The following is a 50414-nucleotide window of genomic DNA, read 5'->3' as shown; positions in this document are numbered from 1 at the left end:
GACTCTGCTGGCGAATTGGTGTTAGGCGGCGAGGTCGTATTGGAGTTGGGCGAAGCGGCTGTGGCGGGTTGGGTGGAGTGGGTGGCCGGTGATCCAGGCGTCGGCGCGGGCGATGTTGATGGCGGTGGCGGTGAGGAGGCTGTTTAGGTGGGTTTTGGGTTGTCCGGTGTAGCGGGTTCGGCGTAGTCGGTAGGCGCGGACGGCTTGGGAGATGGTGCCTTCGACGCCGGCGCGGGTGGCGTAGCGGCGCTGCCAGGTGGTGGTTTGTTGGTCGGTGCGGGCTTGGGTGAGGGCTTGTTGTTGTTCGCGGGGGGCGAGGCTGATGCTGCGCGCCCCTGAGGTGTTGCGGGTGCATTTGGGCCGGTCGGGGCAGGGCATGCAGTCGGTGCGGGAGAACAGCACGGTGGTCTTGCCGGGTTGGCTGGGGTGTTGTTTCCAGCTGATGCTGGTGGCGCCGGCTGGGCAGGTGGCCTGCTGCTGGTCCCAGTCGATGGTGAAGGTGGGCAGGGTGTGGCCGCCGTCGGTGTGGGCTTGCCAGGAGGCGTCGGGCAGGACCGGGCCGGTCAGGGTGATGCCGTGGTTACGGCGGGCGGTGATGAGTAGTTCGGCGTCGATGTAGCCGGCGTCGACCAGATGTTCGTCCGGGGTCAGGTCCCGGGCCGCCTGGGCTTGGTGGATCTGGTCGGTGACCTGCACGTCGCAGACGGTGGCGGCGGTGGTCAGCACGGCGGTGATCAGGTGCGGGTGGTCGTCGGTGCAGGTCTCGCAGAGGTGGACCTTGTAACCCTCCCAACCGTGCCCGCGTTTCATCCCGTACCGGGCGTCGGTGTCATACGCAGAGACGATCCTGTCGGCGGCGGGGGCTAACCCGTCCTCCTTCGGCTCACGCAGCCGCGCCCCGCGCTCGTCGCGGTAGAACTGCTGGATCCACACGGTCCGTAGGGTCTGCACGGCCGACAGTTCCGCCGCCCAGGCAGGCGCGTCCGGCCGGGACAACGCTCCGGCCAGCGTGTATCCATCCTCGGCGATGGTTTGTGTGAGGGTGACACGTTCGGTCTCGCTCTTGGGTAGCCGCCACTGGTCGATCCGGGGCCCGTACCGCTCATACCAATCGGTCGGCACCCAGCCCGCCAACCACGGCCCGGCCACCCCCGCGAGGGCCTCCAACGCCGCCCGCAGCGTCTCACCAACCAGTTCCAGGCGGTTCAACGACCGGACCGCGGCCAGCACATGCGTCGAGTCGCTGCGCTGACGACGGGCCCCGCCCAACATGCCCGCCTCGCGCAGGATGCCCAACACCCGATCGAAGATCAACCGTTCGGCGGCGTCCGCATCGACCAGCCGGGACCGGAACTCACTCAACACCGAGGCGTCGAACCCGGCATCGTCCAACTCCAGACCGAGCAGGTACTTCCAGTCGATCCGGCCCCGGACCATGTCAGCAGCCTGCCGATCGGTCAGGTTCTCCATGAACTGCAACACCGACACCAACGCCAGCCGCGCCGGCGACAGCCCGGGCCGACCCCGCACCGCGAACAACTCCCCAAACTCGCGATCATCAAAACGAACCCGCAGCTCATCACGCATCCGCAGGTACACATTCCCCCGCCGGAACGCAGCCCGAGCCAGCCGCGCGGTCTGCTCCGGAACCCCACGATCCTCACCAGGCCGCAGCGACACCACGCCACCATCCACAATCGACACCAGACCAGACCCGCAATCCTGGACCAGCACCAAGACCAGCACCCGCAGACACGCCACAAATTCGCCAGCAGAGTCCTATCGGGGCAGCCAGGTACCACGATCTGATTCGAAGACCCGATCGGCGGCGGCAAGGCAGGTTCGCGGTCGACCGGGGTCCGAGCGAACCGTGACCAGCGGTCGTGTCAGCGCGCTTACCCCGACCACGACGGCAGGACCGGGATTCGGAGCCACCCGGAGCCGCCGGTCGGCCCCGGATGGATCGTCTAGGGCAGGAGGTCGCTGTCGTGGGCGGCGTAGACGGCGGCGACCACGGCCGGGTCGGGTGCGCCGCCGGGCGGGATGGCAGCGCCGACGTCGGCCATGAACGCGAGGCCGGCCGGCCCGGGTGACCACACGCCGAGCACCTGGGCCGGCTCGTCGCTCGGGTTGGCGAACGTGTGACGCACGCCACGCGGCGCCAGGCAGAACGAGCCGGCCGGCGCCTCGATCGGGTCGTCGGTGCCGTAGGTCACCAGGAGGGTGCCGCTGAGCACGTGGATGCCCTCGTCGAAGCCGTGGTGCCGGTGCGGCACCGGCCCGGCGAAGCGCGGCGGCACGGTCATCTCCACGACCGCGAAGCCCTGCGCCTCGGCGAGCACCCGCATCGGCTGTCCCGCGTACGCGAGGGTGCGCCCTTCGCCGGGCCGCACCACCACGCCGTGCACGCTCATGAACCCACCGCCCCGTGCCGCGGCCGGTGCGTGCTCACGAAGGCCCAGACCCGTGTCGCTGCCGGCCCGCACATGCCCATGCGGTCCTGGTCTCGCGCCGGCGCCGGCTCGCTGGTCGGCCGGTGCGTGCTCATGAAAGGTCCGGTCCCGTGTCGACGCCGGCTTGCCTACTGGGCGAGCAGCGTGCCCAGGTGGCGCTCGACCACGGGGAGCACGTCGGCGACGGTGATCTGGCGGCCGAGCTCCGCGCTCAATGAACTCACGCCCGCGTCGCTGATGCCACACGGGACGATGCGGTCGAAGACGGACAGGTCGCAGTCGCAGTTGAGCGCGAAGCCGTGCTGGGTGACGCCCTGCGAGACGCGGATGCCGATCGCGCCGACCTTGCGGTCGGGGCCGCGGTCGTCGGCCGGCACCCAGGCTCCGCTGCGGCCCTCGATCCGCGTCGTGGCCAGGCCGAACTCGGCGCACACGTCGATGAGCAGCTGCTCGGTGCGGCGCACGTACGCCACGACGTCGATCGGGTCTGGCAGCCGGAGGATCGGGTAGCCGACCACCTGCCCCGGACCGTGCCAGGTGATCTTGCCGCCCCGGTCGACGTCGATGACCGGTGTGCCGTCCATCGGGCGGTCGAAGGGCTCGGTGCGCTTGCCGGCCGTGTAGACGCTGGGGTGCTCGAGCAGGAGCACGGTGTCGGGCTCCGTGCCGGCCACGACGGCCTCGTGCAGCCGCCGCTGCTCGTCCCACGCCGCCAGGTAGTCGATGCGGCCGAGAGTCCGGTGCCGCAGCCCGGTGAGTGCGCTAGTCACGCCACCAGCCTAAACCCGGGTAGGGGCCCGATCACCGCGTGTCGCTGCTCACGTCGCCGCTCAGGCGGCCTCCTGATCCAACTCCCAGTGGAAGCGGTATGCCTTGAGCTCGTCCGCCCGCCGCCGCAGGAGCGGTCGGGCCTCCCGTGGAGGTGTTTCGCACAGGAGTTCGGATCCGTGGGGGCGGTCAGACGCGCCAGAGCCACACGTCGTCGACCCGTTGCGGCGGGCCGAGCAGCTCGGTCGTCGCGCGCAGCAGGGCTTCCGGGTGCGCCGGAAACTTCGCTCCGTGCACCCGGTCGGCCAGCACCACGGCCTCCGCGCCCCAGTAGCGCAGGTCTTCGCGCGCGGCCGCCCGGTCCGCCTCGGTGATCGGCGGTACGACGCCGGTGCGGGCCACCTCGAAGAGCAGGTCGGCCGAGGGGCGGGGGACCGGTCCGATCCGGCCCTTGCCGTCCGGGCCGCCGGGGCCGAGGAAGAAGCCGGCCGGGATGCGAAACTCGCCCTGCCCGTGCGCCAGCGCGTACGTCTGCCAGCGTTGCCCGTCCGGCAGCACGTCGGAGGTGGGCGGGACCGGGGCCAGGACACCGCCGTCGTGGACGTACTCGCGCCAGGTGCCGGCGGTGATGAAGCGCGGGATCGGCTCGTACTCGGAGGTGTGCAGCGGCACCGGCACGAGCGGCAACAGCGCGACGGCGAACGCGCCCCACCAGGCCGGCGCCGGGCGCCGGCCCAAGGCGGCCAGGGCGTACGCGAGCAGCACGCCGAGCAGCGGGGTCAGCACGAGCGCGAGCCGGGCCGGCAGCGCGGCGTTGAAGATCGGCAGGCCGCCGAGCATGCCGTACGGCAGGGGGATGCCGGTCAGCCGCTCGTCGACCTTGAGCTCCGGCCCCAGCGACAGCACGAAGAACACGCCGGCCGTGACCGCGAGCGCCCGCAGCACCGCCCGGCGGCCGGCGTCCGCGCGGCGCCACAGCAGCACGAAGCAGGCGACCGTGAGCGCGAGCAGCGGGAGGCCGAAGAACGAGTTCTCCTCGGTGGGGTTGGGCGCGAGACCCGTCTCCAGCCCGGCCGCCCCGGCCAGCGAGCGCTCCGGAAACGCGGCGAACGCGGCCAGGTCCTCGTTGTGCACGTTCGGGTCGAAGCCGGTGCCGTGGAAGCGCTGCGGGCCGAGGAAGTGCAGCCACAACGGGTACGAGAGCAGCACGAGCGCCACGCCGCCGGTGAGCGCCAGCCCGCGCACGAACGACGGCAGCGCGGCGCGGGCCTCGGCACGCTGGGCGAACGCCCACACGCCGAGGAACACCGCGCACGCCAGCGCGGTGAAGAAGAGCCCCTCGGCCGCGATGGAGAACGCGACCGCCACGAGTACGCCGAGGATCAGCCCGTTGCGCCGCCAGCGGCCCGGCTCGCGCAGCGCGAACACCCGCCACACCAGCAGCGGTACCAGCCAGCCGGCGGTCCAGTTGAGGTGGGCGTTGGCGTGCGAGACCATGCCGGGCGCGAAGCCGCAGAAGAGGCCGCCGACCGCCGAGGCGAGCACCGGCAGGCGGAAGACGCGGGAGAGCAGCAGGTACCAGGCGAACGCCGTCGCGGCCAGGTTGAGCGTGAGGATCACCACGAACGACCACTGCGGCCCGGCCAGCAGCGTGAGCGGGGCGAAGACGATCGCGTACACCGTGATCGAGGTGTTGACCGCGAGGTTCACCCCGTCGGGGACGTTCATCAGGTGGGTGAAGAGCGGGTTTTCGGCGTGGGTGAGCGCGTGCGCGCCGTACGCCAGGAGCCACTCGAAGAGCGCCTGGTCACTGGAGTTGACCTTGATGGTGCGGTGGTCGGGGTCGGCCCAGAGGCCGGCGGTGACCAGCACGGCGAGCCCCAGCGCGAGCGCGGCGACGACGAGGTCTGGCCGGCGGCGCGAGGGGGCCGGCGGGTCGGCGGGCGCGGCCACGGGCTCGGTCAGGGTCACGGCCCGCCACCTTATCAATCCGGGACGACACGCCCGAAAGTGCTTGCGCTGCTATTGGAAATGACATCCAATACGACCAACAGAAAGAGAGCCCAAGGAGCCCCGTACCGTGAAAATCGCCCTTGTCGGAAAGGGCGGCAGTGGCAAGACCACGCTGGCCGCCCTCTTCGCCCGCCATCTGGCCGGCGGCGGCGCGCCGCTGCTCGCCATCGACGCGGATATCAACCAACACCTCGCCGCCGCGCTCGGTGCCGCCGAGGACGAGGCGGTGCTGCTGCCCGCGCTCGGCGACCACCTGACCGAGATCAAGGAGTACCTGCGCGGGAGCAACCCCCGGATCTCGTCGGCCGCGGCCATGGTCAAGACCACGCCGCCCGGGCCCGGCTCGCGGTTGCTGTCGATCACCGGGGCCAACCCGATCTACGACGCGCTGGTCCGCGAGGTGGGTGGCATCCGGCTCGCGGTGACCGGGCCGTTCGCGACGGAGGACCTGGGCGTCGCCTGCTACCACTCCAAGGTCGGCGCGGTCGAGCTGCTGCTCAACCACCTGGTCGACGGCCCGGGGGAGTACGTCGTGGTGGACATGACGGCCGGCGCCGACTCGTTCGCCTCCGGGCTCTTCACCCGCTTCGACGCCACGTTCCTGGTGTGCGAGCCGACGCTGCGCAGCGTGGGCGTCTACCGGCAGTACGTGGGCTACGCGCGGGACTTCGGCGTTCGGGTCCACGTGGTGGGCAACAAGGTCGACGACGAGTCCGATGTGGACTTCCTGCGCGAGCACGTCGGCGGCGACCTGCTGACCTGGGTGGGGCGCTCGGCGTACATGAAGGCGGCGGAGCGGGGCCGGCCGCGACCGCTCTCCGCCCTGGAGAGCGCTAACCGTGACGCTCTGGACACGATGCGTAAAGCCGTCGATGCTTGTCGGAAGGAGTGGGCCACCTACACCCGGCAGGCGGTGGAGTTTCACCTGCGCAACGCGACCGCCTGGGCCAACGACAAGGTGGGCGAGGACCTCGCCGACCAGGTCGATCCGGACTTCGTGCTCGGGCCAGAAACGCTGGTCCACTGAGCTCCGGCGGCGCCGCCCACCCATGTGGGCGACACCGCCAAGGACAGTCGCGGCGTCCGCCCGTGAAAAGGACGCGACGCCGCCCGCAAAGCGGGCGTCCCCCGCTCAGGACAGTTGCGGCGGTGCCGCCCGCGAAGCGGGCGTCCCGCCCAGGACAGTAAGGAGAAAGAATGTCCCTCGACGTACCCGCCGCCCTGCTGGAGCGCGCCGAGAGCGGCCAGGTCGACGACGCCGAGTTCGTCGCGTGCGTGCGCGAGTCGCTGCCGTACGCGTGGGCGGTCGTCTCCGACGTCGCCGCCCGCTCGGCCGAGACGACCGCCGAGTTTGCCGACCACGCCGTCCCGCCGCCGAGCGAAAAGGAGCGTGGCCAGCTGCTGCGGGCGCTCGCCAGCGACGCGATCCGGGGCGGTCTGGAGCGGCACTTCGGCGTGAAGCTGGCGTTCCAGAACTGCCACCGGGTGGCCGCGTTCAAGCTGTCCGCGGTCGGCGGCGAGACGTACCAGGACTTCATCTCGCCGGTGGCCCAGATCCGCAACCAGTCGCCTGAACTCCGCGACTGCTAGCGCACCTACAGTGTGATCGCCGATTTATTTTTGCTCAGCGCGCATGGCACCGCGGCGACCGTGGAGTACGCGGTCGCCGCGGAGGCCGCCGGGTTCGCCGGGGTCTGGCTCGCCGAGCACCACTTCATCGAGTACGGGCGCTGCCCCTCCGCCACCGCGCTGGCCGGCGTGATCCTGGGCCGCACCGGCCGGCTCACCGTGGGCACCGCCGCGTGCGTGCTCTCCAACCGGCACCCGGTCGCGCTCGGCGAGGAGGCGGTGCTGCTGGACGAGGCGTCCGGCGGGCGCTTCAAGCTCGGCGTGGGGCGCGGCGGCCCCTGGGTCGACCTGGAGGTCTTCGGCACCGGGCTGGACCGCTACGAGCGGGGCTTCGCCGAGTCGCTCGACCTGCTGCTCGACTGGGTCTCCGGCCGCCCGACCGTGGGCGCCGCCGGGCGGCACTTCGGGTTTCGCGAGGTGGCCGTGGTGCCCCGGCCGCCCCGGCCGCTGCCGGTGTGGGTCGCCGCCACCTCACCGTCCACCGTAGACCTCGCGGCCGCGCGCGGGCTGCCGCTGCTGCTCGGCGTGCACGACGACCCGGTCCCGCTGCTCGACCGGTACGGGCCGTCCGATGTGGAGCACGCGGTCGCGCGGCTGGTGGCGCTGGGGGAGAGCCGGCCCGCCGCGGAGGTCCGGCTCCGCCGCACGTTGCGGCCGTGGCTGGCCACCACCCGCGGGTACGTGCGGCTCGACGGCGGGCCACCCCGCGACACCGACGGGTACGCCGAGCACCTGATCCGGACCAGCCCGATCGGCCCGCCGGCGGAGGTCGCCGAAGGGCTGCTGGCCACCGGCGCGTCCCGGGTGCTGCTGATGGTGGAGGCGGCCGGCGACCGCACGGCCACGCTGGAGCTGATCGCGGCACTGGGCGTGGAGGTGCTGCCCCTGCTGGCCGCTGGCCCACCAGGCGGCGCGGGGGTCAGCGGTCGTGCAACGCCGCCTCGAGCGCCTCTCGTACGCCCGGCTGCCGGAACGTGAAGCCGGCCTCCAGCAGTACGCCCGGCCGGGCCCGGACGCTCGCCAGCGCCTCGGTGCTCAGACCGCCGAGCGCCACCCGCAGCGCGAACGCCGGGATCGGCATCACCACCGGCCGGTGCAGCGCCGCCCCGAACTCCTTGGTGAACTCGGCGTTGCGCACGGACCGCGGGGAGACCAGGTTGACCGGGCCGGCGATGTCGGCGTGCTCCAGCAGGAACGTCACGCCCCGCAGCCAGTCGACCATCGAGACCCACGGCATCCACTGCCGGCCGTTGCCCAGCTTGCCGCCGACCCCCAGTCGAAACGGGAGCATCTGCGGCTTGAGGTAGCCGCCGTCGCGGTGCAGGGGAGTGCCGCTGCGCAGCCGCACGACCCGCACCCCCGCCTCCTCGGCCGGGGCGGTGGCCGCCTCCCAGACCTTGCAGAGGTCGGCGAGGAAGCCGGTGCCGGGCGGGGACTGCTCGTCGACGGTGTGCTCGCCGGTGTCGCCGTACCAGTTGATGCCACCGACGTTGACCAGCGTGCCGGGACGTTCACCGGCGGGGAGCGCGGCCAGCGCGCGGGCGAGCGTGCCGGTGGTGTCGACCCGGCTGGAGGTCAGCACCTGCTTGTAGTGCTCGGTCCAGCGACGGTCGCCGATGTTGGCGCCGGAGAGGTTGACCACGGCGTCGTGCGGCGCGAGCGCGGCCGGGTCGAGCGTGCCGGCCGCCGGATCCCAGGGGATCTCGCCGGAGCCGGCGCCCGGCCGCCGCACGAGCCGCGTGACCTGGTGGCCGTTTTCGGTGAGCCACCGGGTCAGGCGTCCCCCGAGGAAGCCGGACGCCCCCGAGATCACGACCCGCATGGGCGGATCAGGCGAGACCCAGGTCGGGCTCGAAGTGGCCGGCCTCCAGGCGCTCCTTCACCGCGCTCAGGAAGCGGGCGGCGTCGGCGCCGTCGATGATCCGGTGGTCGTACGACAGCGCGAGGTAGCACATCGAGCGGGGCGTGATGACCTCGCCGAGGTCGGGGTCGTCGACCACGACCGCCCGTTTGACCACCGCGCCGGTGCCGAGGATCGCGGACTGCGGCTTCGGCACGATCGGGGTGTCGAAGAGCGCGCCACGGCTGCCGGTGTTGGTGATCGTGAAGGTGGCGCCGGAGATCTCGTCCGGGCTGATCTTGTTGGTGCGGGTGCGCTCGGCCAGGTCGGCGATGCGCCGGGCCAGGCCGGCGAGGTTGAGGTCGCCGGCGTCCCGGATCACCGGCACGAGCAGGCCACGCTCGGTGTCGACCGCGATGCCCAGGTGCTCGCCCTCCGGGTAGGTGACCGTGCCGCCGTCGAGGTCGATCGAGGCGTTGACGATCGGGTACCGCCGGAGCGCCTCGACCGCCGCCACCGCGAAGAACGGCAGGAACGAGAGCTTGACGCCGTGCTGCTGCTGGAACGTCCCCTTGGCCTGCTGCCGCAGCCGGGCGATCCTGGTGACGTCGACCTCGACCACGGTGGTGAGCTGCGCCGAGGACTGGAGCGACTCGTACATCCGCTTGGCGATGGAGATGCGGGTGCGGGTCAGCTTTTCGGTGCGGCCACGCAGCGGGCTCGGCTCGGCCTTGGCCGGCGCGGGAGCGGGCGCGGCCTGCGCCGCCGGCTGGGCCGGAGCGGGTGCCGGTGCCGCGGCGGCCGCCTTCGCCTTCTCCGCCGCCTCCAGTACGTCCTGCTTGCGGATGCGGCCGCCGACGCCGGTGCCGTTGAGCGTGGCGAGGTCGACCTTGTGCTCGCTGGCGAGCTTGCGGACCAGCGGCGTCACGTACGCGGTGTCGCCACCGTTGGCCTGCGCGGTGCGGGCGCCCACGCCGCTCGGCTGCGGCTGGGCCTGCGGAGCCGGAGCGGGCGTCGGGGCCGGCGGGGCGGGCTGCGCCTGCGGCTGCGGGGCGGGCTTGGGCTGGGGGGTGGGCGTGGCTTCCGCCTTGACCGCCTCGACGGCGGGCGGCGGGGCGGACTCGGTCGCGTGGCCCTCGGCCGGGACCCCAGCCGAGCCGATCACGGCCAGGTCGGCGCCGACGTCGGCGGTCTCGTCCTGCTGGACCTTGATCTCCAGGAGCGTGCCGCCGGCGGGCGACGGGATCTCGGTGTCGACCTTGTCGGTGGAGACCTCCAGCAGCGGCTCGTCGAGGTCGACGTTTTCGCCGACCTGCTTGAGCCAGCGGGTCACCGTGCCCTCGGTGACGCTCTCGCCGAGCGCCGGCATCTTCACGACCGTGGTGCCGCCGCTCGCGCCGGGCTCGCCACCACCCTGCTGCTGGGCGGGCGTCTCGTCCTGGCCGGTGGGCTGCTGCGCCGGCGGGGCGGCCACGGCCTGCACGGGAGCCGGCTCCTGCCGGGAAGGCTGGGCGGGGGCCTCCTGCGGAGCGGGCGCGGCGGCCTCCGGCTGCTGCGTCTCCTGCGGGGTCTCGGTCGGCGCGGCACCCGAGCCCTCGTCGTCGCCGGAGATGACGGCAAGCTCGGCGCCGACCTCGGCGGTCTCGTCCTCGTGCACGACGATCCGGGTCAGCACGCCGGCGGCGGGCGACGGGATCTCGGTGTCGACCTTGTCGGTGGAGACCTCGAGCAACGGCTCGTCGACCTCGACGCGGTCGCCCTCCTGCTTCAGCCAGCGAGTGATGGTGCCCTCGGTGACGCTCTCGCCCAGGCGGGGCATGGGGACGGATACCGGCATCTTTCCAGACTCCTTCAAAGGCTCCGCGGGAAAACTCTAATCAGGCGTGTGCGTGCAGCGGCTTGCCCGCGAGCGCGAGGTGGGCCTCGCCGAGCGCCTCGTTTTGCGTCGGGTGTGCGTGCACGAGCTGGGCGACCTCGGCCGGGTAGGCCTCCCAGTTGTAGATGAGCTGCGCCTCGCCGATCAGCTCGCCGACCCGGGCGCCGACCATGTGCACCCCGACCACCGGGCCGTCCGCCACCCGGACCAGCTTGACGAAGCCCTGGGTGCGCAGGATCTGGCTCTTGCCGTTGCCGCCGAGGTTGTAGTTGTACGCCTGCACCTTGTCGGCGCCGTACTTCTCCTTGGCCTTCGCCTCGGTCAGGCCCATCGAGGCGACCTCGGGGTCCGAGTACGTGACCCGCGGGATGCCCGCCTCGTCGATGGGCGCCGGGTTTTTGCCCGCGATCTCCTCGGCCACGAAGATGCCCTGCTGGAAGCCGCGGTGCGCGAGCTGGAGGCCGGGCACGATGTCGCCGACCGCGAAGACGTTGGGAACGCTGGTGCGCAGCCGCTCGTCGGTCAGGACGAAGCCGCGCTCCATCGTGACGCCCTGCTCCTCGTAGCCGAGGCCGGCCGTCGTCGGGCCGCGGCCGACCGCGACCAGCAGGAGCTCGGCCTCGAGCGTCTCACCGCCGGCGATCGTCACCCGGACACCTCCCTCGGTCGACTCGACCTTTTCGAAGGGCTTGCCAGTCTTGAAGCCGATACCACGCTTGCGGAATGCCCGCTCGACGGCCTTCGAAGCCTCCTCGTCCTCGGCGGCGAGCAGCCGGGGGAGCGCCTCGACGATCGTGACGTCACTGCCGAGCGAACGCCACGCGCTGGCGAACTCGACGCCGATCACGCCGCCGCCCAGCACGATCGCCGAGGTGGGGACGCGGTCGAGGGTGAGCGCGTGCTCGCTGGAGATGACCCGCTGGCCGTCCAGGTCGAGGCCGGGGAGCGTCCGCGAGTACGACCCGGTGGCCAGCACGACGTGGCGACCGATGTAGCGGGTGCCGTCGACCTCCACCGTGTCCGGCGCGACGAGGCGGCCGGTGCCCTCCACGTACGTGATCTTGGCGGACTTGATCAGGCCCTGGAGCCCCTTGTAGAGCTTGGCGACGACGCCGTCCTTGTACGCGTTGACACCCGCCATGTCGATGCCGATGAGCTCGGCCTTGATGCCGAACGCGTCGGACTCCCGGGTCTGGTCGGCGACCTCGCCGGCGTGCAGGAGGGCCTTGGTGGGGATACAGCCGCGGTGCAGGCAGGTGCCGCCGACCTTGTCCTTTTCGATAAGAGCGACCGATAGGTCCAGTTGTGCGGCCCGCAGGGCTGTGGCATAACCGCCGCTGCCGCCTCCGAGAATCACTACGTCGAAGGTCTCGCCGCTCATATTCAACTCCCAGGTCGCATCGTTGCTACGCGGGTCTACGCTGTGAAATCCCCCGGCCATCTTGTCACTTGAGCGGGCATCACGCGCCACCGAGGTGCCCAACGACACGTCTCGGGCACCTGCGCGTTCGATCCGGCCGCGCTGGCCGGGCCGGACGCCGGTGGCCCGCGGGACGTACGCTTGCCGCATTCGTCGATCGGTGCGGAAGGAGAGAGCCGGTGGCCTGGTTTCGTCGGCGCAAGGATTCGGGCGGCGCGCCGGGTCATCGCGGGGCGAATCGTGCCGATCTGGAGCATCTTGAGGAGTTTGTCCGGTCCCGTCGTGGCGTCGAGGCGTTCATCGAGCCCCGCACCACGGTGACCGAGACGACCGTGCTCCTCATCGCCCACGACGGCGAGTGGACCCGGCGGCGCATCGACGGCCCCGAGGGCGCGCGGCGGTTTGCCCACCGCCTGGCGATCCCGATCTACGACGTCGCGCTGGTCGGATATCCGCAGCGCATGCGCGACTACAACGAGCGCCGCAAAAAGGCCGGCGGCACCGTCTGAGGCTTTCACAGCAGAGTCCTGCCCCGGTCCGTGCCCAGTCGCGGACCGCGTGCGCGGGGTCCAACCCGTGACCGCCCTCCGCGCGATGATCACCGCCCCGAGCACTCTTTCCCATGATCGGCACTCCGAGACCAGCCCTGGGCGCAGATCGTGGTACCTAACTGCCCCTGGACGGGCACCGATGTACCACGATCCGCGCGGAACCAGCCGCCCTCGACGCCGATCAAGGGGCGCTACGGAGCCAGCCCCGGCCCCCGACCACCCTCGCGGGCCGCGATCGGTGCCTTCGGTCGGGGATGGGTGAGATTGCCAAACGCGGAGGGCGAGGCTGCGGGAACGCACCCCAAGAAAACGCTCCGCTGCGCTCCACGTTTCCCCGGGGACCCCGCGCAACGGTCCGGACCACGGCGGACGCCGCGGTAGCTCGGGTCTGTTTGGGTTTGGCCTTCAGCCGGCCGCGGCGATGTCGTCGATGAGCGCGAGCAGCGTGCGGACCGGTACGCCGGTGCCGCCCTTGGCCCAGTAGCCGGTCGGCTCGCCCGAGTGGTAGCTCGGGCCGGCGATGTCGATGTGCGCCCACGGCACGTCGTCGGCCACGAACTCGCGCAGGAACACGCCGCCCTGCAGCATGTGCCCGGCCCGGTCCATGCCGGCGTTGACCTGGGAGATGTCGGCGACGTCGGAGTCCATGCCCTTGCGCACGTCTTCGGGCAGCGGCATCGGCCAGGCCGGCTCGCCCACCTGCTCGCCGGCCGCCTTCACCCGGTCGCAGAGCTCCAGCGTGCCCATCACCCCGGCCACCCGCTTACCCAGCGCCACCACCTGGCCGCCGGTCAGCGTCGACGTCTCGAAGAGGTAGTCGCACCCGTCTTCGCAGGCGCGGGCGATCGCGTCGCCGAGGATCATGCGCCCCTCGGCGTCGGTGTTGAGCACCTCGACCCGCTTGCCGTTGCGCATCGTCACCACGTCACCGGGGCGGTACGCGGTCGCGGAGGCCATGTTTTCCGCCATCGGCACGTACGCGGTGACCGCCACCGAGGGCCTGAGCGCGGCGACCGCCAGCATCGCGGCGGTGACCGCGGCCGCGCCGGCCATGTCGGACTTCATCTCCCACATGCCCTGTGCCGGCTTGATGGAGAAGCCGCCGGTGTCGAACGTGATGCCCTTGCCCACCAGCGCGACCCGCTTGTCGAAGGCCGGCGGGGTGTACGACAGCCGGACCAGCCGGGGCGGCGCGGACGAGCCCAGCCCGACGGCGAGGATGCCGCCGTACCCGCCCTCGCGCAGCGCCTCCTCGTCGAGCACCTCGACCTCGAGCCCGACCGCTCGGCCGGCGGCGGCCACCGCGTCGGCGAACTGGGGCGGGCGCAGCTCGTTCGGCGGGGTGTTGACCCAGTCGCGGGTCTGCGCGACCGCCCGCGTCACCACCGCGGCGCGGGTCACCTCCGCCCCCGCCGCCGCCTCGGCCGCGTCGGGCACGTGCACGACCACCGCGCTCACCGGCGCCCGGCGGCCCGGCTGCGGCTTCGTCTTGTACCCGGTGAAGCGGTAGGCCCCCAGCAGCGCGCCCTCGGCGACCGCCCGGAGTGCGGCGGGCGCGTCCTCGTCGTCGGGGAGCGGCAGGCTCAGCGCGACCGTGCCGGCGCCGGCGAGCGCGCGGACCGCGGCACCGCTGGCCCGCCGCAGCGTCTCCGGCGGCGGGGCGGCACCGGTCGGCTCCGGGCCGAGGCCGACCGCCGCCACGACCGGCGCGGTGATCGTGCCGAGCGTGGCCAGCTTGGTCACCTCACCGGGCGCGCCGGTGGCGCCGAGCAGCGCGAGCGTGCCGGTGAGCCGCCCGTCGAACGCCGCGACGATGCTCTCCGCACCGCTGGCCAGCAGGAGGCTGCCGCCCTCCGCGTCGGCCACGTCTCCGTTGACGCTGTGCACGCCGATGACGATGGCATCGACCGCCAGCTCTGCCGGATCGGTGTCGACCAGGCTCAGGGTCGGGATGGGGGAGGTCACTCGGCGGCTCCGGCGGGTCTCGACGCTGGCTGGTGTCCCGCCGATGCTAACCACACGGTGAACCTTGGGTAAGTTGCCACCCATGAGTCAGCCACTACACCGGTCGCCGCTGCACGAGCGACACGCCGCGCTCGGGGCCAAGTTCGCCGCGTTCGGCGGCTGGGACATGCCCCTGGAGTACGCGGGCGGCGGCGTGTTGCGCGAGCACGCGGCGGTGCGCGAGGCGGCCGGCGTCTTCGACGTTTCCCACCTGGGCAAGGCGCGGGTGACCGGGGCGGGCGCGGCCGACTTCGTCAACTCCTGCCTCACCAACGACCTGGGCCGGATCGGGCCGGGCCGGGCGCAGTACACGCTCTGCTGCGACGAGGCCACCGGCGGCACGATCGACGACATCATCGCCTACCTCTACGCCGACGACCACGTCTTCCTCATCCCGAACGCGGCCAACACCGCCGAGGTCGTGCGCCGCCTCCAGGCCGCGGCGCCGCCGTCGGTCACGGTCACCAACGAGCACGAGGGGTACGCGGTGCTGGCCGTGCAGGGCCCCCGCTCGACCGAGGCGGTCGCGGCGCTCGGGCTCCCCACCGACCACGGCTACATGAGCTTCGCCACCGTCGACGACCTGGTGGTGTGCCGCACCGGGTACACCGGCGAGCACGGGTACGAGCTGGTCGTACCGGCCGGGCGGGCGGTCGAGGTGTGGGACCGGCTCTTCGCCGGCACCCCGGACCTGCGGCCGTGCGGGCTCGGCGCCCGGGACACGCTGCGCACCGAGATGGGGTACGCGCTGCACGGGCAGGACCTGACCCCGGAGATCACCCCGGTGCAGGGCCGGGTCGGCTGGGCGGTGGGCTGGGACAAGCCCGCGTTCTGGGGGCGGCAGGCGCTGCTCGCGGAGAAGGCGGCCGGCCCGCGGCGTACGCTGCGCGGGCTGGAGGCGCTCGACCGGGGCATCCCGCGCGCGCACATGCGGGTGCTGGCCGGCGACGACGAGGTGGGCGAGGTGACCAGCGGCACGTTCTCGCCGACCCGCAAGCTGGGCATCGGGCTCGCGCTCGTCGACACGGCGGCCGGGTTGGCCGACGGTGCCGAGGTCGAGGTGGACGTGCGCGGCCGCCGGTCGCGGATGCGCGTGGTCAAGCCACCCTTCGTGAAACCCCAGGTGCGCTAGCGCCTTCCGCGCGTGATCGAAGCTCCCGTCACGTCGTTGGAACGACTTCACGGGAGCTTCGATCACGGGCGCCGGTCAGCGGACCGGGTCGCCGAAGAGTGTGGCGCAGACGCGCGTGTAGTACGTGCCGGGCGACCCCTGGTAGTGCTCGGGCGGCGCGACGGTCAGGAACGAGTCGGCGTCCGGGTTGGGGCTCGGGTCGAGCGTGAGCGAGAGCTCGGCGGCGCGGTCGGAGCCCTTTTCCGGCGGTGCCCCGTACGCCACGGCGATGTCGTGGCCGGTGACCGTGACCGTGGCCGGAAACGGCAGGAACGCCGGCTCGCCGGGCGGCTCCAGCGCGTCGCTCCAGGTGCGCAGCAGCCGCCGTGCCACGCCGGTGAGCGTCGCGCCCCAGCCGCGGGTCAGCTGCGCCGGCACGTCGTGCGTCTGGAGCTCCAGCAGGCCGAAGCGGCCCAGCCCCTTGGTCGTGAACCACATGCCCTCGCCCGGCGCGTCGCCCGGCGAATACGGGATCAGGATCCAGTCGGTGAGCCGCACCCGCCCCTCGGCGTCGGGCAGCGACCGCAACGCCGTGTCGGCGGTGAGCACCTGGGTCTGGAACGCGTCGATCAGGTCGGTGCCGAGCGCGCCGGCGAGCCCGGCCGCGACCGCCCGGGCGCTCCACTCGTGTGCCGGCGGCCAGCCGGGCCGGAAGCCGGCGCTGACCGTGATCACGTGCGTGGCGTCGGCCACCCGCCCCACCTGCCCCTCGTCCGCGCCGAACGCGGACAGCAGGTCGAGCGGCAGTGGCGGCAGGTCGTCGACCTCGCGCGCCTCGATCGTCATGAGCGGCCCGGCCAGCATCTGCTTGGCCAGGTCGCGGGCCGGCCCGGACACCACGCGGTCGACCGCCCGGGCGGCCAGGTCGGCCAGCGCCGCCGGCTCGTCGGGCGGGGTCGCGACGGGCACCAGGTAGGTGGCCGACACCGCCTCGGGAACGGGCAGGATCAGCGCGTCGTCGGGCTCTCCCACGCCCACGAACGTTACCCGCTACCCGCCCCGGCCGTCCGTCCCCGGGGCACGTCAGCGCAGCACCAGTCCCAGGTATGTGATCGTGGTGGTGACCTCGATCGCGGCGCCGAGGACGTCGCCGGTGATACCGCCCACCCGCCGTACCACGTGCCGGGTGAGCAGGAGCGCGACGGCGGTGGCCGTGACGACGGCGGCCGGCCCCTGCCACGGGCGGCCCGGCACGGCGGCCACGGCCACGGCCACGACGGCGGCCGTGCCGACGGCGAGGGTGACCGGCCCCACCGTGCCGGCCACCAGCGCGCCCAGCCCGTCCGGCCGGGCGGCCGGCACGCCGCGGCGGCAGGCCCAGGTGGCGGCGAGGCGACCGGCCGCGGTGGCGGTGACCACGGCGGCGAGCGTGGCGGTCCACGGTCCGGCCGGGAACGCGGCCAGCGCGGCCGCCTGCGCGAGCAGCGCGAGCACCAGCGCCGCTACGCCGAACGGGCCGACGTCCGGCTTCTTCATGATGTCGAGCGCGGCCTGCCCGGAGCGGTACGAGCCGAGCGCGTCCGCCGTGTCCGCCAGCCCGTCCAGGTGCAGGCCGCGGGTGAGCAGCGCGCCGAGCGCGACCGTCACCGCGCCGGCGACCAGCGGCGGCGCGCCGGCCGCGTCCAGGGCCAGGAGCGCGCCGGCCAGCACCGCGCCGAGGGCCGCACCCACCACGGCCGCGAGCGACATAGCCCGCGAAGCCGTGGTCCGGTCGATCCGCCCGGCCCGCAGGGGGAGGACGGTGAAGGTCGTGGCGGCGAGCCGGGCCCCCGCCAGCCATCCACTCAGGAGGCCGCCACCTCGGGTTCGGGGTGCACCGGGAGGGCGGCGGCGAGGTTGAGCGCGGCGCGCAGCAGCGGGAGCGCGGCCAGCGACGTCGCCCCTTCGCCCAGGTCGAGGCGGAGGTCGAGCAGCGGCTTGAGGCCGAGCACGTCGGCGGCGAGCCTGACCGCCGGGTTGCCGCCGTGGTCGGGCAGCAGGCACCAGTGCCGCGCCTGCCCGGCCAGGTCTCGGCTGGCGATCGCGGCCGCCACCCCGACCGGGCCGTCGAGCATCACCGGCGTGCGGCGGGCGGTCGCGCCGAGCAGCACGCCGGTGGCGATCGCGATGTCGCCGCCGGCGAGCTCGGCCAGGATGTCCTTCGCGCCGCGCGGGCTCTCCCGGATGCGGTGCATCGCGTCGCGTACCGTCGCGCAGCGGGCCATCCACGCCTCGTCGTCGATCCGCCCGCCGGGCGTGACCACCCGGCCCAGCACCGTGGAGGGCTCGGCGCCGGCACCCGCCGCGAGCACGGCCGCCGCCGCGGCCTCGGTGCCGCTGCCGCAGGCGGCCAGCACGATCAGGTCGACGCCCGAGTCGACGGCCTCCTCGGCGAGCCGCCAGCCGAACCGCAGCGCCGCCTCCACCTCGTCCGCCGCGAGCGCCGGCCCGTCCTCGATCGGCGCCGCGGCCGGCGCCGGCACCACCTGCAGGCTCGCGCCGGCCTCCGCGGCCAGGCGCGCCAGCGCGCCCTCACCGGTCCGTGCCGCCGCCGCCCGCCGGGTCGACTCACCCGCCGTCGTGCCAGCCGCCGCACCGCCGTCGTGGTCACCCTGCAGCAGGAGTACGCGCACGGACTGCCACGGTGCGGGGACCGCGACTCCCTGCGTGCCCGCCGCGAACGACACCACCTCGGCGAGCGCACCGAGCCCGGCGCCGGCGACATCGAGCGTGGCGAGCCGGTCGGTGGCCTGCGGACCGGCGTACTCGTCGGGCATCGGCAGGTCCATGCCCGGCTGGATCACCAGGCCGGTGGCGACCACCGGGAGCGTCATCGTGGGCGCGGTGAGAGCGTCGGTGCCGGCAGGCGTCGCGCCGTTCGTGGGCGAGGGGATCGGCGCGGCGGCCAGCGGTGGGGGTGGCGCGATCACCTCGGGCAGCGCGACCGGACGCGCGGCGGCGTCGTCGAGCTTGAGCCAGCTCGGCTGCCCGGCCACGACCAGCGCGACCGCGTCACTCGCGGCGGCGACCGCCTGGTTGGCCTCGCCGAGCGCGTCCGCGAACGCCCGCCCCACCTTGGTCGTGGGCACGAGCGAGAGCCCCACCTCGGGGCTGACCACGACGAGCCGGGCGCGGCAGGCGCGTACCGCGTCGGCGAGCGCGTCGGGCCGGCCCCCCTCCGGCAGCCGCCCGGTCACCCAGCCGCCGAGGTCGTCGACGAGCAGCGTCTCCTCCGGGCCGGCCGCGGCGATCAGCTCGACCAGCCGCGACGGGTCGGCGCCGACCTCCTCGGTGACCCACGAACCCGGGCGCCGCTCGCGGTGCGCCTCGATGCGGGCGGCCCACTCCGGGTCGTCGCCATTGGACGTACCGGTCGCCACATAACGGACAACGGGCGCCTTGCTCACCAGCGATTCGGCGAACTCCGACTTGCCGGACCGGATGCCACCGAGCACCAGTGCGGTACGCCATCCCTCAACGGACATGCTCGTACCTTAGATCGGCCGCCTGGACGCGTGAGGTGGGGCACTAGGCTGGCGAGGGTTGTCTAGGTTCGTCGGGACGGGAGGGCTCGAGAGATGCCGTGGAGCTGGCGGTACGAAGGCACGGACGGGCGGGCGGTGGCCGGGCCGGCCGAGCAGTTCGGCAGCCAGGCCGACGCCGAGTCCTGGATCGGCCAGACCTGGCGCGAGCTGGCCACCGCCGGTGTGACCTCGGTGGTCCTGGTCGAAGACGACCGGGTCGAGTACAAGATGAGCCTGCTGCCGAGCGCCGAGTGAGCCTGGGCCCCCGGAGGGACATCGTGGCGGGCATCCCGCGGGAGGCGTTCCGACCGAGCGCGGTCTTCCTGTGCCTGGTCGCCCTCTTCCTCACCAGCGGCTGGATGACGTGGGCCGAGTTCGGCAACGTCCGCCTCGACGTCTTCCTCTTCGTGGTCACCGGCTGGCTGGTCTCGCTCTGCGTCCACGAGTACGCGCACGCGGTCGTCGCCTTCGTGGCCGGCGACCGCAACGTCGCGCACCGCGGCTACCTGACGCTCAACCCGCTCAAGTACAGCCACCCGCTGCTCTCGATCGTGCTGCCGGTGGTGGTCGTACTGCTCGGCGGCATCGGCCTGCCCGGCGGCGCGGTCTGGATCGACCGGCACGAGATCCCCGGGCGGCTGCGGCACACGCTGGTGAGCCTGGCCGGCCCGGCGACCAACGTGGTCTTCGCGCTGCTGCTGGTGATCCCGTTCGCGGTCGGCGTCGACGCGGTGGCCCACCACGACTTCTGGGCGGCGGTCGCGCTGCTCTGCTTCCTCCAGCTCACCGCCAGCGTGCTCAACCTGATGCCGGTGCCCGGCCTCGACGGCGGCAACGTCATCCAGCCGTGGCTCTCGCCGCAGTGGAAGCGGGGCTACGACATCCTCGCCCCGTACGGCTTCATCCTGCTCTTCGCCCTGCTCTGGAACCCGCGCATCGCCGGCTGGTTCTTCGACGGCGTCAACGCGGTCGGCTCCGCGTTCGGCCTGCCCGAGTGGCTGAGAGACGACGGCTTCGCGCTGATCCGCTTCTGGCGCTGAGGGCCGCGGCTTCAGTGATCAAAGCTCCCCTCAAGTCGTTCTAACGACTTGAGGGGAGCTTTGATCACTGCGGTTAGGGGCGGCGGGCTACCTGGGCGGTCTTGGCGGGGTCGCGCTCGACGATGGGGTTGACCACCTCGTCGATGGCCTTGAGCACGTCGGCCTCCAGCTTTACGCCGGACGCCTTCGCGTTGTCGCGCACCTGCTCGGGGCGGGTGGCGCCGACGATCGCCGAGGAGACGTTCGGGTTTTGCAGCACCCAGGCGATCGCGAGCTGGGCCATCGTGAGGCCGACACCCTCCGCGATCGGCTTGAGCCGCTGCACCGTGGCGAGCACCTCGTCGCTCATGAAGCGCGCGATGAAGCCGGCACCCGACTTGTCGTCGGTGGCCCGCGACCCGGCCGGCGGCGGCTGCCCCGGCAGGTACTTGCCGGTGAGCACGCCCTGCGCGATCGGCGACCAGACGATCTGGCCGACGCCGAGCTCCTCGCAGGTCGGCACGACCTCGGGCTCGATGACCCGCCAGAGCATCGAGTACTGTGGCTGGCTCGACACCAGGTGGATCTTCAGCTCGCGGGCCAGCGCGTGCCCCTGGCGGATCTGGTCGGCGGTCCACTCCGATACGCCGATGTAGTGCGCCTTGCCCGCGTGCACGATGTCGGCGAACGCCTCCATCGTCTCCTCCAGCGGCGTGCTCACGTCAAACCGGTGGGCCTGGTAGAGGTCGACGTAGTCGGTCTGGAGCCGGCGCAGCGAGCCGTTGATGGACTCCATGACGTGCTTGCGGGAGAGGCTCCGGTCGTTGGGCCCGGGGCCGGTGGGCCAGTAGACCTTCGTGAAGATCTCCAGCCCTTCGCGGCGCTGACCCTTGAGCGCGCGGCCGAGGACCGCTTCGGCGCGGGTGCCCGCGTACACGTCGGCGGTGTCGAAGGTGGTGATGCCCACGTCGAGGGCGGCCCGCACGCAGGCGAGCGCGGCCTCCTCCTCGACCTGCGAGCCGTGGGTGATCCAGTTGCCGTACGAGAGCTCGCTGACGAGCATCCCCGAGCGGCCAAGGTGACGGAACTCCATGCCCCAAACCCTATCCAGAGCTCGTTAGAGCACCGGCTTGGTGTCCGCGAGGAGCCGGTCGATCTCGTCCATCACGTCGCCGCGGCTGGGGTGGACCGGGTCGATGAGCGGCTCGCCGCGCCGGTCGAGGGCGCCCCACTGGCCGGCGCCGTTGCCGATGAGGAACGCCACCGGGTGGATGACCACCGCCGGGTGTACCGGTGGCACGATCAGCCGGCCGGCCTTGTCCACCACGCCCTTGCGGCCACCACCGTCCACAATGGCCAGTCCCTCGTCGGTGAAGCCGTCCACGTACCGGCCGTCGGTCAGCGCGGTGGCGAACCCGGAGAAGCGGGTCGGCAGTACCACCTTGCCGCTCTTGTCGACCGCGCCCCAGCCGCCCTTGCGCACCGCGGCGATGCCCCGCCGGAACGGGCGCACGTCGTCGAAGCCCTCGCTGATGACGATGCGGCCGCTCTTGTCGATCGCGATCCAGCCGCCGTTGCCGTCGCGGGAGACCCAGGCCAGCCCGTCCGAGAACGAGCCCACCCCGAGGTAGCCGGCCGAGGCGGTGATGAGCTGCTCGCCCTGCTCGTCGATCAGCTCCCAGGTCTGCGCCTCCGGGCGGCGTACCCACGCCACCTGGTCGCGGAAGGGCTGCACGTCCGCGTACTCCGGCGGTACGACGAACTCGCCCTCCGCGTTCGCGTACCCCCACCGCTGGACCCGGTCGTGGAACGTCGGGGCCGGTGGCCGGTGGATCTGCAGGATCTCGTCCTTGGTACGCGGATAGGGGCCCCACCCGTTCTCCGCCACCTTGGTGAAGACCGCGTCGAGGGCGAGCTCGGTGCGGGCGATGAGGTCCGGGTCCTCGACCTTGCGTAGCTCCAGCGCGCGCTCGAAGTGGTTGCACGCCTCCATGTAGCGGCCCTGGTCGTAGCTGGAGCGCCCGGCGTGCTCGTGCATCGTGGCGCGGAGGCGGTCGGGCAGCTCGGAGGAGTTGGCCTCCTCGAAGAGCCGGTCCGCCTCGGCGAAGTCGCCGCGCCACTGCAACACGTGCGCCAGCCGTGCCTGCGCGATCGCGATCCGCCGCAGCTCACCGGTCGCCTCGGCGTGGGCCAGTGCCAGCTTGCCGTCCGACAGCGCCTTGCCCAGGTCGCCCAGGATGCGGGAGACCACCGCGCGGAGGCTGAGCAGGCGGGCGCGGGCGCGGTTGTCGGTGGCCGGTTCGAGCTTCTCGGTCAGCCGGTCGCGGATCTCCCGCAGCTCCTCGGGGTTTTCCACCAGCTCGCGCAGCGTCTCGTGGTGGAAGCGCCACTCGTACGACGCGAGCACCTGCTCCGGATCCGGCGTGCTGTCGGCCTGCTCGCCGGTGCCGTCGCCCGCCTCGCCACCCGGCGGTGGACCACCGGCGCCCGGCTGCGCACCGGCGTCACGCTTGCCGGCCCCGTCCCGGGGGACGATCGGCGCGAGCATGGTGGGCGCCCGCAAGGCGGTGGCCGCACCGGCCGCGGGGCCGGCGGGCGCGGGGAGCACGGTGTCCGGGCTGGCCTCCGCGACCGGCCCGTCCACCCCGTCGGCGGGGTCGCCACCACCGTCCCAGTCGCCGCCACCCGACTCGCCCTCCGGCCGGTCCGGAGCCGGCGCACCGGCCGCCGCGGCGGAGTCGTCGGGGTCGCCGCTCGGGGAGGGCGATCCGGCCTCGCCGGTCAGGTCGATCCGCGCGCCCGGATCGGCGTCGACCGTGCCGCTCCCCGGGTCTCCGGCGCCGGTGCGACCGCCGGACGGCCCGCTCCAGCCGGCCGCGTCGGCGGAGCCGTTTCCGCGGCTCGCGTCGGTGTCGGCCCAGGCGCCGGCGTCCCGCGTACCGCCGGGTGGGGCGGAGACCGGGCTGGCCAGCGCGGCGGCCGGCGAGACCGGGACGGCGGACACCGGTGCCGGCGACGTGGGCCCGGCGGGGGAGACCGGAGGTGCCGGTACGACCTCGGAGCGATCCATCGACACCTTTCCGGTGTGCTCCGGCGGCGCGTACGGCGCCGGGGACGTGGGGGTCGTGGCGCTGGCGGTGAACCAGCCAGCCGCGTCGGCCGCGGCAGGTTCGCGGCGCGGGCTCGGGACCGGCCCGCCCTCCGCCGGTGGCTGGCCGGACTCGGCCGGCGGCCAGTCGCGTTCGGCGTCCGGCCGCTCGCGCTCGCCCGGGGGCGGAGCGCCGTGGTCGGCCGGCACCGGCTCGCGTTCGCCCGGCGGCGGACCACCGTGGTCGGCGGGCGGTGCGCCACCTGCGGCCGGTGGCTGGCCACCGCGGCCCGGTGACGGCACCCAGCGCATCGGGCCGGCCTGCTCCGGGAACGGCGCGACCGCCGGCCGCGACGACTCGACGAGCGGTGCCTGGGCGCCCTGGGCCCGCTCACCGGCGCGAGGCGCTGGCGGGACCCGACCCGCGGCCGATCCCTGCCCCGGACCCGGCTGCTGACCGCGGTCGGGTCCCGAAGGAGCGTGGCCCTGACCCGGTGGCTGACCGCGGTCGGGACCCGGACCGCGACCGGGCCCTTGACCTTGGCCCGATCCTTGACCTTGGCCTGGCCTCTGCTGCGGCGGCTGGCCCTGGCCCCGCCCTGGGGCCTGGCCGTGACCCGGCGGCTGCGCGCGCCCGGGCTGAGCACGGCCGCTGGCCGGTTGCGCCCGGCCCGCCGTGGGCTGGGCGCGACCCTGCCCGCGTGCCGGTGCCTGACCATGCGCGGCCGGCTGGTCGTATCCGCCGGGCCGCTCGAACGCCGCCGGCTGGTCGTAGCCACCGGGCTGGTCGTAGACGCCCGGTTGGTCGTATCCGCCGGGCTGGTCGTAGGCGCCGGGGCGCGAGTGGGTGCCGGGCTGCCCGCGGCCTGGCGGCTGGGCACGTCCCGGTGCCGCGGTGCGGCCGGCTGCCGGAGCGCCGTCCCAGTCGGGGCGGCCGTCCCAGCCCGTCCGTTCGCCGCCGCGGCTGCCGTCTCCGGCGGCCCGCCCCTCGTCTCGCGATCCGGAGCGCCGGTCGCCGCCGGCGCCCGGGCCGGCCCACCGTTCGCCGCCCGCGTCCACACCGGGCCGGCCGTCGCGCGGACCGCCGGTCGGGTGGCCGCTGGTCGGCTCCGTGGCCCAGCCGTCGCGGGCCGCCGGCTGCCGGCGGTCACCGCCCCAGCGCTCGTCCGCGCCGCCGCGCGGGGCGCCCGCCTCCGACCAGCGTCCGGCTCCGCCCGGGTCACCCCAGCGCTCGTCCGGTCCGCCTGGCCCGGCGGCGGCCCGCGGCCGGCCGCCCGGTGCGCCGGACCAGCCTTCGTCCTGGCCGGTGCGCCCACCGCGTCCGCCCGGGCCAGGACCGCCGCCGCGTCCACCGGCACCACTGCCCGGCCCGGGACCGCCGCGTCCACCCGGACCGCCGCCCGGGCTGGGACCGCCACTGCGTCCACCCGGACCTCCGCCCGGCCCAGGGCCGCCGCCGCGGACGCCGGGGCCGCCGTCCGGGCCGGGACCGCCGCCGCGTCCGCCGGGACCGCCGCCTAGCCCAGGGCCGCCGCCGCGGATGCCGGGGCTGCCGTCCGGGCCGGGGCCGCTGCCTGGCCCGGGGCCGCTGCCGCGGACGCCGGGACCTGGGGCCACCCCGCGTCCGGCTCCCGGGCCGGGACCGGCACCCGGGCCGCCTGGCACCGGGGCGCTGCCGCGGCCACCGCGGCCGGGGGAGACCGGGCGGGGGTCCTGGCCCCAGCCCTCGTCGGACCGGCCGTCGCGGCCACCCGGACCGCCGCGGCCGTCCGCCGGCCGGCGCTCGTCCAAGGGGTCGCCCGGGCCGCGGCCGGGCGCGCCGCCGCCGTCTGGGCCGGGCCAGCGTTCGTCGGTACGACCCGGGCCGTACCGCGGGTCCTGCTCCGGCACACCGCGTCCGCGCTGCCCGTCGCGGGTGTCGCCGGGAGTGGGCGCGCCGCTGCCGCGAGCCGCTGCGGGGCGGCGGCCCGGGGCGGGCGGTGGTGTCCAGCGGATCGCGCCGCCGGTGGGCGGGGGTACCGGGAGCCCGCGGTCCTCGGCCGAGACCGGCTTTGCCACCGGCAGGTCGGCGGGGCGGGCGCTCGCCGGGTACACACCGGCGCCGGTGCGGGGTGCGGGCACCGAGGCCGAACCGCGACCCGAGGTACCCGAGCGGCGCCGCGCCAGGTCGTCGGTCTCCTCGGGCGGCAGCTGGTCACGGCCCGTGTCACCGGGGTAGCGCAGGCTGGGGTGGAGCGCCTCCCACTCGTCCGTCCGCTCGTGCACCCACGAGGGCTCGTCCGGGCCGCGCCGGTATCCGATGAAGTCCTCGCTCACGCCGCCTCCCGAGGGAGGCGAAAGCCGGGTTTGGTGGTCACGCTCGGCCGCGAGCCCATCGTGGCTTCGCTCACGGCCGATCTCACCTCGTCGGAAATGTCTGGCTGTGCCCTCGCACGCACCGGGTAGAGTCGCCCGGCCCGGGTGCTGTGCGGTCGTGAAAGAGGGTATCGGCGTGGATTCGGTCAACGCCACTGGCGCCCGGTGGGTACATCAAAACGTTGTCGTGTCCTTTCGGACATTTACCGCCATAACCGGATCGGGCTTCCGGCGCTACGCCACATATCGCCAGGCGACCCTCGCCGGCGCGTTCACCAACACGGTCTTCGGCTTCCTCCGCTGCTACGTCCTGCTGGCCGTCGCGGACGCGACGGCCCAAGGGCTGGCCGGTGGTTACGACCGCGCGCAACTGGCCACGTTCGTCTGGGTCGGGCAGGGTCTCCTCGCCGTGGTACTCCTCTGGGGCTGGACCGAGCTCGCCGACCGCATCCGCACCGGCGACGTCGCCGCTGACCTGCTGCGGCCGGTCAACCCGGTGCTCAGCTACCTCGCCACCGACCTCGGCCGGGCCGGCCACGCGGTGCTCACCCGGCTCATCCCGCCGGTGGTGACCGGGCTGATCTTCTTCGACATGTACCTGCCGCAGCGGTGGGTCACCGGCCCGCTCTTCGTCGCCTCCCTGGTCCTGGCGGTGCTGGCCTGCTTCGGCTGCCGGTACCTGGTCAACGCCGCCGCCTACTGGCTGCACGACGTACGCGGGCCGATGATCGCGTGGACCCTCGGCTCGGGCGTGCTCGCCGGCCTCTACTTCCCGCTGCGTTTCCTGCCGGACTGGGCCGCGGTGGCGCTCTGGGTGGCCACGCCGTTCCCGAGCCTGCTGCAGACGCCGCTCGACGTGGTCGTGGAGCGGGATCCACCGGCGACGCAGGCCGGACTGGTCGCGCTCCAGGCGGTGTGGGTGGTGCTGCTGCTCGCCGCCTGCGGCCGGGTACAGCGCCGGGCCGAGCGGAAGCTGGTGATCCAGGGTGGTTGAGCTGCGCCCGTACGTGGCGCTCTTTCGCGGCCAGGCCCGCTCGCTCGCGTCGTACCGTGCGTCGTTCGTGCTGGAGCTGAGCACGAACGTCTTCGCCACCGTCATGGACGTGCTGACCGTGCTGGTGCTCTTCCGGGTCAGCCGCACCCTCGGCGGCTTCACGCTCCGCGAGGCGCTGCTCGTGGTGGGGCTCTCCTCGTGCGCGTTCGCCGCCGCCGACCTGGCGGTCGGTAACATCGAGCGGATCAAGTTCTACGTGCGGACCGGACTGCTCGACGCGGTACTGGTCCGTCCGCTCGGCGCCCTGCCCCAGCTGCTGCTCATGGACCTGCCGCTGCGCAAGCTGTCGCGGTGCGCCTTCGGCACCGGAGTGCTGGTCTTCGCGGCGGCGACCGCGGGCATCGACTGGACACCGGGGCGGGTGGTGCTCGTGGTGGCCGCCCCGCTGGCCGGCGTGGTGTTCTTCTCGGCCATCTTCGTGGTGAGCGCGGCGGTGGCGTTCTGGTGGGTGGAGACGGGCGAGATCGGCAATGCGTTCACCTACGGCGGGCGCGACTTCACGTCGTACCCGATAACTGTCTACAGTGGATGGTTTCGGCGTCTCTTCGCGTACGGCATGGGGTTCGCCTTCGTCTCCTACTACCCGGCGCTGGCCCTGCTGGGCCGCGCCGACCCGCTGGGCCTGCCGGTCTGGGTGGGTTACGCGGCGCCGTCGGTCGCCGTGGTCGCGGCGGCGGCCGCCTCCGTCGTGTGGCGGGTCGGCATCAGGCACTACCGGAGTACGGGGTCATGACGGCGGTCATCGAGGCGCGCGGGCTGCGCAAGGAGTTCACGGTGCGGGTCAAGGCCGGGCGGCTGCGCCGGGAGAAACGGGTGGTCGCCGCGGTCGACGGTGTGGACCTGCGGGTGGAGCGGGGCGAGATGCTCGGCTACATCGGCCCGAACGGCGCCGGCAAGTCGACCACCCTCAAGATGCTGACCGGCATCCTCACCCCGTCGGCGGGCGAGGCACGGGTCTGCGGGCTGGTACCGGTGCCGCAGCGTACCCGCCTGGCACGGCGGATCGGCGTGGTCTTCGGGCAGCGGTCGCAGCTGTGGTGGGACCTGCCGCTGCGCGACTCGTTCGACCTGCTGCGCCACATCTACCGGGCACCCGCCGCCGACCACGCCACCCGGCTGCGCCGCTGCCGCGGGCTGCTCGACCTCGACGCGTTCATGGACACGCCGGTGCGCCAGCTCTCGCTCGGGCAGCGGATGCGCGGCGAGCTGACCGCCGCGCTGCTGCACGGCCCGGAGGTGCTCTTCCTGGACGAGCCGACGATCGGGCTCGACGTGGTGAGCAAGCAGGCGGTGCGCTCCTTCCTGGCCGACCTGGGCGCCGGTGGCGACGTCACGCTGGTGCTCACCACGCACGACCTGGCCGACATCGAGCGGCTCTGCCGGCGGCTGGTCGTGATCGACCACGGGCGGGTGGTGCACGACGGGAGCATCGAGGCGCTGCACGCCCGGTACGGCTCGCGCCGCCGGGTCGTGGTCGACCTGGACGAGCCGGTCGCCGAACCGCCGGAGGGCGCGGCCGTCGAGGCGGACGGGCGGCGGCTGGTGTTCACAGTGGAGGGTCCGGCGGCCCCGGTGATCGCCCGGCTGGCCGGCCTCCCTACCCTCCGTGACCTGACGATCGAGGAGCCGGACATCGAAGAGGTCGTCACCCGCCTGTACCTGGCGTCCGGCCCGCAACCTCACGGGGAGCCGGGGATCAGTCCGGGTGCTCCATGACGAGTACGACGAGCGTGTCCGGCTCCAGCGCCTCGTAGAGGTGCTCCACGTCGCCGGGAAACGCGGCGTAGTCGCCGGGGCGCAGCTCGACCGGCTCGGTGGCCGGGCCGGTACGCACCCGTCCCCGGGCCACGATCATGTGCTCGACGCTGCCCGGAGTGTGCGCCTCCGCCTTGCGCAGCGCGCCCGGGTCCAGCTCCACCAGGTAGATGTCCCGGCGCGCGCGCCGCGAGCCGACCGAGAGCAGGATGCCGGTGAAGTCGGCCTGCTCCGAGCGGATGCCGGGCGCCGCGCCGGCGCGGATCACCCGGACCGCCGGGGTGGGGGGCTCGACCAGCCGGCTGAACGGCACGCCGAGCGCCACGCCCAGCGACCAGAGCGTCTCCACGCTGGGGTTGCCGGAGCCCGCTTCCAGCTGGGAGAGGGTCGACTTGGCGATCCCCGCGCGGCGGGCCAGCTCGGTGAGGGAGATGCCGGCCTTCTCCCGCTCGCGGCGCAGGGCGGCGGCGATCGTGGCGAGCGGCGGCGCTGTTCGGTCCATCGTCCGTTCCGTTCGACTTGACGAACACGGTCTACGTGTTCACTATTTTGTACTATGCGTACGGCAGAGCGAACAGCCGCCGGCTCGCTGACCCGGGACGTCGGGGCGATCGGGCTCGCGGTGTTCGCGGTGGGCATGTCGTTCGGGGCGATCGGCGTCGCCTCGGGCCTGCCGGCCTGGGCCGTGATCACCATGTCCGTGGTGGTCTTCGCCGGCGGTGCCCAGTTCATGGCGGTCGGCCTGGTCGCGGCGGGCAACCCGTTCGCGGCGGTCTTCGCCGGTCTGCTGCTGAACGCCCGCCACCTCCCCTTCGGCCTGGCCGTCGCGGACGCGGTCGGCGCCGGCTGGCACCGCCGGCTGGTCGGCAGCCACGTCCTGATCGACGAGTCGGTCGCGTTCACGATGGCCCAGCCCGACCCGGCCAGCCGCCGCCGGGCGTACTGGCTGACCGGCGTCACGCTCTTCCTGACCTGGAACGTCGGTGGCGTGCTCGGCGTCCTGCTGGGCGAGGCGGTCGGCGACACGGACGCGCTGGGGCTGGACGCGGCGTTTCCGGCCGGCCTGATCGCGCTGCTGCTCCCCTCGCTGCGGGACAAGCAGACGCGCGACGTCGCGCTGGCCGGCGCGCTGGTCGCCGTCGTCACCACCCCGCTGCTGCCGGCCGGCCTGCCCGTGCTGCTCGCGCTGAGCGGCCTGCTGCTGCCGCTGGTGCGCCGCCGTCCCGGGGGCGGGGGAGCGGCGGTGGCCCGGGGCGGCAGCGAGCACGGCCGTGGAGGGGACCCATGCTGATCGCGGTGATCGTGGCGCTGGCGGTCGGCACGTACGGCTTTCGCCTGGCCGGCGTGCTCCTGCACGACCGGCTCGACCTGCCCGCCCCCCTGCGGCGGATGCTGCCGCTCGCGGCGGCGGCGCTGCTGGCCGCGCTGGCCGGCACCGCCGCCCTGACCGACTCCGGCGGCTTCGCCGGCGTCGCCCGCCCGCTCGGCGTCGCGGTCGGTGCCGCGCTCGCCTGGCTCAAGGCCCCGTTCGTCGTGGTCGTCGTGTCGGCCGCGGCGACGGCCGCACTCCTCCGTCTGGCCGGCGTGCCCTGACCCACCCCCGGGCTGTTGATCAGGGAGTTGGTGGGCGTGTCGTGCGGGTGTCGCCCGGCCAAGTCCCTGATCAACTTCCGGCGGCCCGGGGGTCCTCGAAGTCGCGGGACATTCGTCAGGGGCGGGCGGGACGGCCGGCGCCGCAGTCTCCTCTCGACGGTCTCACCGCACGGGAGGAGCGCAGCATGAGCACCCAGAAACAGGCCAGCGGCGGGCCACTTTTCGTGCTCGCCACCAACAACACGATGGCGCACGTGTACCGGGACGTGCAGAGCCTCCTGGACGCTCGGGAGATCAAGCCCGACCAGCTCAGGTCGATCGAGTTCTTCGACGTGCAGGGCCACAAGCTGGTCCCGACGCTCAGCGACACGGGGGCGCTGACCGGGCTTCGGGACTCTGGCAGCGCGCCGAACGTGTCGGTCGTGCAGCAGCGGCTCTACACCACCCGGGCCAACCTGGCCAGCGGCGTCGACGCCCGCATCGCGCGGCACCAGCCCAGGGTGACCCGGGACGAGGCGCTGAGCAACCTCGCGGTCCTGGAGGGGCGGAGCCTGCCGGACTGCTACGTGCTACTCGAACCGATCTTCTCCCACTCGTACGCTAGCGCCGGACCCATCCAGCCGCGGCACGACGGCAGCTGGTGGCACAACTTCTGGGCGCACTGACCGCTGGTTGGGACGCCGCGGGCGGTGGCGATCAGCGTTCGGCGTTCGGGTAGGAGGCGTGATGGGGGGCATTCCCGGCGTGATACGGACGCCGCGGCGGCGGGCTGCCGCCGCGGCCGCCGGGGTGGCGGTCGTGCTGCTGGTACTCATTGGACAGTTGCTCGACGAGCGGGCGATATCGCCGCGGGTGCTGGTGCTGACGGCGGGCCTGGCGGTCTTCGCGCCGCTGGGCGCGCTGGTCATCGCCGGTGCGCCCGGCAATCCGGTGGGCCGGCTCATGTGCGCCGCCGGGGCGACCGCGTGCGCGTCGGTGCTCGCGGCGAGCTGGGCCGGATGGCTGCCGTTCGCGTGGTTCGCCCAGTGGTCGGGGTGGCCGCCGCTCGGGCTCGTCGTACTGGCGCTGCTCTACTTCCCGGACGGGCGGCTGCCGTCACCGCGCTGGCGGATCGCGGCCGCCTGGATCGCGGCGGCAACGGTGGTCGCGGCGGCCGCGCTCGCGGTGGCGGCGTTCGACCACCCGCGCGACCTGGTGACCACAGTGGACACACCGCTCACCGGACGGGCCCAGGTGCTCGACCGGGTCGCCAAGATCGCCATCGTGGCGGTCGGCGCCGGCCTGGTCGCGGTCGTGGTGTCGCTCGTACTGCGCTGGCGGCGCGCCGCCGGTGAGACCCGGCAGCAGCTGGCCTGCCTGCTGCCGGCCGCGGTGCTCTTTCCGGTCGCGCTGATGCTGGAGGGCTTCGGGCTGACCGGGGCGTGGGCGCTGGCCGCCGCCGTGGTGCCGCTGGCGATGACCGTGGCGGTGCTGCGCTTCCGGCTGTACGACCTCGATCGCGTGATCAACCGCTCGGTCGTGTGGCTGCTGATGACGCTGCTGCTGATCGGCGGGTTCGTGGCGATCGTGGCGATCCTGCGTGACCTGGTCATGCACGGCGACACGTCGAACGCGTCGCTGGTGGCGACCGGCATGATCGCGGTGGCGTTCGAGCCGGTGCGCCGCCGGGTGCAGCGCCTCGTCGACCGCCTGCTCTACGGCGAGCGCGACGACCCGTACAAGGTGATCGTCGACCTCGCCGACCTGCACGGGCAGACCGCCGACCCGGACGCGATGCTGCCGCTGCTCACCAGCGCGATCGCGGGCTCGCTCCGCGTGCCGTACGTGGCGGTGCGGGTCGCCACCCCGGACGGCCCGCGACTGGTGGCCGAGCACGGGCGCACGGGTACCCGGCTGGAGGAGTTCGACATGGTGGCCCGGGGCGAGACGCTCGGCCAGCTGCTGGTCGCGACCCGGGGCGTGGGTGACCGGTTCAGCCGCCGGGAGCGGCGCCTGCTGGCCGACGTGGCGCAGTACGTCGCCGTGGCGACCGAGGCGACCCGGCTCATCCGTGACCTGCAGGAGTCGCGGGAGCGGCTGATCACCGCCCGCGAGGAGGAGCGCAAACGGCTGCGCCGCGACCTGCACGACGGTGTTGGGCCCGCGCTGACCGGCATCGGCATGCAGGTGCGGGCGGCCCGAAAGGCGGCCGGCGAGCCGGAGCGGGTCCGCCGCATCCTCGAAGAGATGACCGCCGACCTGCAGGTGTGCCGCAGCGAGGTGCGCCAGCTGCTCGACCACCTGCACCGCCCGCCCGAGCTGGACCGTGGACTGGAGGCCGCGCTGCGCGCTCAGTGCCAGCGGTTCCACAGCCCATCGCTCAGCGTCGACCTGCACGTGGCGGCCCACCTCGACGGGCTGCCGGCGGCGATCGAGGTCGCCGCGTACCGCATCGTCAGCGAGGCGCTGACCAACGTGGCGCGGCACTCCAGGGCGGAGAGCTGCCGCATCACCGTCGACGCCGACCGCGCGCTGAGCATCGACGTGGTCGACGACGGCATCGGTATCGTGTCCGGCGGCAACGGCCACATCGGCGTCGGCCTGGAGTCGATGCGGGAGCGGGCCGCCGAGCTGGGTGGTGAGTGCGTGGTCACGGCCGGTGACCCGCGCGGCACGGCCGTACGTGTACAACTTCCGATCCCGCTTGCGCGACACGTCCGGAAGGTTGGTGATTCGCACCTTTGAGGGTACGCATTCCGGCTTTCCCGGCGATAACATGCGGGCGGCCATTTGCCGTCCTTGCCGCCGAGGTGAAACGTGCTGTCGCGTTGCCGGGTGCTGATCGTCGACGACCACCCTGTGGTGCGGCGTGGGCTCCGCGCGATGCTCGAGGACGAGGACTGGGTGGAGAGCGTAGCCGAGGCGTCCACTGTGGAGCAAGCCGTCCGGGCGGCGGTGAGCCACAAGGCCCAGGTCGTGGCCATGGACATCAACCTGCCGGACGGCGACGGCATCGAGGCCACCCGGCGCATCGTGACCCTCTGCCCGGGCGCCAAGGTGCTGATCGTCACGCTCTATGACGACAAGGACAGGGTGGCGCGGGCGCTGCGGGCCGGCGCCCGGGGGTACGTGCTCAAGGACACCGAGCCCGACACGATCGTCGACGCCCTCCGCACCGTGGCCGACGGCGGCGTGGTGCTCGGCCCGAAGGTAGGGCCGGAGGTGCTGACCACGCTGCAGGGCACGCCCGCCCAGCTGCCGCCCCCGTTCGACAAGCTCACCCCGCAGGAACGCAAGATCCTCGCCGGCCTGGTGCGCGGCGCCACCAACGCCGAGATCGGCCGCCGCCTGGGCCTCAACGAGAAGACGGTGCGCAACTACCTCACCGGCGTGTTCGAAAAGCTGGGCGTGGACACCCGGGTCCAGGCCGCCCTCCGGGCCCGCGACGCCGGCATCGAGGGCTAGGAGACGCCTCCCCTGCCTTTGCGACCCGCGGCTCGCGGCTCGCGCTTCGCGCCCTCCCTGCCGGGCCTCGCGGCTCGCGCTTCGCGCCCCCCCGCGGCGCCTCGCGGCTCGCGGCTCGTGGCCGGCCGGCAGGCCACGGCGTTGAGGCCCTACCCGCGATTCTGATACGACGAGTTATTGGCACCGTCCGGCCACGCGGTTCGGGACATCGGTACCTTCGATTCGGGACGCGACCAGGCAAAAAATCACTGGTATGACGTGGTCATTCGCTGACCGCTCCCCGGCGCCCCGCGACGAGCGGCGCTGGGTCAGTGTTCTCTTCGTGGACCTGGTCGGCTTCACCCGCCTCGCCAGCCGGCTCGACCCGGAGGACGTCTTCGCCCTCCAGCGCGAGTACTTCGGCCGCGTCACCCGCGCCGTCCACCGCTGGCGGGGCGTGGTGGAGAAGTACGTCGGCGACGCCGTACTCGTCGTCTTCGGCGCGCCCGACTCCGACGAGTACGACGCGTACCGGGCGGTGCTCGCCGGCCTGCACGTGCAGCGCGAGCTCGCCGGCCTCACCTGTCCCGACGGCACGCCGGTGCGGGCGCGGGTCGGCGTCGCCACTGGCGAGGCCGTCGTCGACCTCGCCGCGCTCCGCGACGGGGGACAGGCCCTGGTCTGCGGCGACGTGGTCAACACCGCGGCCCGGGTGCAGACCCACGCCGCCCCGGGCACCGTGGTGGTCACGGCCGCGACGCGGGGTGCCACCGGGCCGTGGGTACGCTACGCGCCGCTGCCCGCCATCACCCCGGCCGGCAAGCCCGCCCCGGTCGACGTCTGGCGGGCCCTCGCCCCGGTGCCGCCGGCCGCGCCCGACCGCTCCGTCCCACTCGCCGGCCGCGGCGCCGAGCTGTCCACTGTGGTCGACCGGGTGGAGCGGGCACTGCGCGGGCAGGGGCCGGCGGTGGTACGGCTGACCGGCCCGGCCGGCGTGGGAAAGTCCCGCCTGGCCCGCGAGGCGCTCGCGGCGGCCGGGGCGCGGTGGTGGGTGGGCTACGGCACCCCCTGCGGCGACCGGTACGCGCCCTTCGCCGACCTGGTCCGCCGCCAAGCCGGGGTCGAGGAGGCCGGCGGCCCGGCCGAGGCGCGCCGCCGCCTCCGCGCCTGGGCCGGCGGCCTGGTACCGGCTGGCGAGCTGTCGTCCATCCAAAGAGGACTCCTGCGGCTCATGGCTTCCGCACCGGCCACGCCCCGCGAACCAGCCATCGAGCGCGCCCTGCTGGCGGTCCTCCGGGGTGCCGCCGCCCGTGCCCCGCTGGCGCTGCTCCTCGACGACCTGCACCTGGCCGATGCGGCCACGCGGGCGTTCGTGGCGGATCTCCCCGGGCGGCTGGGCTCCTTCCCGGTCGCCGTCGTGACCACCGACCGCACCGCGGCGGTCGCGCTCCCCGGCGAGGCCACGGACCGCCCGGTCGCCGACCGTGCGCCCGCCGTGGTCACCGGGCCGCCGGCGGCGACCGTTGAGCGCGCCTCGGCCGTGGTGGGCGCCGGCCGTGCCGCGGAGCCGGCGCCGCCGGTGGTCGCCGACGGCGCCGTCGAACGGCCGCCGGCCGTTGTGGTCGACGGGCGGTCGCCGGCCGTGGTGGGTGCCGACCGTTCCGTCGAACAGGCGGCGGCCGTCGTGCTGGAGCCGCTGGGGGAGGTCGAGACCGGGCGGCTGCTGCGGCACCTGCTCGACCGGGCCGGCCTGCCGGGGCGCCTCGCCGGCCGCCTCACCCCGCTCTGCGGTGGCATACCCGGCTACGCCGTCGAGTACGCGCGGGCCGTCGCCGCCGACGGCCTGCCGGAGCGGGGCGAGCCCCCGTTGCCGCCGCGTGTGCGCGGCATCGCCTCCGCCCGCCTCGGCCGGCTGGACGAGCGGGACCGTGCCGTGCTCGGTGCCGCAGCCACCCTCGGCGACACGATCTCCGCCGGGGCGGTCGCGGCCCTGCTGGGCGGCGACGCGGCCGCGGTGCGGGCGGTGTTCGCCCGGCTGGGTGGCCTGCTGGTGCGGCGGCCCGGCGCGCGGTACGCGTTCGCCGACCCGGCCGTGCGCCAGGTCGTCTACGCCCGCCTGCCGCGCGCGGTGCGGGCCGGCCACCACTGGCGGGCGGCCCTCCGGCCCGGCCAGCCGGCGACCCGGGCCCGTCACTGGCGGGCCGCCTCCCACCTCGCCCAAGCACTGGGCACGGACATCCGACCCTGGCCGGCTTCACCCTCCGCACCGGCAGCCCTCCACGAGCCCGCGGCGGCCCGCGCGCCGCTCGACCTGCCCGCGCCGGCGTGCGCGCCGCTCGACGTGCCCGCGGCGGCCCGCGGGTCGGGGGCGTTGGCCCGTGGGCCGGTGGTGGTCCATGTGTCCGTGGCGGCCGGCGGGTCGGGGGCGTCGGTCCGCGCGCCGGCGGTGCTCCACGTGCCCGCGGCGGCGTACGGGTCGGCACCGGCAGCCGCCGGCGGTGAGGCGACGGTCACTCGGGCTCCGGCCGTGCGGCGCGCAGCGGGAGCGGGACGCGCGTCCAGTCGCCCGGGCTCGGACTTCTGGCACGACGTCCGCGGATCGTGGTATCTCAGTGCCCCAATGAGGGCACTCAAATACCACGATCGCCCGGGCTGGGACCGGTTCGAAGGGGGGCTAGGTCAGGTCGAAGGGGCCGACGTTGGTCTCCACCCAGTCGACGAGCGGGCGCAGGCGCCGCCAGTCGGTGCGTACGAGGTCGAAGGAGGTGCGCCCCTCAAGCTCCGGGCCCGCTGCGTGGCGGCGTCCGGCGGTCAGGGCCTCGTGGCGCATCAGCGTGAGGCGCGGGTGGTCGGGTGGGCAGCCGCGCGGTCGGGTCTTCACCCGGTCGCCACCGGGCTCGAAGCCGTGGCGGGTGAGCGTCCGCACGATCTTCTCCAGCTCGACGCCGGTGGCGGGGGCGTCGACCGCGGCCCGAAAGCGGGCGGTCTGCTCGCGGCTGTGCGCGTAGAACCCGGCCGCCGTAAACAGGCCCCCGGCGTCGACGTGCAGGTAGTAGCCGACGCCGCTGGACACCTCGAAGAATGCCCCCTGGTGGGTCTTGTAGGGCGATTTGTCCTTCGAAAAGCGTACGTCCCGGTGCGGGCGGAAGACCTTCGGCTCGGCCCGCACCAACGGGGCCAGCTCCGCCGCGAGCTCGCCCATCGGCCCGCGTACGCAGGTGTCGTACACGTCCTTGTGCGCGGTCCAGTACGTGCGGGAGTTGTCTGCCTCGAGCCCCTCGTAGAACGCGAAGGCCTCGGCGGGAAAGCCGGCGAACGCCACGGCCCTAGACCGCGTCGCCGATCTGCACCTTGGGCTTCGGCATGCGCATCCGGCGGAAGGTGATCGAGCGGGTGATCGCGTACAGGTAGAGCGAGCCCATCCGCTGGGTCGTCTTCGGGAAGCGCTCGCGGACCAGGCGCCTGACCTTGCGGGAAATCAGCACCGAGTCGACCACGACGCCGAGCGCCAGGGCCGCCCACAGCATGTTGGAGACGAAGCGCACGGCGGGTGGCATCGCGCCCGACGAGCCGATCAGCACGACCAGCGCGCCGCCGAAGAACCATGTGCCGACCGTGCGCCGCGCGTCGACGATGTTGCGCACCAGCAGCCGCTCGGGGCCGCGGTCGCGGGCGAGCAGGTAACGCTCGTCACCGGCCCGCATGCCGGCCGAGGCCTCGGCCCGCTCGGCCCGCTGCTTCTCCCGCATCTTCTTGTACGCCTCGCGGCGGTTGGCCGGCGCCGGCTCGACCGCCCGGCGCCGGTTACTGCTGGCGCGCTTGGGCGTCTCGACACCGAGCTCTTTCTTGCTCGGCGTGTGCCCCTTCGGGCGGGCGGCATCGACCTCCGCGTCCGCGAGGGGCATGTCATCAGCGGGCGAGGAGTCGACGACGTCGGCGGGCTTGCGGCGGAACAGTGACGGCACGCTCACGAGGGTACCGGGATCAAGAGCGCTCGGCGTGCGCGCCCAGCGCCGCCAGCTTGGCCTCGAAGTCTTCGTAGCCCCGGTTGATCAGGTCGACGCCGTACACCCGGGAGGTGCCCTCGGCCGCGAGCGCCGCGATCAGGTGGCTGAAGCCGGCCCGCAGGTCGGGGATGACCAGGTCGGCGGCGTGCAGCTTACTCGGCCCGGCGATCACCGCGGAGTGCTTGAAGTCGCGCCGGCCGAAGCGGCACGGGGTGCCGCCCAGGCAGTCCCGGTACACCTGGATCGTGGCGCCCATCGAGTTGAGCGCCTCGGTGTAGCCGAGCCGCTGCTCGTACACGGTCTCGTGCACGATCGACAGGCCTCGTGCCTGGGTCAGCGCCACCACCAGCGGCTGCTGCCAGTCGGTCATGAAGCCGGGGTGCACGTCGGTCTCCAGCGCCACGGCCTTGAGCTCGCCGCCCGGGTGCCAGAAGCGGATCTTGCCTTCCTGACCGGGGGAGCCGTTGCGCGGCGGGCGCATGTCGGTGACCTCGTACGCCCCGCCGACCGAGCGGAAGACGTTGAGGAACGTCATCATGTCGACCTGCTCGGCGCCGAGCACCTCGATGTCGCCGCCGGTGGCCAGGGCGGCCGCCGCCCAGCTGGCCGCCTCGATGCGGTCCGGGATCGGGCGGTGGGTGTAGCCGCCGAGGCGGGGAACCCCCTGGATCTCGATCACCCGGTCGGTGTGCACCTTGATGATCGCGCCCATCTTCTGCAGTACGCAGATGAGGTCGATGATCTCCGGCTCGACCGCCGCGTTGCGCAGCTCGGTGACGCCCTCGGCCATCACCGCGGTGAGCAGCACCTGCTCGGTGGCGCCCACGCTCGGGTACGGCAGCTCCAGCTTGGTGCCGTGCAGCCCGTTCGGCGCGGTGAGGTGCATGCCCTCGGGCGCCTTGTCGACGACCGCACCGAACTGGCGCAGCGCCTGGATGTGGAAGTCGATCGGCCGCGGCCCGATGTGGCAGCCGCCGAGGTCGGGGATGAACGCGTGGCCGAGGCGGTGCAGCAGCGGCCCGCAGAAGAGGATCGGGATGCGGCTGGAGCCGGCGTGCACGTTGATCTCGTCGGTGGTGGCGCTCTCGACGTTGGCGGGGTCGAGGATCAGCTCGCCCTCGTCGTCACCGTCGCTGACCCGGACGCCGTGGATCTCCAGCAGGCCGCGCACGACCTCGACGTCGCGGATGCGCGGCACGTCGTACAGCCGGCTCGGCGCGTCGCCCAGCAGCGCCGCGACCATCGCCTTGGAGACGAGGTTCTTGGCACCGCGGACCCGGATCCGCCCGTGCAGCGGAGTGCCGCCATGCACGGTCAGGACGTCATTCACGGTCAACGCACAACCTCCACCAGATGGCCCCTAGTGCGGCACTTGTGCCCCCGATTGCCGCCCGAGGAGCATAGCGCTCCGTGACCTGTCGGGCGGGGCACACACGGTATGAGGTGGCACGAAACGGGGAGACCGTAAACGTCGAGCTACGGAGGGTTATGGCAGGGCGAGCATCTGGTCAAGGGCGACGCGCGCGTGGTGCGCGGTGTCGGCGTCCACTGTGATCTGGTTGACCAGCCGTCCGGCGGCCAGCTCCTCCAGTGCCCAGACGAGGTGAGGCAGGTCGATGCGGTTCATCGTGGAGCAGTAGCAGACGTTGCGGTCGAGGAACATGATCTGCTTGTCGGGGTGGGCGTTGGCGAGCCGCCGTACCAGATTGAGCTCCGTCCCCACCGCCCACGCCGAGCCGGCCGGCGCGGCATCGATGGTCTTGATGATGTATTCGGTCGAGCCGACGTAGTCGGCGGCCGTGACCACCTCGTGGCGGCACTCGGGGTGGACCAGCACGTTGACGCCGGGCACCCGTTCGCGCACCTCCTCGACGCAGCCGAGCGTGAAGCGGCCGTGCACCGAGCAGTGCCCGCGCCACAGGATCATCTTCGCGTCGCGCAACTGCTCCGGGGTGAGGCCGCCGCCCGGCTTGTGCGGGTTGTAGAGGACACAATCCTCAAGATCAAAACCCATTTCGAGTACGGCGGTGTTGCGCCCCAGGTGCTGGTCGGGCAGGAACAGCACCTTTGAGCCCCGCTCGAACGCCCAGGTCAGCGCCCGCTTCGCGTTGGACGAGGTGCAGACCACGCCGTTGTTGCGGCCGACGAAGCCCTTGATGTCGGCCGAGGAGTTCATGTAGGTGACCGGGATCGTCGAGTCGGCGACCCCGAGGTCCTGCAGCAGCTCCCACGCGGTCTCGACCTGGGAGAGCGCGGCCATGTCGGCCATCGAGCAGCCGGCGCCGAGGTCGGGCAGCACGACCTTTTGCGCGTCGGAGGTGAGGATGTCGGCGCTCTCGGCCATGAAGTGCACGCCGCAGAAGACGATGAACTCCGCCTCCGGCCGGGCCGCCGCCTCGCGGGCCAGCTTGAACGAGTCACCGGTCACGTCGGCGAACTGGATCACCTCGTCGCGCTGGTAGTGGTGGCCCAGCACGAAGAGCCGGTCGCCGAGCGCGGCCTTGGCCCGGCGGGCCCGCTCGACCAGGGTGGGGTCGCTCGGCGAGGGGAGCTCGCCCGGACACTCGACACCCTTTTCGGCGGACGGGTCACTGCCCCGGCCGAGCAGCAGCAGGGCGGCGCCGGTGCTCGACGGCTCAGTCCAAGCGGAGGCAGGGGAGGCGGAGCCAGGGGACGTCGTGGAAGTCACGCCCTCCATGATGCGCCCGAGCGCAGGTCCGACGCTGTGTCCTGCCACACTGCGAAACCATGCGCCTACTGATCTGCCCGGACAAGTTCGCCGGCACGCTCTCCGCGCCGGAGGTGGCCGCCGCGGTCGCCGAGGGCTGGCTCTCGGCGGCACCGGAGGACGAGGTCGTGAGCCGCCCGCTCGCGGACGGCGGGCCGGGCTTCGTGGACGTACTGGCGGCGGCCCTGCCCGGCCGGGTCGTGCCGGTGGAGACGGTCGACCCGCTCGGGCGCCCGGCGGCCGGTTCGGTGCTGGTGGTGGGGGACACCGCGTACGTGGAGAGCGCCCAGGCGTGCGGCCTGCACCTGGTCGACCCGGCCGAACGCGACGTGCGGCGGGCGACCTCGTACGGCCTGGGGGTCCTGGTCACGCACGCGGTGGAGAACGGCGCCCGCGGTGTCGTGGTCGGGCTGGGCGGTTCCGCGACGAACGACGGTGGCGCCGGCATGCTCGCCGCGCTCGGCGCCCCGCCGGTGGACGACTCCGGGTACGCGCTGCCGTACGGCGGGGCGGCCCTGGTCACGGTCGCCGGGCTGGGCGGTACGCCCCGGCTGCGCGAGGTGGAGCTGGTCGCCGCCACGGACGTGGACAGCCCGCTGACCGGGCTGCACGGCGCGTCGAACGTGTACGGCCCGCAGAAGGGCGCCACCCGCGAAGACATCATGCTGCTCGACGGCGCCCTGGAACGGTGGGCCGGCGTGCTGGAGAAGCTCCCCACCTGCCCGCCGGGGGTCGCGGGCCTGCCCGGCGCCGGCGCGGCGGGCGGCCTGGGCGCCGCGATCCTGGCGCTGGGCGGCCGGTGCGAGTCCGGTATCGCGCTGGTCAACCGCCTGATCGGCCTGGACGCCGCGCTCGACGCCGCCGACCTGGTGATCACCGGCGAGGGTTCGTTCGACTTCCAGTCGCTGCGCGGCAAGGTGGTGGCCGGCGTGGCCGGGGCCGCCCGCGACCGCGGCCTGCCCTGCGTGGTGGTCGCCGGCCGGGTGAGCGCCGGCCGGCGCGAGGCCGCGGCGGCCGGGGTCACCGAGTCGTGGTCGCTGACCGACCATTTCGGCAGCGTGGACGAGGCGATGGCGCGCCCGGCCGAGGGCCTGCGCGCGCTGGGCGCCCGCCTGGCCACCCAGTGGAGCCGCTGAGCCGCGCGCCGGGCGCCGTGGGGAGGCGCGTCGGGCGCCGTGGGGAGGATCACAGCGGCGTGCCGCGGGGCGCTCGCCTTACCCGACGCGCTGTTCTCAGCGAGATTCTGGGTGATACTGGCCTAGACTTGAAAGACAGTGCATTGGGAATCGCCTGCCAGCGGGCTAGCGTTGCCTGATAAGTACCGAACCAATCCGCACCGGCACAGGGAGATATCCAAGTGACCACTCCGACGCAGGCCGAGTCGACCGAGGCCACGGCCCCGACCACCGTTGTCCTCACCGACGTCGCGGCGCAGAAGGTCAAGGCCCTGATCGAGCAGGAGGGCCGCGACGACCTGCGGCTGCGGGTCGCCGTGCAGCCGGGCGGCTGTTCGGGCCTGCGCTACCAGCTCTTCTTCGACGAGCGTTCGCTCGACGGTGACGTGGTCAGCGGCTTCGACGGTGTCGAGGTCGTCGTCGACCGGATGAGCGCGCCCTACCTCTCCGGCGCGACCATCGACTTCGCCGACCGGATCGACGCCCAGGGCTTCACGATCGACAACCCCAACGCGCAGGGCTCCTGCGCCTGCGGCGACTCGTTCCACTGAGCCGCCCACCACATCCACGTCCTGAGCGGGGCTGCCCGAAAAGCGGGTGGCCCCGCTTTCATGTCCAGATGGTGACTCGGCGGCGACCTGGGCACCAACGGTGTGGGTAGGCTGTCCGCGCACCGCACACCCCCGTACCCGATCGCGAGGGCGCTATGAAGATCGCCGTTACCGGCTCGATCGCCACCGACCATCTGATGCACTTCCCCGGCCGGTTCGCCGACCAGCTCATCGCCGACCAGCTGCACAAGGTCTCCCTGTCGTTCCTGGTCGACGACCTGGTCGTGCGGCGTGGTGGCATCGCCGCCAACATCGCGTTCGGCATGGCCCAGCTCGGCCTCCGCCCGGTGCTGCTCGGCGCGGTCGGTGCCGACTTCGCCGACTACCGCTCCTGGCTGGAGCGGCACGGCGTCGACTGCGAGTCGGTGCACGTCAGCGAGGTGGCGCACACCGCACGCTTCGTCTGCACCACCGACAACGACCTGTGCCAGATCGCCTCGTTCTACGCCGGCGCGATGAGCGAGGCCCGCAACATCGAGCTCCAGCCGGTCGCCTCCCGGATCGGCGGGCTCGACCTGGTGCTGGTCAGCCCCAACGACCCGGACGCGATGATCCGCCACTCGCAGGAGTGCCGCGACCGGGGATACCCGTTCGTCGCGGACATCTCGCAGCAGATGGCCCGCATGGACGGCGGTGACCTGGGCAAGCTCATCGACGGCGCGGCCTACCTGCTGACCAACGAGTACGAGAAGTCGCTGCTGGAAAACAAGACCGGCCTCTCCGGCGAGCAGATGCTCGACCTGGTCGGGATCCGGGTCACCACGCTGGGCAAGGACGGCGTCGAGATCACCGGCCGCGACATCGAGCGCATCCACGTGCCGGCCCTGCCCGACGTGCGCAGCGAAGACCCGACCGGCGTCGGCGACGGCTTCCGCGCCGGCTTCTTCTCCGCCCGCTCGTGGGGCCTGGGCCTGGAGCGTTCCGCCCAGGTCGGCTGCCTGATGGCGGCGCAGGTCCTGGAGACGGTCGGCCCCCAGGAGTACGAGATCAAGCCGGACGCGTTCCTCAAGCGCTTCGCCGCGGCGTACGGCGACGTGCCGGCCGACGAGGTCCGCCCGCACCTGCCCCTCTAGCGCCCAGTGATCAAAGCTCCCCCCAAGTCGCTAGAACGACATGGGGGGAGCTTTGATCACGTGAGGGAGCTCTACCGGGCGCGGCGTACGTCGAAGGCGGGAGAGCCGTCGACGGTCGTCGCGCCCAGGTACTCCTGGCCGCGCAGCCGGCACCAGGCCGGGATGTCGTTCGCCGCGGCGGGGTCGTCGGCGAGCACCCGTACCACCGCGCCCACCTCGACCTCGGGGATGCGCCGGGCCAGCGCGATCACCGGTAGCGGGCACCGCTGACCCAGGCAGTCCAGCACCGTCACAGCCCCACCACCCCCGCCTCGGCGCGCAGGTCGGCCACGATGCCGGGCAGCTCGGCCAGGAAGCGGTCCACCTCCGCCTCCGTGGTCTGCCGGTGCAGCGAGACCCGTACGTTGCCGTGCGACAGCACGCCCATCGCCTCCAGCACGTGGCTGGGACGCAGCGTGGCCGACGTGCACGACGAGCCGGACGACACCGCGAAGCCGTGCCGGTCCAGGGCGTGCAGCAGCGCCTCGCCATCCACATACAGGCAGGAGAACGTGACCAGGTGCGGCAGCCGCCCCACCGGGTCGCCGACCACCTCCACGTCGGGCACGGTCGCGGCCACCACGGCCCGGATCCGGTCGACCAGCGGCGCCAGCCGCGCCGCCTCCGCGTCCCGCTCGGCGGCCACCGCCCGCAAGGCCGCCGCCGCGGCGACGATCGCGGGCAGGTCACGCCCCGTGTCCCGGCCATCATTCTCCGGGTACGGCGAGAGCCAGCGCGTCCCCTTCCGCACCACCAGCAGCCCCACGCCGGCCGGGCCGCCCCACTTGCGGGCGCTCGCGGTGAGCAGGGACCACCCATCGGGTACGGGTACGCGCCCCACCGACTGGGCGGCGTCGACGTAGAGGGGCACCCCGTGGGCCGCGCACGCTTCGGCGGCCTCGGCCACGGGCTGGAGGGTACCGACCTCGTGGCTGGCGCTGATCAGGGCGGCGAGGGCCACGCCGCCCCGGCTCACGGCGGCCCGCCACGCGTCCAGGTCGAGCCGGCCCAGGCGGTCCACCGGCACGCTCACCGCGTCGTCGCCGGCCTCGTACAGCACGGCGGAGTGCTCGATCGCCGAGTGCACCAGGGTCGAGCCGGCCCGCTGCCGCCCTCTCCGGGTGCCCTCGACCGCCAAGCGCGCCGCGGCGGTACCGCTCGGGGTGAAGGCGAGCTCGTCCGGGCGTACCCGCAGAATCTCCGCGGTCGCGGCCCGGGCCGCGTCGAGAAGCTGGCGTGCCCGGCGGGCCTGCGTGTAGAGCTTTCCGGGGTCGGCCCAGCCGTCGTCGAGGGCGGCGAGCAGCGCCTGGCGCGCGACCGGATGCGGCGGCGCGCCCGAGGCCGCGTCGAAGAAGGCCTGCATGCGAACGACGCTACCCACCCCCACGACGTGTAGTAGATGCATGGTCGAGTAATGTGCCGTTTGCTCGCTACGGCACTGCTAGGGAGGCAGGACCAGGTGATCGCAAGGGGTGCGCGCGGCCGGGTGGCCCGGCTCGCCGGGCTCGGCGCCGGCGCTCTGGCACTGGTGACCCTGCTCGGGGGCTGTGACGTCGGTTCGGCGTTCGGCGGGTTCGGCTGGCCCGAGGGCGGGGTGACGCCGCAGGCCAACCGCATGTACGACCTGTGGATCGGCTCGGTCATCGCCGCGCTGGCCGTCGGTGCCCTGGTGTGGGGCCTGATCTTCTGGTGCGTGGTGCGCTACCGCAAGCGCGGCGAGCAGCTGCCGGTGCAGACCCGCTACAACATGCCGATGGAGTTCCTCTACACGATCGCCCCGATCCTGGTCGTGTGCGTGCTCTTCTACTACACCGCGGTCGTGCAGACGAACGTCGACGAGACGAACAACGACCCCAACAAGGTCACCGTCGAGGTCGTCGGCTTCAAGTGGAACTGGCAGTTCAACTACCGTGACGGCGCCGGTGAAGACGCCAACACGGTGGCCTCCACGCTCGGCTCGAGCGACGTGATCCCGGTGCTGGTGCTCCCCACCGGCCGGCGCATCCGCTTCGAGGAGACGAGCAAGGACGTCATCCACTCGTTCTGGGTGCCCGAGCTGCTCTTCAAGCGCGACGTCTTCCCCGGCAACATCCGCAACGTCTTCGAGGTCGAGAGCATCGACCAGGAGGGCGCGTACGTGGGGCGGTGCGCCGAGCTCTGCGGCACGTACCACTCGATGATGAACTTCGAGCTGCGCGCGGTTTCGCCGGAGAAGTACGAGCGGTTCATGCAGGCCAAGCGGGACGGTGCCACCACTCAGGACGCGCTGCGGGCGATCGGCGAGGAGCCGTTGGCGACGACGACCGAGCCGTTCGACACCAAGCGCACCGTGTCTAACTTCAACCCGTCCGGCGGGGAGTGAGGACTGCGCGATGAAGACCGAGTACAAGATCTTCGGCATCGTGTCGGTGTTCCTGTTCGTCGCCTGCGCGGTCTACGCCTGGTGGACCTGGTACGAGATCGGCCTCGACTGGGTCGGCACGGTCGCCCTGCTCCTGTCCGGCCTGCTGACGACGATGTGCGGCGGCTTCTTCTGGTTCGTCTCCCGCCGCATCGACCCCCGCCCCGAGGACCGCTCCGACGCGGAGATCGCGGAGGGCGCGGGCGAGATCGGCTTCTTCAGCCCGGGCAGCTACTGGCCGTTCGGCCTGGCGCTCGCCGCGACCGTGGCCGGCCTCGGCCTGGTCTTCTGGATGGTCTGGCTGCTCGCGGCCGGCCTGATCGCGGTGACGTTCGCCACCTGCGGCCTGCTCTTCGAGTACTACACCGGCACCCGCCGCACGGCCGAGCACTGACCCCCGCTCGCCCACGGCGTCCGGGCGCGCTCGTTCAAGGCGTCCGGGCGCGCTCGTTACGGCGTCTGGGCGCTGAGGGCTTCGGCCAGGCGCTCGGTCGAGACGCAGGAAACCAGGCAGCGCTCCTTGGCGTCGCCCATGATCTGCGCGGTCCACGTGGTGAAGCCGCCGTCTCCGATCTCGTCCGCACCGGCGGCGATCCGGATGGCGGCTTCGACGTAGTAGCCGCGGCCGCGCTCCCGATCCGGCTGCTCGGACACGCCGACCGCGGGCGCCACGGTGTCCTCGATCCGCTCGCGGAGCACCGGGCTGTCGAAGACCGTGTACAGCAACCGTGGCGCGACCTCCGCGGGCAGGACGCTGTGCCAGTACCGCAGGTGCCGGACCAGCAACCGGGCCTGGGTGGCGCCGGAGCCGGTGTCGCGGGCGCTGGAGACCAGGGCGAAGAGGCGGAAGTGCGAGCCCATACCGTCCGGGAAGCGCTGGGCCCGGAGCATGCGGTGGCCGGCGGCCAGGTGTACCTCGCCGGTGGCCGGCTGGCTCAGGCGGCGGTGGGCGGCCTCGACGGCGAGCGCGTTCGTGGAGTCGCTCACCACCTCGGCCGCCCGCGCGGTGGAGACGATCCGGTCCTGGCTCTGCGGGGTGACCGCCGCGCAGGTGCCGAGCGGCACGACGGGGGAGAGCTCCACGCCTGCCACGTCCGCCGGGAGCAGGCGCCACATGCGGGCCTCCAGCGCGGCCAGCGTGCGCGGGTCGCTCGGGGCGGGACGGACGAAGCGGTCTTCGCGCCAGCGGCGCAGCAGGTCGGGCGGGCGTACCCGGGAGGCGCGCATCCGGGCCACGGACAGCAGGAACGTCTGCAGGTCGGAGGCGGAGAGCCGGGCCAGCGACTCGCGGGTGCCCTCGGGGAGCCGGGACCAGACTCGCCGCTCAGCGTCGTTCACCGGGCCACGGTGACCCGTGGAGCGGGTCGGGGTCCAGCGATATAGCGTCAGGCGGCGCGGCGCTGCTGTGGAGCCACGGCCGGGCGGCGCTGCTGCGGCGCGACGGCGGTGCCCCGATGGCGCAGCCAGACGCGCAGGGTGAAGGGCGCGACCACGACGGCCGTGCCGCAGCCGGTGCAGACCAGCTCGGGAAACTCGTCGGCGCTCTCGTCGCCGGCGGGCAGCGCCTCGAAGGGCATCTCGGCCTGACAGATGGCGCAATGAAGTTCTCGCACGGGTCACTCCTCTGCCTTAGGGAAGCGGGAACTACCCGGTTGTAGTTTTCAGGCTGCCACGACCTGAACGCCCGGCGTCGGAAGCCGCCCCGGCGTGTCGCGCACGTGTTCGAACGCTTCGCCACGACTCGGCAACGTCGGCAGATCATGGTACGGAGCTGCCCCTGGAGGGGCGGTTGTGTACCACGATCTCTGCCTTGGGGTTGATCTCGAAGCGCCGATCACCGATCACCGGCCGGGGCCCGCTTGCGGCGCGCCCCCAACTGGATCGTTCTCGGCCTGGTTGGCCGGGGGGTGAGGGAAGGGCGGGGATCTGGACCCTAGGCGGCGGCCTTGGCCACCTCGACCCAGCGGTCCAGGGTCTTCGCCGCGGCGCCGGTGTCGATGCTGGCCGCCGCGCGGGACAGGGCGTCGCGCATGGCCTCCAGCGGGTCGCCGGGCAGGCCGGCGTGGGCGGCCAGGGCGGCGGCGGCGTTGACCAGCACGGCGTCGCGGACCGGGCCGGGCTCGCCGGCCAGCAGGCGGCGGGTGACGTCGGCGTTGAAGGCGGCGTCGCCACCACGCAGGTCGCCCGGGGCGGACCTCGCGACGCCGAGGTCGGCCGCGTCGAGCACCAGCTCGGTGACCGTGCCGCTGCGGACCGCCCAGACCCGGGTGGGTGCGGCCGTGCTGAACTCGTCAAGGCCGTCTTCGCCGCGCATGACCAGCACCGAGTCGCCGCGCCGGGCGAAGACCTGCGCCATCACCGGGGCCATCCGGGTGTCGAAGCAGCCGACGGCGCCGGCGCGCGGGCGGGCCGGGTTGGTGAGCGGGCCCAGGAAGTTGAAGACCGTGGGGACGCCCAGCTCGCGCCGGGGCACCGAGGTGTGGCGCATCCCGGGGTGGAAGCGGGCGGCGAAGCAGAAGCCGATGCCGGCCTCGGTCAGGCAGTGGGCCACCTGCTCGGGGCCCAGGTCGAGCGGGATGCCCAGGAACTCCAGCAGGTCGGCCGCGCCGCACGCGGAGGAGGCGGCACGGTTGCCGTGCTTCACCACGCGTACGCCCGCGCCGGCGACCACCATCGCGGTCATCGTGGAGATGTTTACCGTGTGGGCCCGGTCGCCGCCGGTGCCGACCACGTCGACCGCGTCCGCGCGTACCTCATCGGGGAGCTGGACCAGCGCGGCGTTGGCCAGCATCGTCTCCACCAGGCCACCCAGCTCGGCCGGGGTCTCGCCCTTGGCGCGCAGCGCCGTGGCGAAGCCGGCGATCTGTGCCGGCGTCGCCGAACCACTCATGATCTCGCCCATCGCCCAGGCGGTGTCCGCGGTGGACAGCTCCTCGGCGCGCAGCAGCGCGGCGATCAGGTTGGGCCAGGTCCGCTCGCCCACGGTGGCCTCCAGGTCGGGGTCTCCGCCCCGCCTCCCGGCGGGCACGGCAGGGGGTCAGGCCGCGGCGTGCGAACGCAGCAGCCCGGCGACGGTCTGCCCGGTGGTCACCGGGTCCAGCGGGTACAGCAGGGTCGCGTCGACCTGCGCATACGCCGCGAGCCAGCGGTCGGCTGCCCGGGCGATCACCACGCACGTCGGCGGGGCGTCGATGCGGTCGTCCTTGATCTGGCGCGCGATGCCGAGGCCGCCGCCGGGGGTCGCCTCGCCGTCCAGCACCATCAGGTCGATCTCGTAGTCGTCGACCAGCCGCACGCACTCCGCGTAGTCACTGGCCTCGACGAACTCCACCACCAGGTCGGCCGCCGGCCGCGGGCCGATCGCGAGGCGCATGCGCTCGCGCACCTGGGGGTCGTCGCTGTAGAGCAGGACGGTGTACGTACGGTCGGTCATCGCGCTCCCACACTTTTCCCACGCTGGTCCTCGTTTGGCGGGTCCAGCGCCAACGAGTGGATGTAGCCGCAGCCTGATCGTACCCGCAGTCACTGGGCGGCCTGGGCCCCGGTGCGGGTGCCGTCCGCGGCGGTCTCAGGCCGCGCGGGAGCCGGGGAGGAGGAAGACGCGGCCGCGGCCTCCTGGCGGTCGAGCTCGCGGTCGATGCGCCGGGCCTCCCGCTCGGACTGCTTGAACCACTGCGCCACCAGCACGCCGATCATCGTGACCGAGACGAACTCGCCGCCGGCCCACAGGATGCCGCCGGCCACCTTCTGGTCGGTCCACGGGTCGGCCCAGGTGAGGCCGAGGGAGGGGTACCAGTCGCCGCCGAGCAGCGTGGTGCTCTGCATGATGGTCAGCCCCAGCACCGTGTGGAACGGCACGGAGAGGATCATGAGCAGCGCCCGCCCCGGGTACGGCCAGCGGCCGGGCAGCGGGTCGAGCCCGAGCAGCGGCCAGAAGAACAGGCAGCCGGTGAGGATGAAGTGCGCGTGCACCAGCTCGTGCACGAACGCGTTCTCCAGGGTCAGCCGGTACAGGCCGCTGAAGTAGAGCACGAACGGGTTGGCGACGAAGATGGCGTACGCCACCAGCGGAAACGACAGGACCCGCAGGTACCGGCTGTGCACCACGGCGAGCAGCCGCTTGCGGGGCGCGCCGCGCAGCACCCGCAGGGCCAGGGTGACCGGGGCGCCGAGGGCCAGGAAGATCGGCGCGACCATGGTGAGCACCATGTGCTGGACCATGTGCACGGAGACCAGCGTGGTGTCGTAGGCCTCCACGCCGGTGACGGTCACCGCGGCGATCGAGCCGAGCCCCACCCCGACGAAGAGCACCGTGCGGGACAGCGGCCACTGGTCACCGCGGGCGCGCAGGCGGTGTACGCCGTAGAGGTACAGGCCCGCCGCGACGACCAGCAGCACCGCGATCCAGCTGTCGACGCTGACCTCGGTGAAGATGGACGAAACGGTGAAGGGAGCCACGGTTCGAGGCTAGGCCACGCGCTTTCGGGGGTGTCCTCCGACCCACGACATCGCGTCGTAGGTGACCCCGACGCAACGTCGTACTACGAGGTGGCGATAATGACCGCGTGACTGCGGCCTCAGCAATTGACAAGAGCCGGATCCACTCGCTGACGCGGCCCAACATGGTCAGCGTCGGGACGATCGTGTGGCTCTCCAGCGAGCTCATGTTCTTCGCGGCGCTCTTCGCGATGTACTTCTCGATCCGCGCGGCCGCCCCTGAGCAGTGGGAGCACCACACCGAGGTCCTCAACCTGCCGTACGCGACGGTGTTCACGCTGATCCTGGTCGCGTCCTCGGTGACCTGCCAGTTCGGCGTCTTCGCCGCGGAGCGGGGCGACGTCCACTCGCTGCGCCGCTGGTTCACC

The 50414-nt window shown here is 73.3% G+C and carries 45 protein-coding genes and 2 pseudogenes (1 of these 47 running past the window's edge); 22 read left to right on the top strand and 25 right to left on the bottom strand.

Translation table 11 applies throughout. From position 1 onward, the window contains the following. Positions 1 to 21: 21 nt before the first annotated feature. The 4 genes from RB614_RS15365 to RB614_RS15350 all read right to left on the bottom strand — a co-directional run bounded on the left by RB614_RS15365 (position 22) and on the right by RB614_RS15350 (position 5192). The gene (locus RB614_RS15365) at positions 22 to 1680 is read right to left on the bottom strand and encodes an IS1182 family transposase (RefSeq protein ID WP_308713164.1); all 1659 of its coding nucleotides are present in this window, start codon (positions 1678 to 1680) and stop codon (positions 22 to 24) included. Between the two features lie 287 nt (positions 1681 to 1967). After that, positions 1968 to 2414 carry a cupin domain-containing protein gene (locus tag RB614_RS15360; RefSeq protein WP_308713163.1) on the bottom strand — a complete coding sequence of 149 codons (447 nt, stop codon included), beginning with the start codon at positions 2412 to 2414 and terminating at the stop codon, positions 1968 to 1970. 167 nt (positions 2415 to 2581) lie between these two features. Beyond that, complete coding sequence (gene lipB, locus RB614_RS15355) at positions 2582 to 3223, bottom strand: lipoyl(octanoyl) transferase LipB (protein WP_308713162.1); 642 nt, start codon at positions 3221 to 3223, stop codon at positions 2582 to 2584. Between the two features lie 187 nt (positions 3224 to 3410). Next, the gene (locus RB614_RS15350) at positions 3411 to 5192 is read right to left on the bottom strand and encodes a DUF6311 domain-containing protein (RefSeq protein WP_308713161.1); all 1782 of its coding nucleotides are present in this window, start codon (positions 5190 to 5192) and stop codon (positions 3411 to 3413) included. Between the two features lie 109 nt (positions 5193 to 5301). Between RB614_RS15350 and RB614_RS15345 the strand changes: the two genes are divergently transcribed. The 3 genes from RB614_RS15345 to RB614_RS15335 all read left to right on the top strand — a co-directional run bounded on the left by RB614_RS15345 (position 5302) and on the right by RB614_RS15335 (position 7841). Next, positions 5302 to 6261 (top strand): ATP-binding protein, encoded by a 960-nt coding sequence (locus RB614_RS15345; RefSeq protein WP_308713160.1) that lies wholly within the window; start codon positions 5302 to 5304, stop codon positions 6259 to 6261. 170 nt (positions 6262 to 6431) lie between these two features. Further along, positions 6432 to 6824: an SCO5389 family protein gene (locus RB614_RS15340; RefSeq protein ID WP_308713159.1), complete on the top strand. Its 393-nt coding sequence runs from the start codon at positions 6432 to 6434 to the stop codon at positions 6822 to 6824. Between the two features lie 30 nt (positions 6825 to 6854). After that, positions 6855 to 7841, top strand: a complete 987-nt coding sequence (locus tag RB614_RS15335) for an LLM class flavin-dependent oxidoreductase (protein WP_308713158.1) — start codon at positions 6855 to 6857, stop codon at positions 7839 to 7841. On the opposite strand, the gene RB614_RS15330 is transcribed toward RB614_RS15335, so the two are convergent. Genes RB614_RS15330 through lpdA form a run of 3 tightly spaced genes read right to left on the bottom strand, consistent with a single transcriptional unit; the run spans position 7783 to position 11960 of the window. Continuing rightward, the gene (locus RB614_RS15330) at positions 7783 to 8685 is read right to left on the bottom strand and encodes a TIGR01777 family oxidoreductase (RefSeq protein ID WP_308713157.1); all 903 of its coding nucleotides are present in this window, start codon (positions 8683 to 8685) and stop codon (positions 7783 to 7785) included. The two genes, RB614_RS15335 and RB614_RS15330, sit on opposite strands and share 59 nt — an antisense overlap. 7 nt (positions 8686 to 8692) lie before the next feature. Then, positions 8693 to 10540: a 2-oxoglutarate dehydrogenase, E2 component, dihydrolipoamide succinyltransferase gene (gene sucB, locus RB614_RS15325; RefSeq protein ID WP_308713156.1), complete on the bottom strand. Its 1848-nt coding sequence runs from the start codon at positions 10538 to 10540 to the stop codon at positions 8693 to 8695. 40 nt (positions 10541 to 10580) lie between these two features. Further along, on the bottom strand, positions 10581 to 11960 hold the full coding sequence (gene lpdA / locus RB614_RS15320; protein WP_308713155.1) for a dihydrolipoyl dehydrogenase: 1380 nt from the start codon (positions 11958 to 11960) through the stop codon (positions 10581 to 10583). Between the two features lie 218 nt (positions 11961 to 12178). On the opposite strand from lpdA, the gene RB614_RS15315 reads away from it, so the two are divergent. After that, entirely contained in the window at positions 12179 to 12508 is a 330-nt protein-coding gene (locus RB614_RS15315) for a hypothetical protein (RefSeq protein WP_308713154.1), read from the top strand. A 447-nt stretch (positions 12509 to 12955) separates the two neighbouring features. On the opposite strand, the gene RB614_RS15310 is transcribed toward RB614_RS15315, so the two are convergent. Beyond that, positions 12956 to 14515, bottom strand: a complete 1560-nt coding sequence (locus RB614_RS15310) for a leucyl aminopeptidase (protein ID WP_308713153.1) — start codon at positions 14513 to 14515, stop codon at positions 12956 to 12958. Positions 14516 to 14597: 82 nt separating this feature from the next. On the opposite strand from RB614_RS15310, the gene gcvT reads away from it, so the two are divergent. Further along, positions 14598 to 15686 (top strand): glycine cleavage system aminomethyltransferase GcvT, encoded by a 1089-nt coding sequence (gene gcvT / locus RB614_RS15305; RefSeq protein WP_308713152.1) that lies wholly within the window; start codon positions 14598 to 14600, stop codon positions 15684 to 15686. A gap of 75 nt (positions 15687 to 15761) precedes the next feature. On the opposite strand, the gene RB614_RS15300 is transcribed toward gcvT, so the two are convergent. The 3 genes and pseudogenes from RB614_RS15300 to RB614_RS15290 form a co-directional block, all read right to left on the bottom strand. Then, positions 15762 to 16697: a hypothetical protein gene (locus tag RB614_RS15300; protein WP_308713151.1), complete on the bottom strand. Its 936-nt coding sequence runs from the start codon at positions 16695 to 16697 to the stop codon at positions 15762 to 15764. Between the two features lie 51 nt (positions 16698 to 16748). Beyond that, positions 16749 to 17513, bottom strand: a complete 765-nt coding sequence (locus tag RB614_RS15295; protein WP_308713168.1) for an adenosylcobinamide-GDP ribazoletransferase — start codon at positions 17511 to 17513, stop codon at positions 16749 to 16751. 8 nt (positions 17514 to 17521) lie between these two features. After that, positions 17522 to 19189 (bottom strand): annotated as a pseudogene (locus RB614_RS15290) (bifunctional adenosylcobinamide kinase/adenosylcobinamide-phosphate guanylyltransferase); the annotation flags it as partial. A 93-nt stretch (positions 19190 to 19282) separates the two neighbouring features. Between RB614_RS15290 and RB614_RS15285 the strand changes: the two are divergent. Beyond that, positions 19283 to 19483 carry a hypothetical protein gene (locus RB614_RS15285; protein ID WP_308713150.1) on the top strand — a complete coding sequence of 67 codons (201 nt, stop codon included), beginning with the start codon at positions 19283 to 19285 and terminating at the stop codon, positions 19481 to 19483. A gap of 20 nt (positions 19484 to 19503) precedes the next feature. Then, positions 19504 to 20268 carry a site-2 protease family protein gene (locus tag RB614_RS15280; RefSeq protein WP_308713167.1) on the top strand — a complete coding sequence of 255 codons (765 nt, stop codon included), beginning with the start codon at positions 19504 to 19506 and terminating at the stop codon, positions 20266 to 20268. A gap of 73 nt (positions 20269 to 20341) precedes the next feature. On the opposite strand, the gene RB614_RS15275 is transcribed toward RB614_RS15280, so the two are convergent. Both RB614_RS15275 and RB614_RS15270 read right to left on the bottom strand, forming a co-directional pair. Continuing rightward, positions 20342 to 21340, bottom strand: coding sequence for an aldo/keto reductase family protein (locus RB614_RS15275; RefSeq protein ID WP_308713149.1), 999 nt, complete (start codon positions 21338 to 21340; stop codon positions 20342 to 20344). 24 nt (positions 21341 to 21364) lie between these two features. Continuing rightward, positions 21365 to 25651, bottom strand: a complete 4287-nt coding sequence (locus RB614_RS15270) for a WG repeat-containing protein (RefSeq protein WP_308713148.1) — start codon at positions 25649 to 25651, stop codon at positions 21365 to 21367. A 226-nt stretch (positions 25652 to 25877) separates the two neighbouring features. Between RB614_RS15270 and RB614_RS15265 the strand changes: the two genes are divergently transcribed. From RB614_RS15265 to RB614_RS15255, 3 genes are read left to right on the top strand one after another with little or no spacing between them, the layout of a single operon-like run. Beyond that, positions 25878 to 26684 carry an ABC transporter permease gene (locus RB614_RS15265; protein ID WP_308713147.1) on the top strand — a complete coding sequence of 269 codons (807 nt, stop codon included), beginning with the start codon at positions 25878 to 25880 and terminating at the stop codon, positions 26682 to 26684. After that, positions 26677 to 27477: an ABC transporter permease gene (locus RB614_RS15260; RefSeq protein ID WP_308713146.1), complete on the top strand. Its 801-nt coding sequence runs from the start codon at positions 26677 to 26679 to the stop codon at positions 27475 to 27477. The genes RB614_RS15265 and RB614_RS15260 overlap by 8 nt, the downstream gene beginning before the upstream one ends. Further along, a complete protein-coding gene (locus RB614_RS15255) occupies positions 27474 to 28460 on the top strand; it encodes an ABC transporter ATP-binding protein (protein WP_308713145.1) in 987 nt (328 codons plus the stop codon). Before RB614_RS15260 ends, RB614_RS15255 begins: the two co-directional genes overlap by 4 nt. On the opposite strand, the gene RB614_RS15250 is transcribed toward RB614_RS15255, so the two are convergent. Beyond that, a complete protein-coding gene (locus tag RB614_RS15250) occupies positions 28441 to 29001 on the bottom strand; it encodes a helix-turn-helix domain-containing protein (protein WP_308713144.1) in 561 nt (186 codons plus the stop codon). The two genes, RB614_RS15255 and RB614_RS15250, sit on opposite strands and share 20 nt — an antisense overlap. 54 nt (positions 29002 to 29055) lie before the next feature. On the opposite strand from RB614_RS15250, the gene RB614_RS15245 reads away from it, so the two are divergent. From RB614_RS15245 to RB614_RS15220, 6 genes and pseudogenes are all read left to right on the top strand, one after another. Beyond that, complete coding sequence (locus tag RB614_RS15245) at positions 29056 to 29790, top strand: AzlC family ABC transporter permease (protein ID WP_308713143.1); 735 nt, start codon at positions 29056 to 29058, stop codon at positions 29788 to 29790. Further along, positions 29784 to 30092: an AzlD domain-containing protein gene (locus RB614_RS15240; RefSeq protein ID WP_308713142.1), complete on the top strand. Its 309-nt coding sequence runs from the start codon at positions 29784 to 29786 to the stop codon at positions 30090 to 30092. Before RB614_RS15245 ends, RB614_RS15240 begins: the two co-directional genes overlap by 7 nt. A 185-nt stretch (positions 30093 to 30277) precedes the next feature. Continuing rightward, a complete protein-coding gene (locus RB614_RS15235; RefSeq protein ID WP_308713141.1) occupies positions 30278 to 30757 on the top strand; it encodes a hypothetical protein in 480 nt (159 codons plus the stop codon). Between the two features lie 61 nt (positions 30758 to 30818). After that, entirely contained in the window at positions 30819 to 32816 is a 1998-nt protein-coding gene (locus tag RB614_RS15230; protein ID WP_308713140.1) for a sensor histidine kinase, read from the top strand. A 72-nt stretch (positions 32817 to 32888) separates the two neighbouring features. Beyond that, entirely contained in the window at positions 32889 to 33536 is a 648-nt protein-coding gene (locus tag RB614_RS15225) for a response regulator transcription factor (RefSeq protein WP_308713139.1), read from the top strand. 253 nt (positions 33537 to 33789) lie between these two features. After that, positions 33790 to 34920: pseudogene (locus RB614_RS15220) on the top strand (adenylate/guanylate cyclase domain-containing protein); the annotation flags it as partial. Between the two features lie 1269 nt (positions 34921 to 36189). Here the strand turns inward: RB614_RS15220 and RB614_RS15215 are convergent. The 4 genes from RB614_RS15215 to nadA all read right to left on the bottom strand — a co-directional run bounded on the left by RB614_RS15215 (position 36190) and on the right by nadA (position 40220). Then, positions 36190 to 36837 (bottom strand): DUF2461 domain-containing protein, encoded by a 648-nt coding sequence (locus RB614_RS15215; protein ID WP_308713166.1) that lies wholly within the window; start codon positions 36835 to 36837, stop codon positions 36190 to 36192. 4 nt (positions 36838 to 36841) lie between these two features. After that, entirely contained in the window at positions 36842 to 37480 is a 639-nt protein-coding gene (locus tag RB614_RS15210) for a DUF3043 domain-containing protein (protein ID WP_308713138.1), read from the bottom strand. Positions 37481 to 37499: 19 nt separating this feature from the next. Then, complete coding sequence (gene murA / locus RB614_RS15205) at positions 37500 to 38858, bottom strand: UDP-N-acetylglucosamine 1-carboxyvinyltransferase (RefSeq protein ID WP_308713137.1); 1359 nt, start codon at positions 38856 to 38858, stop codon at positions 37500 to 37502. Positions 38859 to 39008: 150 nt separating this feature from the next. Further along, positions 39009 to 40220, bottom strand: coding sequence for a quinolinate synthase NadA (gene nadA / locus RB614_RS15200; protein ID WP_428983007.1), 1212 nt, complete (start codon positions 40218 to 40220; stop codon positions 39009 to 39011). Between the two features lie 50 nt (positions 40221 to 40270). Here nadA and RB614_RS15195 point away from each other — a divergent pair, with 50 nt between their 5' ends. From RB614_RS15195 to RB614_RS15185, 3 genes are all read left to right on the top strand, one after another. Next, positions 40271 to 41386, top strand: a complete 1116-nt coding sequence (locus RB614_RS15195) for a glycerate kinase family protein (protein ID WP_308713135.1) — start codon at positions 40271 to 40273, stop codon at positions 41384 to 41386. A 221-nt stretch (positions 41387 to 41607) separates the two neighbouring features. Further along, positions 41608 to 41976 carry an iron-sulfur cluster insertion protein ErpA gene (gene erpA / locus RB614_RS15190; RefSeq protein WP_308713134.1) on the top strand — a complete coding sequence of 123 codons (369 nt, stop codon included), beginning with the start codon at positions 41608 to 41610 and terminating at the stop codon, positions 41974 to 41976. Positions 41977 to 42131: 155 nt separating this feature from the next. Further along, on the top strand, positions 42132 to 43109 hold the full coding sequence (locus tag RB614_RS15185) for a carbohydrate kinase family protein (protein ID WP_308713133.1): 978 nt from the start codon (positions 42132 to 42134) through the stop codon (positions 43107 to 43109). A 71-nt stretch (positions 43110 to 43180) separates the two neighbouring features. Here the strand turns inward: RB614_RS15185 and RB614_RS15180 are convergent, their stop codons facing one another. Together RB614_RS15180 and RB614_RS15175 are read right to left on the bottom strand one after the other, a co-directional pair. Further along, positions 43181 to 43402: a sulfurtransferase TusA family protein gene (locus RB614_RS15180; protein ID WP_308713132.1), complete on the bottom strand. Its 222-nt coding sequence runs from the start codon at positions 43400 to 43402 to the stop codon at positions 43181 to 43183. Then, on the bottom strand, positions 43399 to 44511 hold the full coding sequence (locus RB614_RS15175; protein WP_308713131.1) for a cysteine desulfurase family protein: 1113 nt from the start codon (positions 44509 to 44511) through the stop codon (positions 43399 to 43401). The genes RB614_RS15180 and RB614_RS15175 overlap by 4 nt, the downstream gene beginning before the upstream one ends. A gap of 99 nt (positions 44512 to 44610) precedes the next feature. Here RB614_RS15175 and ctaC point away from each other — a divergent pair, with 99 nt between their 5' ends. After that, the gene (gene ctaC, locus RB614_RS15170) at positions 44611 to 45510 is read left to right on the top strand and encodes an aa3-type cytochrome oxidase subunit II (RefSeq protein ID WP_428983012.1); all 900 of its coding nucleotides are present in this window, start codon (positions 44611 to 44613) and stop codon (positions 45508 to 45510) included. Between the two features lie 10 nt (positions 45511 to 45520). After that, positions 45521 to 45943 carry a cytochrome c oxidase subunit 4 gene (locus RB614_RS15165; protein ID WP_308713129.1) on the top strand — a complete coding sequence of 141 codons (423 nt, stop codon included), beginning with the start codon at positions 45521 to 45523 and terminating at the stop codon, positions 45941 to 45943. A gap of 56 nt (positions 45944 to 45999) precedes the next feature. Here RB614_RS15165 and RB614_RS15160 read toward each other — a convergent pair whose 3' ends face one another. The 5 genes from RB614_RS15160 to RB614_RS15140 all read right to left on the bottom strand — a co-directional run bounded on the left by RB614_RS15160 (position 46000) and on the right by RB614_RS15140 (position 50007). Continuing rightward, a complete protein-coding gene (locus RB614_RS15160) occupies positions 46000 to 46887 on the bottom strand; it encodes a hypothetical protein (protein ID WP_308713128.1) in 888 nt (295 codons plus the stop codon). Between the two features lie 47 nt (positions 46888 to 46934). Further along, positions 46935 to 47162 carry a hypothetical protein gene (locus RB614_RS15155; RefSeq protein ID WP_308713127.1) on the bottom strand — a complete coding sequence of 76 codons (228 nt, stop codon included), beginning with the start codon at positions 47160 to 47162 and terminating at the stop codon, positions 46935 to 46937. 320 nt (positions 47163 to 47482) lie between these two features. Continuing rightward, positions 47483 to 48532 (bottom strand): anthranilate phosphoribosyltransferase, encoded by a 1050-nt coding sequence (gene trpD, locus RB614_RS15150; protein ID WP_308713126.1) that lies wholly within the window; start codon positions 48530 to 48532, stop codon positions 47483 to 47485. Positions 48533 to 48586: 54 nt separating this feature from the next. Beyond that, on the bottom strand, positions 48587 to 48982 hold the full coding sequence (locus RB614_RS15145; protein WP_308713125.1) for a helix-turn-helix domain-containing protein: 396 nt from the start codon (positions 48980 to 48982) through the stop codon (positions 48587 to 48589). Between the two features lie 89 nt (positions 48983 to 49071). Then, a complete protein-coding gene (locus tag RB614_RS15140) occupies positions 49072 to 50007 on the bottom strand; it encodes a cytochrome c oxidase assembly protein (RefSeq protein WP_308713124.1) in 936 nt (311 codons plus the stop codon). Between the two features lie 107 nt (positions 50008 to 50114). Here RB614_RS15140 and ctaE point away from each other — a divergent pair, with 107 nt between their 5' ends. After that, on the top strand, positions 50115 to 50414 hold the beginning of the coding sequence (gene ctaE, locus RB614_RS15135) for an aa3-type cytochrome oxidase subunit III (RefSeq protein WP_308713123.1). 300 nt of this gene lie beyond the right edge of the window; 300 of the gene's 600 nt are visible here — the first part of the coding sequence; its start codon is at positions 50115 to 50117; its stop codon lies beyond the right edge, outside the window.

The sequence above is a fragment of the Phytohabitans maris genome (genome assembly GCF_031085175.1).
Classification (GTDB): Bacteria; Actinomycetota; Actinomycetes; order Mycobacteriales; family Micromonosporaceae; genus Phytohabitans; species Phytohabitans maris.
Note: the sequence above shows the minus strand (reverse complement) of the source record. Positions and strands in the feature narration are given on the sequence as shown.

Coding starts and splice junctions, on each gene's coding strand:
- RB614_RS15360 (WP_308713163.1), bottom strand. CDS start 2,414: ATGAGCGTGCACGGCGTGGTGGTGCGGCCCGGCGAAGGGCGCACCCTC.
- RB614_RS15340 (WP_308713159.1), top strand. CDS start 6,432: ATGTCCCTCGACGTACCCGCCGCCCTGCTGGAGCGCGCCGAGAGCGGC.
- RB614_RS15330 (WP_308713157.1), bottom strand. CDS start 8,685: ATGCGGGTCGTGATCTCGGGGGCGTCCGGCTTCCTCGGGGGACGCCTG.
- sucB (WP_308713156.1), bottom strand. CDS start 10,540: ATGCCGGTATCCGTCCCCATGCCCCGCCTGGGCGAGAGCGTCACCGAG.
- lpdA (WP_308713155.1), bottom strand. CDS start 11,960: ATGAGCGGCGAGACCTTCGACGTAGTGATTCTCGGAGGCGGCAGCGGC.
- gcvT (WP_308713152.1), top strand. CDS start 14,598: ATGAGTCAGCCACTACACCGGTCGCCGCTGCACGAGCGACACGCCGCG.
- RB614_RS15285 (WP_308713150.1), top strand. CDS start 19,283: ATGCCGTGGAGCTGGCGGTACGAAGGCACGGACGGGCGGGCGGTGGCC.
- RB614_RS15275 (WP_308713149.1), bottom strand. CDS start 21,340: ATGGAGTTCCGTCACCTTGGCCGCTCGGGGATGCTCGTCAGCGAGCTC.
- RB614_RS15255 (WP_308713145.1), top strand. CDS start 27,474: ATGACGGCGGTCATCGAGGCGCGCGGGCTGCGCAAGGAGTTCACGGTG.
- RB614_RS15250 (WP_308713144.1), bottom strand. CDS start 29,001: ATGGACCGAACAGCGCCGCCGCTCGCCACGATCGCCGCCGCCCTGCGC.
- RB614_RS15245 (WP_308713143.1), top strand. CDS start 29,056: ATGCGTACGGCAGAGCGAACAGCCGCCGGCTCGCTGACCCGGGACGTC.
- RB614_RS15240 (WP_308713142.1), top strand. CDS start 29,784: ATGCTGATCGCGGTGATCGTGGCGCTGGCGGTCGGCACGTACGGCTTT.
- RB614_RS15235 (WP_308713141.1), top strand. CDS start 30,278: ATGAGCACCCAGAAACAGGCCAGCGGCGGGCCACTTTTCGTGCTCGCC.
- RB614_RS15230 (WP_308713140.1), top strand. CDS start 30,819: ATGGGGGGCATTCCCGGCGTGATACGGACGCCGCGGCGGCGGGCTGCC.
- nadA (WP_428983007.1), bottom strand. CDS start 40,220: ATGGAGGGCGTGACTTCCACGACGTCCCCTGGCTCCGCCTCCCCTGCC.
- RB614_RS15195 (WP_308713135.1), top strand. CDS start 40,271: ATGCGCCTACTGATCTGCCCGGACAAGTTCGCCGGCACGCTCTCCGCG.
- RB614_RS15185 (WP_308713133.1), top strand. CDS start 42,132: ATGAAGATCGCCGTTACCGGCTCGATCGCCACCGACCATCTGATGCAC.
- RB614_RS15175 (WP_308713131.1), bottom strand. CDS start 44,511: ATGCAGGCCTTCTTCGACGCGGCCTCGGGCGCGCCGCCGCATCCGGTC.
- RB614_RS15165 (WP_308713129.1), top strand. CDS start 45,521: ATGAAGACCGAGTACAAGATCTTCGGCATCGTGTCGGTGTTCCTGTTC.
- RB614_RS15145 (WP_308713125.1), bottom strand. CDS start 48,982: ATGACCGACCGTACGTACACCGTCCTGCTCTACAGCGACGACCCCCAG.